Annotated in this window: 56 protein-coding genes (2 of these 56 running past the window's edge); 21 read left to right on the forward strand and 35 right to left on the reverse strand. The window is 63.0% G+C overall.

The features are described 5' to 3' along the window. The 8 genes from tssI to GTW25_RS11585 all read left to right on the forward strand — a co-directional run. On the forward strand, positions 1–623 hold the end of the coding sequence (tssI, locus tag GTW25_RS11555) for a type VI secretion system tip protein TssI/VgrG (protein WP_308206253.1). It extends 886 nt beyond the left edge of the window; the window shows 623 of its 1,509 coding nt (coding positions 887–1,509); its start codon lies beyond the left edge, outside the window; its stop codon occupies positions 621–623. After that, on the forward strand, positions 578–1,252 hold the full coding sequence (locus GTW25_RS20585; RefSeq protein WP_308206254.1) for a bacteriophage T4 gp5 trimerization domain-containing protein: 675 nt from the start codon (positions 578–580) through the stop codon (positions 1,250–1,252). Before tssI ends, GTW25_RS20585 begins: the two co-directional genes overlap by 46 nt. Positions 1,253–1,356: 104 nt before the next feature. Beyond that, positions 1,357–1,890 carry a hypothetical protein gene (locus GTW25_RS11560; protein WP_252912257.1) on the forward strand — a complete coding sequence of 178 codons (534 nt, stop codon included), beginning with the start codon at positions 1,357–1,359 and terminating at the stop codon, positions 1,888–1,890. A 1-nt stretch (position 1,891) separates the two neighbouring features. Next, positions 1,892–2,905 (forward strand): hypothetical protein, encoded by a 1,014-nt coding sequence (locus GTW25_RS11565; protein ID WP_252912258.1) that lies wholly within the window; start codon positions 1,892–1,894, stop codon positions 2,903–2,905. 100 nt (positions 2,906–3,005) lie between these two features. Then, on the forward strand, positions 3,006–3,302 hold the full coding sequence (locus GTW25_RS11570; protein WP_290128005.1) for a PAAR domain-containing protein: 297 nt from the start codon (positions 3,006–3,008) through the stop codon (positions 3,300–3,302). Positions 3,303–3,308: 6 nt separating this feature from the next. Continuing rightward, positions 3,309–4,511, forward strand: coding sequence for a hypothetical protein (locus tag GTW25_RS11575; RefSeq protein WP_252912260.1), 1,203 nt, complete (start codon positions 3,309–3,311; stop codon positions 4,509–4,511). A 150-nt stretch (positions 4,512–4,661) separates the two neighbouring features. After that, positions 4,662–5,258 (forward strand): DUF2515 family protein, encoded by a 597-nt coding sequence (locus GTW25_RS11580; protein WP_252912261.1) that lies wholly within the window; start codon positions 4,662–4,664, stop codon positions 5,256–5,258. 6 nt (positions 5,259–5,264) lie between these two features. Then, the gene (locus GTW25_RS11585; RefSeq protein ID WP_252912262.1) at positions 5,265–6,113 is read left to right on the forward strand and encodes a hypothetical protein; all 849 of its coding nucleotides are present in this window, start codon (positions 5,265–5,267) and stop codon (positions 6,111–6,113) included. A gap of 124 nt (positions 6,114–6,237) precedes the next feature. Here GTW25_RS11585 and putP read toward each other — a convergent pair whose 3' ends face one another. The 3 genes from putP to GTW25_RS20690 all read right to left on the reverse strand — a co-directional run bounded on the left by putP (position 6,238) and on the right by GTW25_RS20690 (position 8,827). Next, positions 6,238–7,731, reverse strand: coding sequence for a sodium/proline symporter PutP (putP, locus tag GTW25_RS11590; RefSeq protein ID WP_252912263.1), 1,494 nt, complete (start codon positions 7,729–7,731; stop codon positions 6,238–6,240). A gap of 237 nt (positions 7,732–7,968) precedes the next feature. Then, positions 7,969–8,313: an AtuA-related protein gene (locus tag GTW25_RS11595; RefSeq protein ID WP_252912264.1), complete on the reverse strand. Its 345-nt coding sequence runs from the start codon at positions 8,311–8,313 to the stop codon at positions 7,969–7,971. 82 nt (positions 8,314–8,395) lie between these two features. After that, positions 8,396–8,827 carry a CoA transferase gene (locus GTW25_RS20690; RefSeq protein ID WP_372493148.1) on the reverse strand — a complete coding sequence of 144 codons (432 nt, stop codon included), beginning with the start codon at positions 8,825–8,827 and terminating at the stop codon, positions 8,396–8,398. A gap of 155 nt (positions 8,828–8,982) precedes the next feature. Here GTW25_RS20690 and GTW25_RS20695 point away from each other — a divergent pair, with 155 nt between their 5' ends. Next, positions 8,983–9,180: a helix-turn-helix domain-containing protein gene (locus GTW25_RS20695; RefSeq protein ID WP_372493140.1), complete on the forward strand. Its 198-nt coding sequence runs from the start codon at positions 8,983–8,985 to the stop codon at positions 9,178–9,180. Between the two features lie 10 nt (positions 9,181–9,190). Then, positions 9,191–9,940, forward strand: coding sequence for a LysR substrate-binding domain-containing protein (locus GTW25_RS11605; RefSeq protein ID WP_252912266.1), 750 nt, complete (start codon positions 9,191–9,193; stop codon positions 9,938–9,940). 48 nt (positions 9,941–9,988) lie between these two features. Here GTW25_RS11605 and GTW25_RS11610 read toward each other — a convergent pair whose 3' ends face one another. Next, positions 9,989–11,182 carry a glycosyltransferase gene (locus GTW25_RS11610; RefSeq protein ID WP_252912267.1) on the reverse strand — a complete coding sequence of 398 codons (1,194 nt, stop codon included), beginning with the start codon at positions 11,180–11,182 and terminating at the stop codon, positions 9,989–9,991. A 214-nt stretch (positions 11,183–11,396) separates the two neighbouring features. Between GTW25_RS11610 and GTW25_RS11615 the strand changes: the two genes are divergently transcribed. Further along, positions 11,397–11,573, forward strand: a complete 177-nt coding sequence (locus GTW25_RS11615) for a hypothetical protein (RefSeq protein WP_252912268.1) — start codon at positions 11,397–11,399, stop codon at positions 11,571–11,573. Positions 11,574–11,639: 66 nt separating this feature from the next. Here GTW25_RS11615 and rpsU read toward each other — a convergent pair whose 3' ends face one another. Together rpsU and GTW25_RS11625 are read right to left on the reverse strand one after the other, a co-directional pair. Further along, positions 11,640–11,909 (reverse strand): 30S ribosomal protein S21, encoded by a 270-nt coding sequence (rpsU, locus tag GTW25_RS11620; protein WP_252912269.1) that lies wholly within the window; start codon positions 11,907–11,909, stop codon positions 11,640–11,642. Positions 11,910–12,105: 196 nt separating this feature from the next. Further along, complete coding sequence (locus tag GTW25_RS11625; protein ID WP_252912270.1) at positions 12,106–14,133, reverse strand: putative bifunctional diguanylate cyclase/phosphodiesterase; 2,028 nt, start codon at positions 14,131–14,133, stop codon at positions 12,106–12,108. A 153-nt stretch (positions 14,134–14,286) separates the two neighbouring features. On the opposite strand from GTW25_RS11625, the gene GTW25_RS11630 reads away from it, so the two are divergent. Further along, positions 14,287–15,336, forward strand: a complete 1,050-nt coding sequence (locus tag GTW25_RS11630; protein ID WP_252912271.1) for a class I SAM-dependent methyltransferase — start codon at positions 14,287–14,289, stop codon at positions 15,334–15,336. A 304-nt stretch (positions 15,337–15,640) separates the two neighbouring features. On the opposite strand, the gene GTW25_RS11635 is transcribed toward GTW25_RS11630, so the two are convergent. The 4 genes from GTW25_RS11635 to cysG are packed head-to-tail and all read right to left on the reverse strand — an operon-like array spanning position 15,641 to position 19,612. Further along, entirely contained in the window at positions 15,641–16,174 is a 534-nt protein-coding gene (locus GTW25_RS11635) for a DUF934 domain-containing protein (protein ID WP_252912272.1), read from the reverse strand. A gap of 2 nt (positions 16,175–16,176) precedes the next feature. Next, positions 16,177–17,829, reverse strand: a complete 1,653-nt coding sequence (locus GTW25_RS11640) for a nitrite/sulfite reductase (RefSeq protein ID WP_252912273.1) — start codon at positions 17,827–17,829, stop codon at positions 16,177–16,179. A gap of 17 nt (positions 17,830–17,846) precedes the next feature. After that, entirely contained in the window at positions 17,847–18,155 is a 309-nt protein-coding gene (locus GTW25_RS11645) for a DUF2849 domain-containing protein (protein ID WP_252912274.1), read from the reverse strand. After that, positions 18,152–19,612 carry a siroheme synthase CysG gene (gene cysG, locus GTW25_RS11650; RefSeq protein ID WP_252912275.1) on the reverse strand — a complete coding sequence of 487 codons (1,461 nt, stop codon included), beginning with the start codon at positions 19,610–19,612 and terminating at the stop codon, positions 18,152–18,154. Before cysG ends, GTW25_RS11645 begins: the two co-directional genes overlap by 4 nt. A 203-nt stretch (positions 19,613–19,815) precedes the next feature. On the opposite strand from cysG, the gene GTW25_RS11655 reads away from it, so the two are divergent. Continuing rightward, positions 19,816–20,268 (forward strand): baeRF12 domain-containing protein, encoded by a 453-nt coding sequence (locus GTW25_RS11655; protein WP_252912276.1) that lies wholly within the window; start codon positions 19,816–19,818, stop codon positions 20,266–20,268. Here the strand turns inward: GTW25_RS11655 and GTW25_RS11660 are convergent. From GTW25_RS11660 to GTW25_RS11675, 4 genes are all read right to left on the reverse strand, one after another. Continuing rightward, positions 20,265–21,098 (reverse strand): alpha/beta fold hydrolase, encoded by an 834-nt coding sequence (locus GTW25_RS11660; RefSeq protein ID WP_252912277.1) that lies wholly within the window; start codon positions 21,096–21,098, stop codon positions 20,265–20,267. The two genes, GTW25_RS11655 and GTW25_RS11660, sit on opposite strands and share 4 nt — an antisense overlap. Positions 21,099–21,117: 19 nt before the next feature. After that, the gene (locus GTW25_RS11665; protein ID WP_252912278.1) at positions 21,118–21,867 is read right to left on the reverse strand and encodes an SDR family NAD(P)-dependent oxidoreductase; all 750 of its coding nucleotides are present in this window, start codon (positions 21,865–21,867) and stop codon (positions 21,118–21,120) included. A 97-nt stretch (positions 21,868–21,964) separates the two neighbouring features. Beyond that, the gene (gene hutC / locus GTW25_RS11670) at positions 21,965–22,660 is read right to left on the reverse strand and encodes a histidine utilization transcriptional repressor HutC (RefSeq protein WP_252912279.1); all 696 of its coding nucleotides are present in this window, start codon (positions 22,658–22,660) and stop codon (positions 21,965–21,967) included. Further along, positions 22,657–24,024, reverse strand: a complete 1,368-nt coding sequence (locus GTW25_RS11675; protein ID WP_252912280.1) for a formimidoylglutamate deiminase — start codon at positions 24,022–24,024, stop codon at positions 22,657–22,659. Before GTW25_RS11675 ends, hutC begins: the two co-directional genes overlap by 4 nt. Positions 24,025–24,094: 70 nt before the next feature. Here GTW25_RS11675 and hutI point away from each other — a divergent pair, with 70 nt between their 5' ends. The 4 genes from hutI (at position 24,095) to hutU (ending at position 29,612) form a co-directional block, all read left to right on the forward strand. Then, positions 24,095–25,297: an imidazolonepropionase gene (hutI, locus tag GTW25_RS11680; protein WP_372493142.1), complete on the forward strand. Its 1,203-nt coding sequence runs from the start codon at positions 24,095–24,097 to the stop codon at positions 25,295–25,297. A 94-nt stretch (positions 25,298–25,391) separates the two neighbouring features. Continuing rightward, positions 25,392–26,924 (forward strand): histidine ammonia-lyase, encoded by a 1,533-nt coding sequence (gene hutH / locus GTW25_RS11685; RefSeq protein WP_252912282.1) that lies wholly within the window; start codon positions 25,392–25,394, stop codon positions 26,922–26,924. Between the two features lie 223 nt (positions 26,925–27,147). Further along, positions 27,148–27,939 (forward strand): N-formylglutamate deformylase, encoded by a 792-nt coding sequence (hutG, locus tag GTW25_RS11690; protein WP_252912283.1) that lies wholly within the window; start codon positions 27,148–27,150, stop codon positions 27,937–27,939. A gap of 2 nt (positions 27,940–27,941) precedes the next feature. Beyond that, on the forward strand, positions 27,942–29,612 hold the full coding sequence (gene hutU, locus GTW25_RS11695) for a urocanate hydratase (RefSeq protein ID WP_252912284.1): 1,671 nt from the start codon (positions 27,942–27,944) through the stop codon (positions 29,610–29,612). Between the two features lie 204 nt (positions 29,613–29,816). On the opposite strand, the gene GTW25_RS11700 is transcribed toward hutU, so the two are convergent. Beyond that, a complete protein-coding gene (locus GTW25_RS11700) occupies positions 29,817–31,316 on the reverse strand; it encodes a TadE/TadG family type IV pilus assembly protein (protein ID WP_252912285.1) in 1,500 nt (499 codons plus the stop codon). A gap of 128 nt (positions 31,317–31,444) precedes the next feature. Beyond that, on the reverse strand, positions 31,445–32,860 hold the full coding sequence (gnd, locus tag GTW25_RS11705; protein ID WP_252912286.1) for an NADP-dependent phosphogluconate dehydrogenase: 1,416 nt from the start codon (positions 32,858–32,860) through the stop codon (positions 31,445–31,447). A gap of 213 nt (positions 32,861–33,073) precedes the next feature. Between gnd and GTW25_RS11710 the strand changes: the two genes are divergently transcribed. The 3 genes from GTW25_RS11710 (at position 33,074) to GTW25_RS11720 (ending at position 36,132) form a co-directional block, all read left to right on the forward strand. Further along, the gene (locus tag GTW25_RS11710) at positions 33,074–34,048 is read left to right on the forward strand and encodes a complex I NDUFA9 subunit family protein (protein WP_252912287.1); all 975 of its coding nucleotides are present in this window, start codon (positions 33,074–33,076) and stop codon (positions 34,046–34,048) included. Between the two features lie 13 nt (positions 34,049–34,061). After that, positions 34,062–34,820 carry a sulfite exporter TauE/SafE family protein gene (locus GTW25_RS11715; RefSeq protein ID WP_372493143.1) on the forward strand — a complete coding sequence of 253 codons (759 nt, stop codon included), beginning with the start codon at positions 34,062–34,064 and terminating at the stop codon, positions 34,818–34,820. 79 nt (positions 34,821–34,899) lie between these two features. Next, positions 34,900–36,132, forward strand: a complete 1,233-nt coding sequence (locus GTW25_RS11720; protein WP_372493144.1) for an MFS transporter — start codon at positions 34,900–34,902, stop codon at positions 36,130–36,132. Positions 36,133–36,446: 314 nt separating this feature from the next. Here GTW25_RS11720 and GTW25_RS11725 read toward each other — a convergent pair whose 3' ends face one another. Genes GTW25_RS11725 through coxB form a run of 3 tightly spaced genes read right to left on the reverse strand, consistent with a single transcriptional unit; the run spans position 36,447 to position 39,999 of the window. Continuing rightward, a complete protein-coding gene (locus GTW25_RS11725; RefSeq protein ID WP_252912289.1) occupies positions 36,447–36,812 on the reverse strand; it encodes a hypothetical protein in 366 nt (121 codons plus the stop codon). After that, a complete protein-coding gene (ctaD, locus tag GTW25_RS11730; RefSeq protein WP_252912290.1) occupies positions 36,809–39,331 on the reverse strand; it encodes a cytochrome c oxidase subunit I in 2,523 nt (840 codons plus the stop codon). The genes GTW25_RS11725 and ctaD overlap by 4 nt, the downstream gene beginning before the upstream one ends. After that, entirely contained in the window at positions 39,328–39,999 is a 672-nt protein-coding gene (coxB, locus tag GTW25_RS11735; RefSeq protein WP_252912291.1) for a cytochrome c oxidase subunit II, read from the reverse strand. Before coxB ends, ctaD begins: the two co-directional genes overlap by 4 nt. Before the next feature lie 93 nt (positions 40,000–40,092). On the opposite strand from coxB, the gene GTW25_RS11740 reads away from it, so the two are divergent. Further along, positions 40,093–40,593, forward strand: coding sequence for a DUF2231 domain-containing protein (locus GTW25_RS11740; RefSeq protein WP_252912292.1), 501 nt, complete (start codon positions 40,093–40,095; stop codon positions 40,591–40,593). Here GTW25_RS11740 and GTW25_RS11745 read toward each other — a convergent pair. The 16 genes from GTW25_RS11745 to GTW25_RS11820 form a co-directional block, all read right to left on the reverse strand. Next, on the reverse strand, positions 40,571–41,071 hold the full coding sequence (locus GTW25_RS11745; protein WP_252912293.1) for a CopD family protein: 501 nt from the start codon (positions 41,069–41,071) through the stop codon (positions 40,571–40,573). The genes GTW25_RS11740 and GTW25_RS11745 overlap by 23 nt on opposite strands. Beyond that, positions 41,071–41,820: a cytochrome c oxidase assembly protein gene (locus GTW25_RS11750; protein WP_252912294.1), complete on the reverse strand. Its 750-nt coding sequence runs from the start codon at positions 41,818–41,820 to the stop codon at positions 41,071–41,073. Before GTW25_RS11750 ends, GTW25_RS11745 begins: the two co-directional genes overlap by 1 nt. A gap of 371 nt (positions 41,821–42,191) precedes the next feature. Continuing rightward, positions 42,192–42,599: a RidA family protein gene (locus GTW25_RS11755; protein ID WP_252912295.1), complete on the reverse strand. Its 408-nt coding sequence runs from the start codon at positions 42,597–42,599 to the stop codon at positions 42,192–42,194. A 36-nt stretch (positions 42,600–42,635) separates the two neighbouring features. After that, positions 42,636–43,322 carry an ABC transporter ATP-binding protein gene (locus GTW25_RS11760; protein WP_252912296.1) on the reverse strand — a complete coding sequence of 229 codons (687 nt, stop codon included), beginning with the start codon at positions 43,320–43,322 and terminating at the stop codon, positions 42,636–42,638. Next, positions 43,322–44,068 (reverse strand): ABC transporter ATP-binding protein, encoded by a 747-nt coding sequence (locus tag GTW25_RS11765; protein ID WP_252912297.1) that lies wholly within the window; start codon positions 44,066–44,068, stop codon positions 43,322–43,324. The genes GTW25_RS11760 and GTW25_RS11765 overlap by 1 nt, the downstream gene beginning before the upstream one ends. Next, positions 44,061–45,041, reverse strand: a complete 981-nt coding sequence (locus GTW25_RS11770; protein WP_252912298.1) for a branched-chain amino acid ABC transporter permease — start codon at positions 45,039–45,041, stop codon at positions 44,061–44,063. Before GTW25_RS11770 ends, GTW25_RS11765 begins: the two co-directional genes overlap by 8 nt. A gap of 5 nt (positions 45,042–45,046) precedes the next feature. After that, positions 45,047–45,967 carry a branched-chain amino acid ABC transporter permease gene (locus GTW25_RS11775; protein WP_252912299.1) on the reverse strand — a complete coding sequence of 307 codons (921 nt, stop codon included), beginning with the start codon at positions 45,965–45,967 and terminating at the stop codon, positions 45,047–45,049. 99 nt (positions 45,968–46,066) lie between these two features. Continuing rightward, entirely contained in the window at positions 46,067–47,203 is a 1,137-nt protein-coding gene (locus tag GTW25_RS11780) for an ABC transporter substrate-binding protein (protein ID WP_252912300.1), read from the reverse strand. A 72-nt stretch (positions 47,204–47,275) separates the two neighbouring features. Beyond that, positions 47,276–48,109, reverse strand: coding sequence for a tryptophan 2,3-dioxygenase (gene kynA, locus GTW25_RS11785; RefSeq protein WP_252912301.1), 834 nt, complete (start codon positions 48,107–48,109; stop codon positions 47,276–47,278). Next, positions 48,106–49,302, reverse strand: coding sequence for a kynureninase (kynU, locus tag GTW25_RS11790; RefSeq protein ID WP_252912302.1), 1,197 nt, complete (start codon positions 49,300–49,302; stop codon positions 48,106–48,108). Before kynU ends, kynA begins: the two co-directional genes overlap by 4 nt. Next, positions 49,299–50,921, reverse strand: a complete 1,623-nt coding sequence (locus GTW25_RS11795; protein ID WP_252912303.1) for an AMP-binding protein — start codon at positions 50,919–50,921, stop codon at positions 49,299–49,301. The genes kynU and GTW25_RS11795 overlap by 4 nt, the downstream gene beginning before the upstream one ends. Before the next feature lie 191 nt (positions 50,922–51,112). Further along, on the reverse strand, positions 51,113–52,258 hold the full coding sequence (locus GTW25_RS11800; protein WP_252912304.1) for an acyl-CoA dehydrogenase family protein: 1,146 nt from the start codon (positions 52,256–52,258) through the stop codon (positions 51,113–51,115). A gap of 188 nt (positions 52,259–52,446) precedes the next feature. After that, positions 52,447–53,259 (reverse strand): enoyl-CoA hydratase family protein, encoded by an 813-nt coding sequence (locus tag GTW25_RS11805; protein WP_252912305.1) that lies wholly within the window; start codon positions 53,257–53,259, stop codon positions 52,447–52,449. Then, positions 53,256–53,732 carry a MarR family winged helix-turn-helix transcriptional regulator gene (locus tag GTW25_RS11810; protein WP_252912306.1) on the reverse strand — a complete coding sequence of 159 codons (477 nt, stop codon included), beginning with the start codon at positions 53,730–53,732 and terminating at the stop codon, positions 53,256–53,258. The genes GTW25_RS11805 and GTW25_RS11810 overlap by 4 nt, the downstream gene beginning before the upstream one ends. Then, positions 53,726–54,475 carry an SDR family NAD(P)-dependent oxidoreductase gene (locus GTW25_RS11815; protein ID WP_252912307.1) on the reverse strand — a complete coding sequence of 250 codons (750 nt, stop codon included), beginning with the start codon at positions 54,473–54,475 and terminating at the stop codon, positions 53,726–53,728. Before GTW25_RS11815 ends, GTW25_RS11810 begins: the two co-directional genes overlap by 7 nt. 175 nt (positions 54,476–54,650) lie before the next feature. Next, positions 54,651–56,635 carry the 3' portion of a bifunctional salicylyl-CoA 5-hydroxylase/oxidoreductase gene (locus GTW25_RS11820; RefSeq protein ID WP_252912345.1) on the reverse strand. It continues 310 nt past the right edge of the window, so only the last 1,985 of its 2,295 coding nucleotides appear in the window; the start codon falls outside the window, past its right edge; its stop codon occupies positions 54,651–54,653.

The raw sequence follows: 56,635 nt of genomic DNA on the forward strand, positions 1-56,635 counted from the left end.
CGCAGGCGAGCGAGGCCGATTATGAGCGCGTCACCGGCTTATCGACGGTTCGCATCCTTGAGGCCGGGCGTCGCTTCACTCCGAATGATGTGGCCAATCCGGATGCGGAATACGAAGAGCATGTCGTGGTGGCGGCAGAGCATGTGGTCGTGGATCGTTCCTACGAGACCGATGCCAGTTCAGTACCGGAATACAGGAATCGCTTCGAAGCCATCCCATCGAGGGTTCCGCTCACCCCGCATCGCAGCACGCCTAAACCCAGGATCGAGGGCTTGCAGGTTGCCGTGGTCGCCGGCCCGGAAGGGGAAGAAATCCACGTCGACAAGGACGCCTGTGTCAAGCTCTGGTTTCCCTGGCAGCGCGCCCGGGCAAAGAAAGACGGATCCGATACGAAATGGATAAGGGTGGCGACCAACTGGGCCGGCCAGGGCTGGGGTGGCCAGATTCACCCCCGGATCGGAATGGAAGTGCTGGTGGCCTTCCTTGACAGTGATCCTGACCGGCCTCTCGTCGTCGGTCTCGTGCCCAATCCGACGAATAGGTGCCTTACGAGCTTCCCGCCAACAAGACCAAGAGCGTGTTTCGCACCAACACGCACAAGGGCGAAGGCTTCAACGAGCTGACTTTCGAGGATGAGAATGGCCGCGAGGAAATCTATGTCCACGCGCAGAAGGATTTTACCGTCAAGGTGATGAACCACAAGACGGAACGGGTCGACTTCAATAACGTGCAGTCTGTCGGTGGCGCGTCAGTCCGCGAGATACAGCGTTCGGACATTCAAAATATCGGCCAGAACATGAGCATCAATGTCGGCACCGGCCCAGCCGGTGACATCGTTCGTGGAGCTTTGAGTAGCCACGTTTTCGGGGCCCGGCTTTCCGGATACTTCGTTGACAATATGCTGCCTTTGATGTCCGGCGGTGGCAGCTATTCCGTCAACGCGGCGTCGACCATCAACCTGAATGCCATGGGCGCATCGTTTTTCACTACCGGCGCCGCAAGCATCAGCTCTGTCGGACTGGATCAAATCCAGAATGTCGGCGGATCGATCCGTATTGCCGCCGGCGGCGGTTTTAGCGAAGTCGTCAAGGGAAAGAAGATGATCGAGGCCCACGGCGAGATTCATTTTCGCTGCGGTCAATCCGAGCTTCGCATGCAGCCGGACGGGACCGTGCTGATCAAGGGGACCAACTTGATTATCGAAGAATCGGAAAAGGCCAAGATCACCGCTGGAAAGATTGAGTTGAACTGACCATGAATCTTGTCGCTTCCCTGACCCTTGTCGTGGGGATCACAACGGCAACTATCGCCGTACCCATGTTCGCAGGGGGCGTATCGAGCGAGGATAAGGAACCTATGAAGGCGCAACTGACCATCTATGTCGCGCCACCGCTGCTGGAGCAGGGTGGGACGGTGATTGTCGTCGCAGATGAGATACCACTCAACGATTGGGAGGCGATCGCCGACGGAACAAATCCCGCTCTGGCCGATACGCAAAACGAAAAGCGGAAGGAATTGAACCCAGGGGACCAACTGTTCGGAGTCGTTGCGTCGACAAAGGTTAGCATAATCGAGTTCGTTTATCCGGAAGGCGGCACTTACGGCTTCAATCTCGTACCTGTCCAAGACGCGGACAGAACATCGCCCCAATTAAGGACGGACCGGATCTTGCAGGGCGAAGGCGGCGGCGGTCCGGGCAGAGAATGGAACGAGGTTTCGACCGTTCACGTATTCGGATCTGTCGTGTCGGAACGCGATAGCCGTGTCGTGCGGGCATCCTCTTCGATGATAATGCGGGCGGAGCCGGAAAAGTCCGTCTACCAGGGCGCCGTTCTTTATTCGCCGACGGACGAGTTGGTCGAGAATGTCCTTATAAGGCCGAAGGAATGACATGAGCCTCCTCATCCTTCATACACGGGCATTTCATCCCGATAAGGAATTCGGTTTCACCGGGCTTTACTACAGCGGTGACAATCGTGGCTTTACGGCCGATCTCGGGGTTAAATCCAGAATGTATCATTCTTTGGAGATTGACCTTAAAACAACTGAAGTCACTCTTGGCCCGGTAGATTCAGATACGAGTTCCAACTATGCAACCGCAAAGGTTGGCATCGACATCAGCAATGATTATTCGCAAGATCGAAAGAAGCCGCGCCATAACAATACCGCATCTATCACGCCATATCGCGAGGATGGCGACCAATCCGTGATGGCAACGGTCAATCTCGCGGGAAAGAACTTTGCGTTCCCCGCGGCGGATTCCGATGTGATGCACAAGGTTTACGGCGGCGAGGTTTCGGACGGCGGGAGCGATACCGATTCAGGCTCGGTCATTCCGTTCGGCGTGCAAAACCCTGTCCGCAACGAGGAAGGGAATTGGACGCTCAGGAGCCCGATCGCGAAGACCGACAAGTTCAGCGGCTTCGTGCCGGATGTCGACCTGCGCAACGAACTGACGTTGCGGATCGACCGGGATACGATGAAAGCGTTCGTCACCTGCAATATGACCGGCGACGGCTTTCCCAATAGCGAAAGCTTCCTGATCGACGGCGCCAGCAACGTCCTTTTTCTGGCCAGCCATATACGCATTGGAACTGCGGTCGGTCAGATACCCGGCGGCCGACATCTGGCCATAGCGCAAACGGTTTTGACCGATCTGGACTGGAACGCGGATGACAGTTTCGGTGCCAAACTGGTCGTGCAGCAGGCGCTGGATTACACTGGCAGCGGTGCCCCGCACGAGATCGCCCGCGGTCCGATGTCGCGCAGTGCCTGGAATACAGCTCATACCGGCCGCGATGCCGGCGGTCCGCTCAGTCGCCAGATACGAGACAATGTCTTTCTTCCAAAATCGGAGAGAATTGACAGCGCAATCGACTGGGTGGGTGAGAAACTTGGCATGTGATCCCTGAATCGGAGAAACTTCCAGCGATGCCCACCGCCAATCTGACATAGGTTCCGGTCACGGTTGCCATTTTCCGCCGAGCAACGCTACGGGCGGCTCGCTGAACGTGGACATCAACGGTCTGCCAGCCATGCGAATAGGCGATTCCTATGCGGCTCATGCCTGCCCGAAACATGGTGGAGGGCATGGCCGAACGCTGGCGGAAGGCTCGGCATCGGTTTTCATCAACGGCAAACCCGCAGGACGCATCGGCGATGCCATCGACTGCGGTGGCACGGCGCAGACCGGCTCGTCCAATGTTTTCATCGGCGACAGGGGACCGGGAAACTCGCAATCGGGCGGAAGCGATTGTCAGGTCAGCCAGGCTGGACAGGCCTCACCGGCAACGCGCGGCTGATACGGCATGATCGAGGCGACGAAGGACGATCCCCTTGCCAAGAGCGACAGGGCGTTGCTCGTTCATCTGTCCAAACTGGCATCCGATCCCGGCAATCGCATATTCGCAGTCATGGACGGGGCCTTCTTCAACGATATCGGTTCTGAATTGCGCGATGCCGGAATCACGCGGCGCCCGCTCTATCGCTACGGCGGCAATTACAGCGTGGTCGTCGGCGGACCATGGCTGGTCAATCCTTACCGGGATAATTCAGCCGGAAATCCTGATCGGGCTGTCAACTCCCCGGCATGGATGGTCATCAACGAGGAGGAACGCGCTTCCGGCAAGAGCGATGCCGAGATCTATGCGGAGCGGATGAATGCCTCACTGGAGGTAGGCGACCCAACTGGCGGCGGCATGGTGCCGACTGATGACATGGACAACATCGATGCGGTCGTATCCCGCTTCGAAACCCTTCTTCTGCTTTCCAGTGGCAAGCCGGGACCGGTTTTTTGGGTCGGTGACGCCGCCCTGACCGAAGAAGCCATCTACGGGCACCTGCGCAGGCTCAACAAGGTAGAGGTTCCGAGAGGACAGACCGGCACTGGCGGGGAGATGATCGGCGAATTGTCGAAGGCCGCTGCAACAACGAGCGAGATCGGACCATCTGAACAAGCCGAAACCTATGAACTCGTGATCTTCCGGCATGCCGATGCAAATGTCATGGCGCAGATCTTGCCGGCGCTGAGCGAGCTCCAGCTCGCACGGTTGTTCGGCCCCTGCCATCAGATTCTGTTCGCTCCCGAGCCGGATTGGGGTGGCGGCGTGCAGCGTGCGCGCAAAGCGGATGATCTGCCTGCTGCGCCATCCGGGTCACTCAGATGGGACAGGGACACCGTGCACGCCATTCAGGACGGTCGCTTTGTCCAACTTGATCGTCGGTTCGCTGCGACACTTTCGTCCAGGTATCCAGACAGTACTTTCGAAAGCAATGTCTCTTTGACGGGTCGGGTACGGCATCATCGCCAACGGGCGCAGGCTCGCTTCAACGTTTCCGCAGATCAGCATTTGTTGGACTATCTGGAGATCGTTCTCACACATGGTGAAGCTGCGACAAACCAAGTCTATTTCCAGCAGGTGATGGGCCGGCGCGGCTGGCGGATGGAGGACAGATTTCAGCGACTTCGTCGATACTATCTGCCTTCCGTGAGCTTGGGAGTGCAGCAGTGACGGAGTTTTCCACGACACGTTCGTCAGGTTCCGCAGTTCAGGCCTGTCCGGAAGATTGTGTCGAAGCGATGAACATCGTCCAGGACGACGTCGACAGGATCGCCCGCCTGGACGGCCCCATCGAGCGTAACCTTGCAATCACGAATGCCTATGAGCAAGTTGGCGCAGGACATGCCCGAAAACGACTGGGTGCGGCTTGCTTCCTATGTATCCGTACAAGGCGGTTGCGCCATGCAACAAACGCAGAGGTGGCCAGCAAAGGCCGCCGACTATGTGCCATTTTTGGGGTTTGACTCGCAAGATTCGCTCGAAGCGCTTGGGGATGCCAATCTGACGATCTTTTCCAGCATTTACCCACCGAATCGCATGGTAGCCAATTGCGGCTATGAGAAGTTCAGGCAATGCGTGGAAAGCGGTGAAATCGTGGTTGATCAGAATATCGTCAACGCGATGGAGAAGATGGAAAATGGCGATCGGAGAGGAGCGGCCAACGATATCGCGTTGCATGAGCAGCGCAATGTGGTTCAGCCCGTCTACGACCGCTGGCCCGATACTTTCGCAGGCATGAGCCGGGCTGATGCCTTGGATCGTTTGCATGACCGCACCAGTATCCCGGTTGCCAAGACCTGCACCCGCGACAATCTCGTTCCCTTCGAAGGCGATATCAGCCGCTGGCCGGATCGCGTGGAATATTACCATGACCTGCTCGACAGAATGTACGAGATCGAAGGGATTGGAGGGAGATGACACCTGATGCTGCGCAAGATTTTGATCGGCATCGGGGCAGTGGCGGCGGCCGGAATTGCGTTCGCAATCTGGCGCGTCCCCGGACAGGATTCAGCCATGGCTAGACCGATTATCACGATTACAACTCACATCGCGCAGCATACGAGCACGTTCTTTGCGGAGAACCCGCAGATCGATCCGCAGCCGCATATTCGCAGTGAAGCGTCGGGAGCCTATTATAGTGACGTGAACCTCATTTCCTTCGTCGCGCATGCCGGCCGCCAGAACGAACCGGAGGGCTATGCTCTCCGGTACAGGAAAGGGGATTGCGACGTCTCCCTACCGACCGGTCGCGCCATTGCCCTCGACTATACGGCAGGCTTCTTCAAATACCTGACCTCCACCTTGCCTCTCGACCCTTTGTCCTTCGACAACGTGATGGAACTGGCCCAGGAAATCGCCGACAGCTTTGACGCGGCCGGCTGGAAACGGAGCAGGTACAATCCGGAGATCAGCCAGGAGACCTTTGGAGAGCGCAGCGTGGGCGGCAGGTTCGAGATTCTCGGCCAATGGGTTCTGTGCAATGAGGACCCATTCTATGCTGCCATCAAAGTGCAGGACTTCAATAGCCTGCCGACCGCGCCGATGGTGCCGCTGGTCCCTGGCCGCAGTCCTTCTGACGATCAACCGGATCGCTATCTGATCGAAGTGCAGTTCGGCGTTAAGGGTTTAAGTCTGGACAACGAACTCACCGAGCTTCGCGATGCCCGCCGCCTTGCGGTCAATGGCGACAAGACCACTGCGTTGACGCTGAACGACTGGATGGACGATCCTTCCTGGCGGCCTGACGGATGGCAGGGCAAGTTCGTCAAATAGACCTCTTCGACCGCTGGGTTGGCTTCGCGATGCTGCCAAGGAACGTGAGCGATTTCGGTGCGTGGCTGCACTTTTTCGCAGGCGATCGAAATCCCGGCGGATCGCTCCGCCAGGCATCTTCGTCTCAGGCGCGGGCCAGTTCGCGGAATTCGCCCGCATCCTTCGTCGCCAGGCTGACCGCGAAGATCGCAGCCGTCGCGGCGAGGAAGCCGGGGATGATCTCGTAGACGCCGTCGCCGCCGAGGAACGAGGCGTTCCAGCCGAGCGCGATCCAGCCGATGACCACGACCGAGCCCGTGACGAGACCGGCGATTGCGCCCGCCCCGGTCATGCGCGGCCAGGTGAGCGCAAGGAGGATCAGCGGCCCGAAGGCCGCACCGAAACCGGCCCACGCGTTGGCGACGAGACCCAGCACCTGCGATTCCGGATCTCGCGCGATGATCGCCGCCGTAACCGCCACGAGGACGACAGCGATGCGCCCGACCAGCACGAGCTCGGCATCGCCTGCCTCACGCCGCAGGAAGAGGTGATAGAAATCTTCCGTGAGCGAGGAGGAGGCGACTATGAGTTGCGAGGAGATCGTCGACATGATCGCCGCAAGAAGCGCGGCGAGCAGGAAACCGGTGATCAGCGGATGGAAAAGGACGTTGGAAAGGACGATGAAGATCGTCTCCGGGTCCGAAACCGATAGCCCCGCCCGCTCGGCGTAAATGCGGCCCAGGATACCGAGGCCGATCGCGCCGATGAGGGACACCGCCATCCACGACAGGCCGATCGCCGCCGCTTTGGGCGCGTCGGCTGCCGAACGCATCGCCATGAAGCGCACGATGATGTGCGGCTGGCCGAAATACCCAAGGCCCCACGCGATGGCCGACAGAAAGCCGATGAAGGTGATGCCGCTCGTCAGCGACAGGAAGCTCGGATCGATCGCGCCGATCGTCTCGGAGATACCGGACGCGCCGCCTACCGCCGGATCGAAGAACACGACGATAGGAATGAGGATTAGGGCAAGCATCATGATGCTGCCCTGAAGGACATCGGTGAGGCTGACGGCCATGAAGCCGCCGACGACCGAATAGAGAAGCACGACGCCGAGCGTCAACCAGATGCCGATCGCGTAATCGCTGACGCCCGGAACGTCGATGAGATCGGCAAAGGCCGTTTCGAACAGGAGCCCGCCCGCGACGAGCCCGGAAGCCGTGTAGACCGCGAAGAAGACCACGATGATCGCAGCCGAAACCACGCGCAGCGCCCGCGCCCGGCTCGGGAAACGATTGGCGAGGAAGGCCGGAACGGTGAGTGCGTCGTCGTAGCGCTCGGTCTGCTCGCGCAGGCGCGGAGCGACGATGATCCAGTTGGCGAGCGCGCCGAGGAAGAGGCCGATGCCGATCCATGCCTCCACCAGGCCGGACACGTAAAGCGCGCCCGGAAGGCCGAGAAGCAGCCAACCGCTCATGTCGGAGGCGCCGGCCGACAATGCGGCGACACCGGGGCTCAGACCTCGCCCGCCCAGAACATAGTGCTCCGAGGTCGCGGCGGCGTTGCGCCACGCATAATAGCCGATAGCGAGAGTCAGTCCGAAGTACAGCGCGAGGCTGATCCAGATACCGATATCCATGACGCCCTTCGAATTGGTTGCCGCCCCTCCGGAAGAATATCCCGGATCGCCTTTAAACGATCAGCACTACACGGGAATATTCCCGGAGCCAACCATCGACGTGCCCGACCTGACCTGTCGCCCAGGCAATGAAGTTGCCGGAGTTCGACGGGTAGCCAGACGGCCACTCTTGACACCCGTTCGAGTACCGTCCGCTTTCTGGAAAAGGGCTGACGCTCATCGACATTTCAACTCGTATCATTTGCCGACTAACTCGCGGAGATGAACCGGTATGCGTACCGTGAGTGAAAGTGCAATCTGTGCCATCGACTTTCCCAGCGGATAGCTTCGCAAACTGGCAATGCCGCCACCATCGAGCGCCCGCTCCATTACGAAATTGAACGCATTCACACCGGCAACATCAAATCGAGTGACCTTTCCCTGGACCAGATGCGACATATGGTTCGTCATTCGCTCCTCCGTGACCTCGCGTGCGATGTAGGGCAACAGGTCCGGATGGCGTGCGAAAGCTTCATAAGGAACCATGCCTTGGGTGCCCGGACGCATGGCGGGCAGGCAGGTTGCCCTCGTTGATGAAGGCATCGGACTTCTGCGCCGCCCAGCTCAGTGCAGTCTCGAGAAGCGAAGTCTGAACGATTCCGCCCGATCGCTTGCCGCCGTTGCATCAGCGAAAGCGCTCCCAGGACGACCCACATTCCTGACCCTGATCGCACAGGGAGGCCGGACCCAGATGCCCGAAGGCGGATATTTCGCAATAGATCAACCTTGGATGTCGTTCGCAAAGAGACGGACCGGCGATTCCCAGTTTCTCGACCACACCGGGCCGGAGATTGTGCACGAGAATGTCTGCCCCCTCGACGAGCCTATCGAACGCATCGAGGCCCCTTGCCGAAGTCAAATCGAGCGTGAGCGATTTCTTTCCGCGGTTGAAGATGTGGAATGTGAGCGCATCGCCATGGCGGAAATCCGCGCCCATTCGACGTGCATCATCGCCACCTTCCAAACGCTCGATCTTGATGACGTCCGCCCCTAGGTCGGCAAGAATGCTTCCGGCGAACGGACCGGCGAGAACCTGGCCCAGTTCAAGAACCTTGATACCGGCAAGCGGTTTTCATGATGTGTCGGGCAAACTCTCCTTCAAGCCAACATCGCCCATGTGGTATCGGGATCAAATGATGCAGAGAAGTGATTTATCCTGATATCAGTGATAGTCTAAACGCATCGTCAGGTTTGAATTCGAGGCAATTGATCATGCGCATCGCTATCAATCCGGCACACCTAAAGGCCTTCCTCAATGTCGCCGACACGGGCAGTTTCCGCAGAGCATATGCGCTTTCGTTTGTTTCCCAGCCAGCGCTCAGCAGAACGATCGTGAACATGGAAGCTGTGATCGGCGCGCCTCTTCGATCGGGACACATGCAGCGTCGCACTCACTGCCGCCGGCGTTGAATTGTTGCCGATGGAGCGGCGCATCGTTGCCGAATTCGACGACAGCTTTTCCGACCTCGTCCAATTCGTCGAGGGACGACGGGGGCGTATCATCGTCGGCACGCTGCAATCGCTAGGCGTACATATCCTGCCTGCGCCCATGGCTCGGTTCAGGCGGACATATCCCGACGTGCAGTTCCGGGTGCTTGGACGCACCGCCTCCGTGCTGGCCGACGCGATCGAAGCCGGAGACGTCGATTTCGCGCTCAGCACGCGACCGACGGTGACCGGGCAGTTGAACTACACCGAACTCGCCAAGGACGATTTCGTCCTTGTCTGCAGGGAAGACGATCCGTTGGCGCGGGAGACGGCGCTGCCCTGGGAGATTTTCGCACGCTATCCCTTGGTGGCAACGCCGCCGTCGAGCAGCATTCGACCGTTGACCGACGCTACTTTTCGGGAGGCGGGCCTGTCGATAACCCCTGCCTACGAATGCGATGGCGAGTTGTCGATCTGCGCCGCGATGATCCGAGAGGGGCTTGGAATCACAGCAGTTCCCCGCTTAGCGATGAGTCTATTGGGCACTGACGCCCTCGCTGCCATCCCCTTGTGCAAACCGTCTACGGGAAGAAGCATCGGGCTCATTCAACATATGGGGTGCAGCCTTTCGACCGCTGCGACGCGATTTCGTGATCAATTGGAGAATACCATTGGACGCTGCGCTAAAGCGCATTCATGCCCCCCCAATCCAACAATGCGATCGAAATCCTTCTCAATATAGAAAATCTAATATACTTCTAGCAGCTATCGAACGGCAACGCGACTCCGGCTAACGCTTATGCCCAACGATTGCATTCATGCCATCAATGAATCGCTCGTTCGAAAACAAGCTGGCGCGCTGCTCGCACTTTTGGCGCATGTCGCGCGCCTTGGCAGAAGTCAGTTTCGTGACGGCGGCCGCGATATCGTCCGCCGTGAAATCTGGGGCCAGAAGGGTCCCAGTCGTTCCGTGCAGGATGGTTTCGCGCAAGCCCCCCTCCCGAACTCCGATCACCGGCTTGCCAGCGGACATGGATTCTACGGGTGACATCCCAAAATCCTCCTCCACGGGGACATAGATGCTGGCGATGGAGCGGCCCACGAGTTCGCGTAGCTGTTCTTCGCCGACCCAGCCCGTAAAGTGGATGTTGGACGCGCCTGCCGCGCGCGCCCTCAAAGCTTCGAGTTCGTCTCCGCCCGACGCCACGACAAGCTTTTTCTCAGGCATTTTGAGAAAGGCATCCACGATCTTATCGACACGTTTCAGCCTGGAGAGCCGCGCGGTAGATAGATAATAATCGTCCTGCCCGAGCCATCTGAAGCGGTTCGTGTCGCATGGCGGGTAGACGACGATACTGTCGCGACCAAGGTAGTGGGCCACCCGATCGCGAACCGTATTCGAATTCGCAATGATGACATCCATGCGTTCGACGGCGCGTAGATACTCCCGCTGGTAGAACGTCAAAGCGGCGCCTCGGACGATGCTGCCCGCCGTTACGGCTTTAGGTTGGAAATCGCTCCGCTGATCGTACAGAAACCGCGGCGGTGTATGGCAATAGTAAATGTTCGTGCCTTCGAGGCGCTTGGAAGGCGCGGCAAAGGGGGCGGTCACACCCGCAAAAATGCGCGTATCGAAACGGGCCGCCTGCCTGCGGGCCAAGGAAAAACGCAAGGCGAGAGCGCCGACCCGAACAACCGGGCGGCGTAGAACGCGCGGCAAGTCGAGATTGATTTGCCCTGCCGGGTACATGCCTTCGTCGTATGATGTCTCATCGCGGTACCCGAACATCATCGTTGCGTTCAGAGATTCGGCGAGAACGAGCGCAAGCCGCTCCCCGCCACCGCGTATGGCGAAATAATCGTGCACCAGAAGCGGATGAGCATTTGCCATTAGCGTGCCGTAGCCATCAAGGGTATTGAATCCGCAACAGGTTTCGGGTCGAGACAGACAGAACGACTGCATCTGTTTGTCGCTGTGTTGCATCGAACTCCGTTAGCCGCAACCCGTCACGCCGGGTTATGACCTGATTGCACCGGCAAGCGAGAGCACGTCACATCCGAAGAATTTAAGTAAAATTTTACTACAATCCATGCTTTCGATGGCGCGTTCGGCGCATTTGAGGAACCATCACCGCTACGTCCCGGTTGTTCGTGTGCAAATGAAGGTTCATGTCATGTGTACAAGGAAGCGAGTTGAGATGAGAGAGCCACAGCTTTCGACCCTGATCGCCAAGGAGTTGCGTTCGGAAACGAACCGACGATTCCTCGCACACATGCCCGCCTTCAAGGCGGAGCAGACTATTCCCGACAATCTGCGTGCGCTTTTGGAGCGGCTGGAAAACGCGGAACGGGGACCCCGCGCCGTTCGTCATTGATCGGGCCTGACGACATCCCATAAAAAAGGCGGCCTATCGGCCGCCTTTTCGATTCGCAATAGCATTTTACGCAGCGGACGTCTCGGGACGCGCCGGTCGACCCGTCGGACGGGCCGGCTTCTTCTTCATCGGCAGCAGACCTTCGCGCTGCGCCTGCTTGCGGGCGAGCTTGCGCGACCGGCGCACGGCTTCCGCCTTCTGGCGGGCGCGCTTTTCCGACGGCTTCTCATAGGCGCGGCGCGCCTTCATCTCACGGAAGATGCCTTCGCGCTGCATCTTCTTTTTCAGCGCGCGGAGCGCTTGCTCGACATTGTTTTCACGTACGACGACCTGCAATGTGATCCTGTCCTTTCTCGAATTGAAATGGCATCGGCGACCGCGAGACGCGGACCGATGCAGCGTATTGTGCCGGAAGGAACCGACCGAACACCTCAAAGCCACGGCGGGCCTGCCATGAATCTGTGTCCATGGCGGAGGGTGGATGCCCTCTATATAGGCGCTTTCGCGCAAAAGGCAAAGTCAGGGCTTCAGGTCAAAGAGGCAAGCCGCGGCGACGGGAATGCGGATCGCCGATCAGGGACGTGGCGCTGGTCGGACGGCCGAGCAGATAGCCCTGCACGGTATCGATGCCGAATTCGCGGACGAGTTCGAGTTGCGCCCGGCTTTCCACGCCTTCGACGAGAATCTTGGGGCCACGGTTGCGCAGGAGGCGGATGATGTCGTCGAGCATCGCGCGGCCGCGCGCGGTGCCGGCATCGTGCAGGAAGGATCGGTCGATCTTCACCGTGTCGAACTCGATAAGCCGCAGCCAGGACAGGCCGGCGAAGCCGGTGCCGAAATCGTCCAGCCAGATCTCGACGCCGAGAAGCCGCAGATCGTGGATGCAGTGGATGATGTCGGAATGGATTTCCATCTCCATGCCTTCGGTGATCTCGAAGGCGAGACGGTTGCCGGCGACGCCGGTCTTGACCAGGATCGAGGCGACGGATGCCGCGAAGCCGGGCATTTTGAGCTGCAACGGCGACACGTTGACCGTCGCGATGGGGATGTCGGACCGCAGGAGCAAATCGCGGCATACGGTTTCGATAGACCAGCGCCCCAGATCGATGATTGCGCCGGTCCGCTCGGCGACCGGAATGAATTGCGCTGGCGAGATCGCGAGGCCGTCGAGGCTGCGCAAGCGCATCAGGGCCTCGGCCGCGACAACGTCGCCGCTCTGGACGTCCTCGATCGGTTGATAGACCAGCGAAACCAGATCCTTTTGAAGGGCGATCCGCAAAAGGGCGGCGATGTTCTCGCTGTCGTCGATGCCTTCGAAATCCGCCGGATCGAAAATCCGGATGCAGTTGCGACCGCTCGCCTTGGCCAGATAAAGAGCGCGGTCGGCCTCGTAGATCGTGTGTTCGAGCTTCGAACCTTCGTAGCAACGGACGATCGACGCGCCGACGCTGACCGTCACGACCGAGGTGCCGTCGCGGCGCTGTTCGTGCGGCAAGGCAAGCGTCTCGACGGTGCGACGAATGTCCTCGGCGAGTGCTTCCAGTTCGTCCGCTCTGGAAATAGCGGCGAGAACAATGAATTCCTCACCACCATAGCGGCCGATCATGGCATCGCGTCTTGCGGTCGGGGCACGCAATGCGTCGGCCACTTCCGTCAGACACCGGTCGCCTTCCTGATGGCCGTAGAAATCGTTGAACCGCTTGAAGAAATCGACATCGACCAGAAGCACCGCGAAATATGTGCGGTTTTTCTCGAAATCGTTCCAGAGGATGTGCATGCGCTCGTCGATCGCGCGCCGGTTGTGCAAGCCGGTCAGCGGATCGGCCCGCGACAATCGATAAAGGGCCTCGCCGCGCTCATCGGCGGCCTGCTGCTGCAACCGTGCCTCGAGCGCGTTCAGGAAGACGTTGAACCGCTCGATATTCAGCTTGAGGTTCACATAGCAGGTGAAGACGAAGCACGACAGATAGAACGATGAGAGTGCAAAGCGGTACGCAAAGGACCCTGGAATAAGGGCCAGAGCGATGAAGAACGCGACGAGGATCACCGCCGAGGCGATCAACGAGATGGAGAATCGCAGACTGAAGAAGAGGTTCGCACCCATCATGAAGATCGAGCCGAAGATCATGAAATAGGAGAAGTTCTGGATTTCCTCGGTGCGCAGCGCGGGGATCAGCCACAGCGAATAGCCTGCCGCAAGCGCTGTCGCGCAAACGATTTCGAGCCAGACGATGCGGGCGCCCTGCTTGTAGAGCAGTTCGAAGACGAGGATCGACAGGATGCCGACGCTAAAACGCATCGCAATCACGTCGCGCGCCACGTCCGGAATGAGGACCAGATCCGCAACGCTGAACGAAATATACGCGAGTACGGCGATCCACAGCCCCTGCCGCGCGGCCTGCGCCTGGGCCACCGCGCGATCCTCGGCATAAAGCGCGCGCAGTTTCTTCCTGGGAAAATCGCGCGCATGCGAGGTTCGGGACAGTTGGCCGGCGGCGCCGTCGTCAGCGTCAGTCCGCGCGACATTATCCGCGAATGTCTGTGAGGCCGTTTTGATCATTTGACTTCAGCGTCCCGACGGGTCGATCGCCCCACTTCAGCAGCCGGATATCCGGTATTCCCTGTCTAAATTTGACCTCAATGAGCAAAAAGCCGGTTAAGCGCGCTAGCCGTTACTCAATCTTTACAATTATAGTTGATGTTTGCCTAATTTATGGGGGTCAATTTGAAACATGTTGCATTAGACGGCGAAAGCCTGGTCACGCCGGAATCGATGGCTGCCGAGCTGCGGCAGTTGAGATCCGAACGAGGTCAGGAGGGATTTGAACAGGCCCGGGACAGGCTGGCGCTCGTATTGGCGATCGCCGATCAACAGTTCAAATCCGAAGGCGATCCGGCTGCGATCATCCACCGGACGGCCGGCGAACTGCATCTTATCCGTCGGTCCTGTTCGACCGAGGTGTGGCAAAAACTCATCCCTATCGCACAGGAACATCCGGTTTCCGACTATTTCCTCGAAGACCCGTTCACCCGTTGGTGCTTCGAGATGCCGCGCGGCTATTCGGGAGACGCCATCACTCAAGACTTCATCTATGGTCATGAAAGCCTCGCTGCGGAGATCGAGAACGCATCCGAACTTGGTCGGAAGCTCTATCAATATACCAGCATGGCACCGTCGTCCGTCGCCGGTCGCGAACGGCGGGATATCCTGGCGCGCGAGGTCGATGCGGCAGCCGCGGCACGCGCCGAACCCATCGAGGTTCTGACCATCGCGTCCGGCCATCTTCGCGAGGCGGCCAAATCGCAGGCGCTGAAGGACGGAACCATCAAACGCTGGATCGCGCTCGATCAAGACCCGCTCAGCGTCGGTTCGGTCGTACGCGATTATCAGGGCACGGTCATCGAGGGCATCGACGGATCGGTCAAGGGGCTGCTTGGCAACTCCTACGATCTCGGCCAGTTCGACCTCGTCTATGCGTCCGGCCTCTACGACTACCTTTCACGCGGCGTCGCGGCGCGGCTGACACGCAAATGCATGTCGCTTCTCAAGCCCGGCGGCTCGTTCCTGTTCGCCAATTTCTCCGACGAGATCCTCGTCGACGGGTTCATGGAGACTTTCATGAACTGGGCACTTTTGCTGCGCTCGGACGAGGACATGTGGGACATCGTCAACCGCTCGGTCGACCGCAACTCGATCGATGCGCGCGTATTCTACGGCGAGAACCGCAACATCGTCTATGCGATGATCACGAAGAAGGACTGAGAGCGCACATCATTCCATTCCGCGCGGGCGCACGCAAAGGCTGCGAGCGCTTGTCCGGATGTGGTGAAAGTCGGTGCCGGCGTATAGCCGGCATGAACGGCGAGACATGGATTCCTGTGACGAGCACAGGAATGACGGTGGAAAAGTTGGCGCTTTTCTGATCGACGCTGGCGACTGACATTCACCTTCGATGCCGTCATTCCTGTGCTCGTCACAGGAATCCATGCCTCGATCTGACCGCTTCACCGACGGCGCCAACCATCCCGCCGTCTGAACTGCACTCGGCCGCCTGAGTGGAAGCCGGTCAGGACGCCGGCACGCGCCGCCACGCATAGGCGGGCGCGGCGGCGGGCCTTGCGGCAGCCTTCGCCGCCGGCTGGTAGTGCACCGCCAGACCTCCGGGCAAGCCCGCCTCCAGCCGCGCAAGCGTCGGACCGTTCCTGACTTCCAGTTCGTCGAATCCGGTGCGCAGCATGTGCGCGACCAGATCGATCAGCACGTCGCCCTGGGCGCGCACGATGCCCTTGAAGCCGTGACGGCTGCGCAGGAGTTCGGCCTTGGAGAACGAGCGCCCGTCGCTATAGGCGGGAAAGCCGAGCGAGACGAGCGACAGCCGGTCGAGATGGGGAACGATCACGTCCAGGCTTTCGCCGGGTTCCAGATGAACCCCCAGACGCCCCGGCTCGTTGCGCCGCGCCTCGGCATGATCGAGGAATGCGGCCAGCGGCAGGATCACATTGTCGAAGGCGTCGACTTCCGGTTCGCCGTCGATCCGCGTCCACACATCGTCGATAAAGCCCGCCTGCGTCCACAGGCGGGTTGCGGTCTCTTCGCTCATCGTCAGGCCGCCTTGGCTTCGGCGCCGTAGAGCGCGTGCTTGAAGGGTGCGGCACCCAGCCGGCGATAGGCGGCGAGAAAGGTTTCCTGCCGGTCCGTGCGATGCGCCAGATAGGTGTCCACCACCGTCTCGATCGCATCCGTGATCTCGCCGGCGGTGAATCCGCGCCCGACAATCTCGCCGATGGACGTGTTCTCGTCGCCGGATCCGCCAAGCGTGATCTGGTAGAGCTCGGTGCCCTTCTTCTCGACGCCCAGAATGCCGATATGGCCGACGTGATGGTGGCCGCAGGCGTTGATGCAGCCGGAAATCTTGAGCTTCAGCTCGCCGATCTCCTCCTGCCGCGACTGGCTGCCGAAGCGCGTCGAAATCTCCTGCGCAACAGAGATGGAGCGCGCATTGGCGAGCGCGCAATAGTCGAGGCCGGGGCAGGCGATGATGTCGGTGACGAGACCGGCATTGGCCGTCGCAAGCCCGATCCCGGCGAGCCGGTCGTAAACCGTCTTCAGGTCGGCTCGCGCGACATGCGGCAGGATCAGGTTCTGCTCGTGGCTGACGCGGATTTCGTCAAAGGCCAGTTCTTCCGCCAGATCCGCGATCGCGTCCATCTGTGCATCCGACGCGTCGCCGGGCACCTCGCCGATGCCCTTGAGCGAGATCGTCACCGAGGCATAGTCGGGGCTGCGGTGCGGATTGACGTTATGGGCGAGCCAGCTTACGAAAGCGGGATCACGCACATCGTCCGAATGCGGCCGCGCGGGGAGTTCCGGCGGCGCGAAATAACGCTCGATGGCGTCGATGTCGGCCTGCGGCAGCTTCAGTTCGCCATTGCGGATCTCGGCGAATTCCGCCTCGATCTGGCGCGTCAGTTCTTCCGTGCCGGTCTCGTGGACGAGGATCTTGATCCGCGCCTTGTACTTGTTGTCCCGGCGACCGTTGAGATTGTAAACGCGCAGGATCGCGGTCGAATAGGTCAGAAGATCAGCTTCGGGCAGGAAGTCGCGCACCTTCTTGGCCACCATGGGCGTGCGCCCCTGCCCGCCGCCGACATAGACCGCGAAGCCGAGTTCGCCCGCCTCATTGCGCTTCAGATGCAGGCCGATGTCGTGGACCTGAATCGCCGCGCGGTCGCGTTCGGCGCCCGTCACAGCGATCTTGAACTTGCGCGGCAGGAACGAAAATTCGGGATGGACCGACGACCATTGCCGCAGGATTTCCGCATAGGGACGCGGGTCGGCGACTTCGTCGGCCGCCGCGCCGGCGAAATGGTCGGCGGTCACGTTGCGGATGCAGTTGCCCGACGTTTGCAGCGCGTGCATCTCGACCGAGGCGAGATCTTCCAGAATTTGCGGAATGTCGCCCAGCGCCGGCCAGTTGAACTGGAGATTCTGGCGCGTGGTGAAGTGGCCATAGCCCTTGTCGTAGGTGCGAGCGATATGCGCCAGCATCCGCAACTGCTTCGACGACAGCGTGCCGTACGGGATCGCGATCCGCAGCATATAGGCGTGAAGCTGGAGATAGACGCCGTTCATCAGCCGAAGCGGCTTGAACTGGTCCTCGGTCAGGTCGCCAGCCAGCCGCCGGTCCACCTGATCGGCGAACTCGGCGGTGCGTGCTTTCACGAATGCGTGGTCGAACTCGTCATAACGGTACATGGAACTCTCTTCGAGGGTCAGGCGGCGATCCGCACGCCCTTTCGGGCCTGCTTGCCGAGGTCGAGACGGTTGGTGGGGCCGGCGGCGCGGATGCGCTCGCGCAGGCGTTTGGGCACGATGCGACCTTCGACCAGGTCGATGTCGACCAGCGCCAGATCGACCACCTCGTTCTTGCAGATGGCAGCCTTGCCGGCGCGTTCCAGCTTTTCCTCGGTCGCGACGTCGCGGGCGATTTCCGCGCCGTCGATCGTCTCGACCCAGCCATGGTCGGCGGCAAGCCACACCGCTTCGCCGTCGATCAGGCGGTTCGCAGTCACGATCTTCATGTCGCATTCTCCTTCAGGTCCAGCCGCGCGCCGGCGTGAGCGGCGAGCGCTTGCGAACGCTCGAAATTGGCTCCGGCGACGGCGTCGCCGATGATCGTCATGACGGGGCCGGTCAAATCCTCACGGGCCTGTAATCTTGGCAGGTCGGCGAGCGTGCCGTGGAACAGGCGCTTGGCCGAAAGGCTTGCATTCTCGACCACGGCAACAGCCGTATCGGGCGCAAGGCCGGCATCGATCAGGCGCTGCGCCACGTCGGCGGCGACCGAGCGGCCCATATAGATCGCGACCGTCGCCCCACCGATCGCCAGACGCGCCCAGTCGGGAAGCGGCCCGCCCTTCAAATCGTGGCCGGTGGTGAACACCATGGAGGACGAGACGCCGCGAAGCGTAAGCGGCAATTCGAAATCGGCCGCAGCCGCGAATGCGGCCGTCACACCCGGCACAAACTCATAGGAGATGCCGGCATCGCGCAGCGCAGCCATTTCCTCGCCGGCGCGGCCGAAGACGAGCGGGTCGCCCGATTTCAACCGCACGACGCGCTTGCCCTGACGGCCAAGTTCGACCAGCAGTGCGTTGATCTGACTTTGAGTCTTCGAATGGCAGCCCTTGCGCTTGCCGGCCGCGATCCGCTCCGCATCGCGGCGACCCATGGCGATCACGGCCTCGGGAACAAGCGCATCGTGGACGATCACGTCGGCTTCCATCAAAAGGCGATGCGCGCGCAGCGTCAAAAGGTCTTCCGCGCCCGGTCCCGCACCGACCAGCGCCACATGACCTTGCGTTGCGCCGCCGCGTTCCAGCAGCGCGGTGGCCGTGCCGCGCGCGGCATCGACCTGTCCGACATCGATCTGGCGCGCCGTTTCGCCGGTGAAGAATTCCTTCCAGAAGCGCCGGCGCGCGACACCGCGCGGCACGCGCTTTTCGACCGCGTCGCGAAAACCGGCGGCAAGACGTGCCAGAGCGCCGAGCTGCGGGCTCAGCATGAGGTCGATGCGCGCCCGGATCATCTGCGCGAGGACCGGCCCCGCGCCTTCCGTTCCGATCGCGACCGCGACCGGTGCGCGGTTGACCAGCGCGGGCGTGAAGAAGTCGCACAATTCCGGCCGGTCGACCGCGTTGACCGGAATGCGCAGGGCGCGCGCGTCCGCGACGATGCGCCGGTCGGCATCCAGATCGTCGGTCGCGGCGAAAACGAGCGCGGCATCCGCGATCAATTCGGCACGATAGGTCGCGCTCAGGATCTCGACGCCGTTCACTGCTGCCCAATCGGCAAGCTGCGCCGTCGGTTCGACGGCAATGATGCGCAGATGAGCGCTGGACTGCACCATCAGCCGCGCCTTGGCGAACGCCTCGTCGCCCGCGCCGACGATGGCGACGACACGCCCTTCGACCTTGGCGAAGATCGGAAAGGCGTTGAGGCGCGCAACAGGCGTATCGATGATGGTGGAACGGGACATGACGCCATTCTCGCGGATCGACGGCGTCCGGTTAAGGAACGGCGTCGTTCGCGCATGCGGCGGGCGCAATCATTTTTCGCTCGATTGATGAATACGGGGAAAATTATTCCAGCACAGTCGCGGATCGGCCTGGAAACGCTACGGAACACCTCTCCGCCGCGCCGCGTTGGTTCCAGCGTAAACAACACAACGAGGAGTCTGCGATGAACGCGATCAAGATCGATCATGACGCATGGGTCGTCGTCGCCGATGGCGAAAAGGCGCTGTTCCTGCGCAATGAGGGCGACGCCGAATATCCCCATCTGGAAGTCTTCCGCGAGATGCAGGACGACAATCCGCCGACCCGCGATCAAGGCACGGACCGGCCTGGCCGCATGCAGGATGCCGGACGTACCGCCCATCGCAGCGCTGTCGAGGAGACGGACTGGCATCGCATCGAAAAGGAGCGGTTCGCCAAGGAGATCGCGGAACGGCTCTACAAGCTCGCCCATCGCGGCAATTTCAGGAAACTGGTGGTCGTCGCGCCGCCGCTCGTGCTCGGCGAATTGCGCAAGGAGTTCCACAAGGAAGTCACCGACCGAATCACGGCGGAAGTCGCCAAAACGCTGACCAACCACCCGATCGACGAGATCGAGAAGAACCTGATGGCCGCCTAGCCTTTCAGGAACGCGCGCAAAAGGTCGATTTCGCGCGCGCTCGTCAGCGTCGGGGCATGGCCGTAATCGTCCAGCGTCACGAGGCGCGGCTTCGGTCCGCGCTTTGTCATCGCGTCGGCCGTCTCGGCGGACAGAACGTCGGACGTCGCGCCGCGGATCAACAAGGCGGGAATGTCGATCGCATCGTAGACCGGCCAGATGTCGAAATCGCCGGTCTGTCCCTTCAACGGCACGACGATCCCCGGATCGTAGTGAACCGTCACGCGCCCGTCGTCGGTGCGGCGCATCGACGTATCGGCCATGCGCCGCCAGAAGGCCTCGTCATTTTCGCCGAACGGCGCATAGACCGTTCGCAGCCAGGCCTCGAATTCGCCGAGCGTGTCGAATACGGGTGGATTGCCGACATAGTCGACGATCCTTTCAAGCCCTTCGCCGGAGATTTCTGGTCCGACGTCGTTGATTACCAGATGGGAGATGCGATCCTTGAGGGAACCGGCGGCAAGAACCATACCGAGCAGGCCGCCCATCGACGTGCCAATCCAGCGGACGCGTTCGATGCCGTAATGGTCAAGCATCGCCACCGCCGTCGCGCCATAGGTCGCATAGGAATAATCGCCCGGATCGGCCGCCCAGCCCGACAGGCCGCGCCCGATCGTATCGGGGCACAGGACGAAATATATGTCGGACAGCGCGCTTGCCGCCTCGTCGAAATCGCGCCCCGTGCGCGCCAGCCCGTGCCACATGACGAGCGGCGGGCTCGCCGGGTCGCCCCATTCGGTGACGTGCAGCTCGAAGCCGGCGGCGCGAATGCAGGTCGAGCGAGAAGTCATGACCGGTGCTTTTCAGTCATCAGACGTGCTGGCCGCCATTGATGTGGATTTCGGCGCCGGTCACATAGGACGCCTGTTCCGAGCACAGGAAATAGATCGTCTCGGCAACTTCGGACGTCGAACCGAGCCGGCGCAGCGGAATCGTCTCGACGATCTTCTCCGTGCCCGGCGACAGGATCGATGTTTCGATCTCGCCCGGCGCGATCGAATTGACGCGGATGCCGTGCGGGCCGAAATCGGCGGCCATCTCGCGCGACAGCGAGGAGAGTGCGGCCTTCGACGTCGCATAGGCCGTGCCGGCGAAGGGATGGACACGGCTGCCGACGATCGACGTGACGTTGACGATCGACCCCTTTGCCGCGGCAAGCTCCTTGAAGAGGCCGCGCGCGAGCATGATCGGCGCGAAGAAATTGACCTGAAACACGTCGCGCCAGACATGCATGGGCGTTTCGAACGAATTCATGCGTTTGCCGCCGTCGAGCTTTGGCGAGATCGCGGCATTGTTGACGAGCGCGTGAAGCTCGCCTCCCTGCTCTTCGAGCCGGTGGCGGATTTCCGATACCGCCGAGCCGACATCCTCGGGGTCCGACAAATCGATCTTGATGTGGTCTTCCGGCCCCGCCGGCCATGGGCAATCCTCGGCGAATGCCTGCCGCGAACAGGTGATGACGCGCCAGCCCTCGCGCGAGAAGCGCTTGACGGTGGCATGGCCGATACCGCGGCTCGCGCCGGTCAGCACCAGGGTCTTTCGGGCGGTCGTTTCAGCCATCGGGTCATCCTTGCGTGATGCCCGTATCTAGACGAGCGCGCCCGACTTTACGAGAGGCGATATAAGCCGGTCGGCATCGGCCCCGTTTCGCGGCGGCCTAAAGCCGTGTCACCATGCGGTATCTTGAAGGATGCACCATGCGCACGAGCGTGATCGGTCGCTCCGCCAGCCAGGTGATGCGCTCACCGACGAAGACCGGTGCACCGGGTGCGATTCCAAGATGCTGCGCTTCCTTGCCCGCCGCGTCGGCGAAGAAGGAGAACTCGGCATGGGTGAAGGGCGCGGTTTCGACCAGCCATTCGTTCGGCCCGATTGCCGAAAAGTCGGCGTCTTGCGCGGCCGGAACGGTATCCAAGATGATGTACCGGTCCTCGAACTGGAACGGCGCGCTGCCCGCAAGATGCAGCGCCTGCACATGGCGAAGACGCGCTCCGTCGGCAAGTCCCAGCCGTTCGGCGACCTGCCCCTTAGCGCCGACGACCACGCTCGACAAAAACCGGTAACCATAGACCTGCCCCGCCGCCTCCACTTCGTGCCGCACGAGCGGAATGGCGAAACGCGCCTCGCGCACGGGGTGGAGCGCGACGCGCGTTCCCGCCTTGCGGCGACGCTCGACCAGACCCTGCTCGGCGAGTTCCCGCAGGGCGCGGTTGACCGTGGCTCTCGCTGCGCCGAACTCGCCCGCCAGCGCCTCCTCGCCGGGGATCAGCGCGCCGGGCAGCCAGACGCGGCTGGCGATACGGCGCGAAATCTCGTCGCGGATGGTGCGGTAAGAAGCGCGGGATCGGGTCACAGACGGTCCATGATCGAGGAAAGGCAGACACCGTACCGCGCGGATATCGCCTCGCGCGCGATGTGGCGTCCTCCCCTTACCATATGGCGGCCCGCCGACCAGACATCCGTGACCGCTTCGCGGCTGCCGGCGAAGATCCAGCCGTCGAGGACGAAATCCTCCTTCAAACCATGAAGACCATCGCGCGTCGGATCGATGGCGACCATGTCGGCGAACCTGCCCACTTCGATCGCGCCAGACGAGCGGCCGAGCGCCTGCGCGCCGCCGCCAAGTGCGGCATCGTAAAGGCGTCGCCCCACCGAGCCACCGGGTTGCGCCAGCACAACGCGGGCGCGGTCGCGAAGGCGCTGCGAATAATCGAGCTGGCGCAATTCGCCGATGGTCGAGATCGAAATGTTGGAATCCGATCCGATGCCGAGCCGTCCGCCATGGTCCAGAAAGCGGTCGCCGTCGAAAATGCCGTCGCCGAGATTGGCTTCGGTGACGGAGCAAAGCCCGGCGACCGCGCCTGTCGCGGCGAGCGCGACGGTTTCGCCGGGCGTCATATGCGTGCAGTGGATCAGGCACCAGCGCGCGCCGACCTCGTGGTTGGCGAGAAGCCATTCCATCGGCCGCGCGCCAAGGACGGCGAGCGTTTCGTCGATCTCGGCTTCCTGCTCGGCGATGTGCATGTGGATCGGGCGGTCGGGCCTGAACCGTGCAAGTTCGGCAAGGTCTTCTACCGGAACCGCGCGCAGCGAATGCGGCGCAATGCCGACGGTCACGTCGTCGCGCCCTGCCGAGAGCGTCTCGGAGCGTTCAACCAGCCGCATGAAACCGTCGAGCGAATTGGCGAAGCGAAGCTGCCCGCCCTTGAGCAGTCGCCCGTCGACACCGCCCTGCGCGTAGTGGACGGGCAACAGCGTCAGCCCGATGCCGGTCATCTCGCTGGCCGCACAAATGCGCGCGGCAAGCTCGCCCGGATCGTCATAGGCGCCGCCGCCCTGCCGGTTGTGGAGATAGTGGAACTCGGCCACGGACGAAAAGCCGGCTTCCTGCATCTCCATGAAGGCGAAGGCGGCGATGGCCTCGATCTCGTCCGGCGAGAGAATGTCGAGGAAGCGGTACATAACCTCGCGCCACGTCCAGAAGGAATCGCGCCCGCTCGGGCCGCGCCGCTCCGTCAGGCCGGCCATGGCGCGCTGGAAGGTATGGCTGTGGAGATTGGAGAGCGCGGGGAGAAGCACCTCCACGCGCTCGCTTTCGACGGACGGCGCGGCGTCCGCCTCGACCTTGCCGATCCGCCCGTCATCACCGATTTCGACGCGGACGTGTTTGCGCCAGCCATCGGCAAGAAGTGCTGTCTGGGCGAAGATGGCAGTCATGGCGAATCCCGATTGACACAATATGTCTATACATAATAGCGTAATCGCAGATCGGATTTTCTGCAAGCGGATGCCAATGAAAACGCTTCTGACGAACCTCACCCTCGCGACCATGACGGAAGGCGGTGCGGCCTATGGCCTCGTCGACGATGGCGCGGTGGCGATTGCCGATGGTCGCGTCGTCTTTGCCGGACCGGTTCAGGATTTCGCCGAAGAGTTCGACGAGTACGACACGCGCGACATGAAAGGCCGGCTCGTCACGCCGGCCTTGATCGATTGTCACACCCATCTGGTCTTCGGCGGCAACCGTGCGCGCGAATTCGAGATGCGTCTGGAAGGCGCGACCTATGAAGAGATCGCACGCGCCGGTGGCGGCATCGTCTCGACGGTTTCGGCAACACGCGGCCTCTCACAGGAAGAACTGGCGCGCCAGACGCTGCCCCGCCTCGACGCGATGATCGCCGAGGGCGTCGGCACGGTCGAAATCAAGTCCGGCTACGGCTTGAGCGTCGAGGACGAGTTGAAGATGCTGCGCGCCGCGCGCGAGCTTGGTCGCCTGCGCAAGGTCCGGGTAAAGACGAGCTATCTCGCCGCCCACGCCGTGCCGGTCGAATACAAGGGCCGCGCCGATTCCTATATCGATGAGATCGTTCTGCCCGGCATGGAAGCGGGCGCGGATGAAGGGCTGATCGACGCGGTCGACGGGTTTTGCGAAGGCATCGCCTTTTCGCCCGACCAGATCGCGCTTGTGTTCGACAAGGCGAAGGCGCTGGGCTTGCCGGTAAAGCTCCATGCCGAGCAATTGTCAGACCTGGGCGGTGCGAAGCTCGCGGCGGAATATGGTGCGCTCTCGGCGGATCATCTGGAATATCTGGGGGCGGACGGCGTCGCCGCGATGGCGGCATCCGGAACGGTGGCGGTGCTGCTGCCCGGCGCGTTCTACACGCTGCGGGAAAAGCAGTCGCCGCCGGTCCAGGCGCTGCGCGATGCCGGCGTTCCGATCGCCATCGCGACGGATTGCAACCCCGGCTCCTCTCCGCTCGCCTCGCCGCTTTTGACCATGAACATGGCCTCGACGCTGTTTCGACTGACGCCGGAGGAAGCGCTGGCGGGCCTGACGCGCAATGCCGCAAAGGCGCTGGGGTTAGGTGACGAGATCGGCACGATCGAACCCGGCAAGCGCGCAGAGCTTGCGGTTTGGAATGTCGAGCATCCGGCGGAGTTGTCCTACCGCATCGGCTTCAACGCACTCCATGAAAGGATCGTCGGATGACAATAATGATGCGCCGGCTCTCGACGTTGCCCCCCTCTGGCCGGCAGGCCAGAGGGGGGCGTGACAAGGCGTATACCCTCGATGGTGCGCGCCCATGACCCTCACCCTCACCCCCGGCGCGGTCACGCTCGACCAGCTTCACGACATCTACTGGAACGGTGTACCTGCGCGGCTCGACGATGCCTGCCGCCCCGGCATCGCGCGCGCGGCGACAATCATCGCCGACATCGCGCAAGGCGAAACGCCCGTCTATGGCATTAATACGGGCTTTGGAAAGCTCGCCTCGGTGAAGATCGCGGCGAGCGACGTCGCCACGCTCCAGCGCAACCTGATCCTGTCGCATTGCTGCGGCGTCGGCGTGTCGCTGCCTCAAGAAATCGTGCGGCTGATCATGGCGCTGAAGCTCGCCTCGCTCGGACGCGGCGCTTCCGGCGTGAAGCCGCAAACCGTCGAACTCATCGAGGCGATGCTCGACAAGGGCGTCAGTCCGGTGATCCCGGAAAAAGGGTCGGTCGGCGCTTCGGGCGACCTTGCGCCACTGGCGCACATGGCCGCCGCGATGATCGGCGAGGGCGAAGCGGATTTCGCCGGCGAACGACTGCCCGCCACCGACGCGCTCCGGCGCGCGGGCCTCGCGCCGATCACGCTCGCCGCCAAGGAAGGGCTGGCGCTGATCAACGGCACGCAGGTCTCGACCGCGCTGGCGCTCGCGGGACTGTTCAAAGCGCATCGGGCGGGAAATGCGGCGCTGGTCACCGGCGCGCTATCGACCGACGCCGCGATGGGCTCGTCCGCGCCGTTCCATCCGGAAATCCACGCCTTGCGCGGCCATCAGGGCCAGATCGACACCGCCGCTGCCCTGTGGGCGCTGCTCGACGGCTCACAGATTCGCGAAAGCCACCGCGAGGGCGACGAGCGCGTTCAGGACCCCTATTGCATCCGCTGCCAGCCGCAGGTCGACGGTGCCTGCCTCGACGTGCTTCGGCAGGCGGCGAAAACGCTGGTGATCGAGGCGAATGCCGTGACCGACAATCCGCTGGTCCTGTCGGACGGTTCTGTCGTCTCTGGCGGCAATTTCCACGCCGAACCTGTGGCCTTCGCCGCCGACCAGATCGCGCTCGCGATCTGCGAGATCGGCGCGATTGCGCAACGCCGCATCGCGCTTCTGGTCGATCCGGCGCTGTCCTTCGGGCTGCCGGCGTTTCTGGCGAAAAAGCCGGGGCTGAATTCGGGCCTGATGATCGCCGAAGTCACCTCCGCCGCGCTGATGAGCGAAAACAAGCAGATGGCGCATCCGGCTTCGGTCGATTCGACGCCGACCTCGGCCAATCAGGAAGACCACGTCTCCATGGCCTGTCACGGCGCGCGCCGGCTTCTGGCCATGACCGACAACCTCACGCATATCGTCGGCATCGAGGCGGTGACGGCGGCGCAAGGGGTGGAGTTGCGCGCGCCGCTGAAGACCTCGGCGGAATTGCAGGGTGCAATGAAGGCGATCCGCGACGTCGTGCCGTCGCTGGAGGTGGACCGGTACATGGCCGGCGACCTCGAGGCGGCTGGCGAATTGGTGCGCTCAGGCACGCTCAACGAGAGCGTCGGCGACATTCTACCAAGGTTGGAACTGTGATGCGCGACGGCCGAGTGATTGATCTCCCCCCTCGCGGGGGAGATGGCGGCAGCCAGAGGGGGGCGACGTGGAGCGCTATCCTGCTTGATCAGCTTGCGACGTTCGTGCTCGATGACCTGCTGGGAGGTCGGTGGGACAGCGCCCCCCTCTGCCCTGCCGGGCGTCTCCCCCGCGAGGGGGGAGATCATGCGCTTCGCCGTCTATCTTCCACCGGAAAACGCGCATGAAACCCGTATCCGTCGAACGGGGCTCGTCGTCCGTCATTCTCGGCATGCCACATACCGGCACGTTTGTGCCTGACGATGTAACCGCGAAGCTCAATGACGAGGGCCTGCGCCTTCGCGACACGGACTGGCACATCAACCGGCTCTATGCCGGGCTTTTGCCGGGCGCGACGGTGGTGCGGGCGAATTTTCATCGTTACGTGATCGACGCGAACCGCGATCCGTCGGGCCAAAGCCTTTATCCCGGCCAGAACACGACGACCCTGATCCCGACGACCGATTTCGACAACCAGTCGATCTGGCGCGAGGAGCCGGATGCGACTGAGTTGTCGCGCCGCCTTGCCGACTGGCACACGCCGTATCACGCGGCACTCGAAGCCGAAATCGCGCGGGTCAAGGCGCTGCACGGCATCGCGATCCTTTACGATTGCCACTCGATCCGATCGCATTGCCCGTTCCTGTTCGACGGCGAACTGCCGGTCCTGAACATCGGCACCAATGACGACGCGACCTGCGCGCGCGAAATCACCGCAGATGTCGAGGCGATCGCGGCCGGTTCCGGGCTGACATGGGTCGCGAACGGCCGCTTCAAGGGCGGCTGGACGACGCGCCATTACGGACAGCCCGAACGCGGCGTGCATGCGATCCAGATGGAGATCGCGCAATCGGCCTATCTCGCATCCGAAACCGAACCCTTCGCCTATGAAGAGACGCGCGCCGAAAGGCTGCGCGCCGTCCTGAAACCCATTCTCGCCGGGCTCGAAGCCCGCGCCCTTACGCTCGGAGCCTGATCATGAACGATCCGCGTCACAATATCCGTGAAATCCGCAGCCCGCGCGGCACGGATCTCAACGCGAAATACTGGACGACCGAAGCCCCGCTCAGGATGCTGATGAACAATCTCGACCCGGACGTGGCGGAAAACCCGAACGAACTGGTCGTCTATGGCGGAATCGGCCGTGCAGCGCGGACCTGGGCGGATTTCGACCGGATCGTCGCGAGCCTGAAAACGCTTGAGGAAGACCAGACGCTGCTCGTCCAGTCCGGCAAGCCGGTCGGCGTTTTCCGCACGCACACGGATGCGCCGCGCGTCCTGATCGCCAATTCGAACCTCGTGCCGCATTGGGCCGACTGGGATCACTTCAACAAGCTCGATAGGCTCGGCCTCATGATGTACGGCCAGATGACCGCCGGCTCGTGGATCTATATCGGCACGCAGGGCATCGTGCAGGGCACCTACGAGACCTTCGTGGAGGCCGGCCGCCAGCACTATGGCGGCGACCTCAAAGGCAAGTGGATATTGACGGGCGGCCTCGGCGGGATGGGCGGCGCGCAGCCGCTTGCGGCGGTGATGGCGGGGGCTTCATGCCTTGCTATCGAGTGCGACGAGACGCGGATCGATTTTCGTCTGCGCACGCGTTACGTCGACGAAAAGGCGACGAGCCTCGACGAAGCGCTGGAGATGATCGACCGCTGGACCAAAGCGGGCGAGGCGAAGTCCGTCGGGCTTCTGGGCAACGCGGCCGACATCGTGCCCGAAATGGTCCGTCGCGGCATCCGCCCCGACATCGTGACCGATCAGACCTCGGCGCATGATCCCCTCAACGGCTATCTGCCGAAAGGCTGGACGATCGCCGAGTGGAAGCAGAAGCGCGAGAGCGACCCGAAAGCCGTCGAAAAGGCCGCACGCCAGTCGATGCGCGAGCATGTCGAGGCGATGGTCGCCTTTCACGAACAGGGCGTGCCTACGCTCGACTATGGCAACAATATCCGGCAGGTCGCCAAGGACGAGGGCCTCGAAAACGCCTTCGCGTTCCCGGGCTTCGTGCCGGCCTATATCCGCCCGCTGTTCTGCCGTGGCATCGGTCCGTTCCGCTGGGCGGCGCTCTCGGGCGACCCGGAGGACATCTACAAGACCGACGCCAAGGTGAAGGAAATCCTGCCGGACAACGCGCATCTGCATCGCTGGCTCGACATGGCGAAGGAACGCATCGCGTTTCAGGGCCTGCCGGCGCGCATCTGCTGGGTCGGGCTCGGCGACCGCCACCGGCTTGGCCTCGCTTTCAACGAGATGGTGAAGAACGGCGAGCTGAAAGCGCCGGTCGTCATCGGCCGCGATCACCTCGATTCCGGCTCCGTCGCCTCGCCGAACCGCGAGACGGAGGCGATGAAGGACGGCTCGGACGCCGTTTCCGACTGGCCGTTGCTCAATGCTCTCTTGAACACCGCGTCGGGCGCGACATGGGTGTCGCTGCATCATGGCGGCGGTGTCGGCATGGGCTTTTCGCAGCACGCCGGCATGGTCATCGTCGCCGACGGCACGGACGATGCGGCGCGGCGGCTGGAGCGGGTGCTGTGGAACGACCCGGCCACCGGCGTCATGCGCCACGCGGATGCCGGCTATGACGAGGCACTCGACTGCGCGCGGGAAAAGGGGCTGGACCTGCCGGGCATTCTCGGATGATAGGCTGAAAGGGAGATGGCGGCCGAGGCCTTCACCCCTTTCGCGTCATGACCGGCCTTGTGCCGGGCATCCACGAAAGCTCGCGAAACAAGACTTTGGTGGATCCTCGGGACAAGCCCGAGGATGACGGCGAGCAAGGCACGTTGGCCAGCCTTTGAAACAACAGCCGCGGGTTATCGCTCGTATTTATAATAGTCTACAGGACTACCGCGCCAGACGCACCACACGCAGCGAGTTGCCGATACCTTCGAAGGCGGCGAGCAGATCTTCGCTGCTCGAGGCGTCGAAATAGTGCGTGGACGGATCGCTTGCGCAGGCTTCCATGAGCGCCTTGCCTTTGGCACTCGTGACCATGAACGCGACCGTAAATATCTCAATGCCCTGACGCTTCATGTTGGTGCAGATCGATCTCGTATCCGCATTTGTCTTATCGATGTTGGTGTCGGTCTCGTAGGCGGGCTCGTTGTTGTGCTCGATACGCTGATGCATGCCGTTGTTCCTGCGCAACATCGTATTTGCGCCGTCCGTCATCAACACGGCAACCTTGCGCGGGCGGGCATTCGCCGGATCGTAGGGCGCGCCCTGCGAGAAAGGGGCCTCGGGCGAAAGAATGTTCAGCCCCCAGACCATGCCGGCTGGGATGTAGGTCTGCGACTTGTATCCGTCGATGTCGGTCGTCATAGACTGAATGGCTGATTTCAGGCGCGCCTTGTCGCTGGTGAGTTCCACGATCGGCGTTGGGCAAATTTGTGTGCGCTGGACGAAACCCTTGTAGCGTTCGCTGTTGCGGTCGTGCAGCCAGTTGTCGCTCTGCGTGCGCGAGGCAACGCAGCCCCACCATTTGAAATGGCGCAGTTCACGCTTTTCCTCTTTCGCCGGAACGATCTCTTCATAGGGCGGCGCACCGGTCGGAACATGCCTGCCCTCCCAATAGCCTGGGCAGGTATAGTCCTCCCGCACGCCGTCGTTCATGCGCGAGCAGGCCCTTTCGGGCACCCAGACCGTCCGTTCCCAGCGCGTCGGCGTGACGGTTCTGGTGTAGGCGGGCTCGGCCTTCTGGGTGACGACCCATTCCGACCGGTCGGCCGGAACGTCGATCCACGGAGCGGAGCGGTTCGCCATGCCGACATTGACATACTCGGCATAGGGAACGATGCCGATCTGCGCCGCGCCGTCGTTTTCGCGAAGCAGTTCATCGACAAGCTTGTTGGCCGCAGTCTTCAGTGCGGCGATTCGCGTTGTGCCACCGCCTGCCTCGCGCGACATCGAATACGTGTTGTCGAGAATAAGCGCCACCTCGACCTGCCCATTCACAGCCCGCTCCGCCAGCGCCGATGCGCGCACGTCGAGGCGGTCGTAACCCGCAAGCGCCATGAACGTCGTCGGGATCGAGCCGGAGGCTTCGATGTCCACGTCGTCATCGGTCGTCTTCAACTGGCTGATCCGCACGTTCTGGACACGGTTCGTGTTCTGGTTTCCGGCCAGGAAGTCGGTCGCGAGGTTCTCCAGCTTCGACTGATCCCGCTCGCGGCTGGAGGCCAGCGACAGCGACGTCGCGTCGACCATTTCCTGCAGGTGACGCTGGGCGGACAAATGGCGCGAATAATCGATCGCCAGCCCCGCCGCCAGGCACAGCGGCACGATTGCCAGCCCCGACAGGATGGCGAAATTGCCGGAGCGCGACCGGGCGAACTTTTGGAACATGACAGGCCCCCGCCTTGGACATGGGTTCTTCGATGGAGCCGAATGTCCGCCTGCCGCGGTAAAGGAGTGCTTACGACGCGGGCCGATCTCGTCTGGCGGTTAAGGTTTGGTTTAAGGGCCGGTGGAAATCATGTCCTCAGCCAGTGGCCGTGATGCTCGCCCGAGCCGTCGATGCGGTCAAAACCGTGCGCACCGAAGAAGTCGCGCTGGCCCTGAATGAGATTGGCCGTGCCGCGCCCCTGCCGGAACGCGTCGAAATAGGTGACGGCCGCGCCAAGCGCGGGAACCGGCAGCCCGGCCTCAACCGCTCGCGCGACGACCCGGCGCAGCGAAGGGCTCGCGCCCGACATGGTCTTCATGAAGGCCGGCAGAAGAAGAAGATGTGCCGGCTCGGCGCTCGCCTCGTAAGCCGTCGCGATCTCGCTCAGGAATTGCGAGCGGATGATGCAGCCGGCGCGCCAGATGCGCGCGACCATGCCGAGCGGCAGGTTCCAGCGAAACTCGGACGACGCCTCTTCCATCACCGCGAAGCCTTGCGCGTATGCCGCCACCTTGGCGGCGAGCAGGGCATTTTCGAGATCGTCGATGAAGGCGGCGTCGGCCGTGATCGACGGGGCGGCGGGCGCGCCATAGGCTTTCTCGGCGGCGAGCCGCAGGTCTTTTTCCGCCGACAGGCTGCGCGCGGCGACGGCGGTCTCGATTGTGGTGGCGGGCACGCCCATCAATTGCGCCTCGACGGCCGCCCAGCGACCGGTTCCCTTCTGCCCCGCCTGGTCGGCGATGACGTCGACCAGCGCCTTGCCGCTCGCCGCATCGCGGGTGCGCAGGACGGTTGCGGTGATTTCGACGAGGTAGGAATCGAGCGGACCGGCGTTCCAGCGCTCGAAGATGTCGGCGATCTCGCCGGGCGCCATGCCGGCGCCGTCGCGCAGGATTCCGTAGATCTCGGCGATCATCTGCATGTCGGCATATTCGATGCCGTTATGGATCGTCTTGACAAAATGGCCGGCCCCGCCGGGCCCGAGCCAGGCCGCGCACGGCTCGCCGTGAAAGCGGGCCGCGATGTCCTCGAGGATCGGCTGGATCCGGATCCACGCTTCCTCCGGGCCGCCGACCATGATCGACGGCCCGTGGCGTGCGCCGTCCTCGCCGCCCGACACGCCCATGCCGACGAAGGTGAGGCCGGAGCCTTCGAGTTCGGTGTAACGGCGGATCGTGTCGCGGAAATTGGCGTTGCCGGCGTCGATGATCATGTCGCCGGCATCGAGATGCTCGCGCAGCGCCGCGATCTGCTCGTCCACCGCTTTGCCGGCCTGCACCATCAGGATGATCGGGCGCGGCGGCTTGATCTGCTTGACGAATTCGGCAAGCGTCGCGCAGGGCACGATGCGCTCGCGCAGATCGCCCGCGTTTTCGAAGAACGTGCCGGTCTTTTCCGCCGTGCGGTTGTAGACAGCGACGGCGTGCCCTTTCTCGGCGATGTTGAGAGCGAGATTCGAGCCCATCGTGCCGAGGCCGAAAAGGCCGATTTGCGCTTTGGTCATTGTCCGTCCCTGATCGTTATCTTCTTATTGCCGCCATGGCGCGGAAGCGTCATGTGTCGCGCCGACCGGCCCCAACGTCAACACTGGCTGCGGCATGCCAGCCATGCACAGCGAACATTGTTTACGCGATAGCGCCCCCAAAGCCTCTTGACCCTTTGCCTTTCACGACAAACTGATTAAGACAGCCGCGAAGATTTCAAAGAGCAGGACGCGATGACCCCCGTCACCCAGATGCCTCCCCTCATCACGATCATCGGCGGATCGGGCTTCGTCGGCCGCCATGTGGTGCGCGCCCTTGCCAAGCGCGGCTACCGCATCCGCGTCGTCGCCCGCAACCCGAACACGGCGCACCACCTCCAGCCGCTCGGCAATGTCGGCCAGATCGTTTCTGTCCGGGGCAATCTGCGTGACCGCGCCTCGATCGACAGAGCCGTTCAGGGCGCCGATTGCGTGGTCAACCTCGTCGGCATCCTGCACGAGGGCGGCCGCCAGACGTTCCACGCGGTGCAGGCATTCGGCGCGCGGGTGGCGGCGGAAGCCGCACAGGCCGTCGGTGCGCGCTTCATCCAGATCTCGGCGATCGGCGCCGATCCGGACTCATCGTCGTCCTATGGGCGCACGAAGGCAGAAGGCGAAGCGGCGGTTTTCGAGACGCTGCCCGACGCGACCGTGTTCCGTCCCTCCATCGTGTTCGGGCCGGAGGACGGTTTTTTCAACCGTTTCGCCGCGATGGCCCGGCTGTCGCCGGCACTGCCGATGATCGGCGGCGGGCACACCATGTTCCAGCCGGTCTATGTCGCCGACGTCGCCGAGGCGATCGCGCGCGCGGTCGACGGCAAGGTCGAGGGCGGTAAGATCTACGAACTCGGTGGGCCCTCGAAACGCTCGTTCCGCGACTGCATGGACTACATGCTCGAAGTGATCGGCCGCAAACGGCTGTTCGTGCCGATCCCGTGGAGCGTCGCCGAGATTCAGGGCTCGATCCTCGGCAGCCTGCCCAAGCCGCTTCTGACACGCGACCAGGTCGAAATGCTGAAGACCGACAACGTCGTCTCAAGCGAGGCCGAGAACGAGGGCCGCACGATCCAGAGCCTCGGCATCGAGCCGCAGGCGATGGAAGCGATCCTGCCGACCTATCTGTGGACCTATCGCGCTGCCGGCCAGTTCACGCGCCCGCAGGGCATGTAACCGGTTGGAGGCGGTGGGCGCGTTTTTGCCGGACGGTCTGCCGGTCTGGGCCGCTGCGCTTCTCGTCGTCGCGAGCTTCTTCACATCCGCGCTGACGGCATCCTTCGGCGTCGGCGGCGGGATCGCCATGCTGGCGATGCTGGGGCTGTTCCTGCCGGTCGCGGCGCTGATCCCGGTCCATGGCGCGGTGCAGCTCGGCTCCAACACCGGCCGTGCCTGGCATCAGCGCGCCGCGATCCGGTACGGCATCTTCGTGCCGTTCCTTGCCGGCTCGCTCATCGGCGCCGTTGCCGGGGCCGCTATCGTGGTTCAATTGCCGGATGCTGTTTTGAAACTGGTGCTCGGCGCGTTCATCATCGCACTCACCTGGGCGAATATTCCCGGTTTCCAGAGGATCGGGCGCACAGGACTGGCCGTGGGCAGCGCCGTGACCGCACTCCTGACGATGATGGTCGGTGCCACCGGGCCGCTCGTTTCGAGCCTCTTCGCGCAGGTCATTCCCGACGACCGCAAAGCGCTGGTCGCGACCCATGCCGCCGGCATGACGGTCCAGCATTTCCTCAAGATCATCGTCTTCGGCCTTGCCGGTTTCGCCTTCGCCGCGTGGCTGCCGCTGATCGCGGTGATGATCGTCTCGGGCTATCTCGGCACGGTCTATGGCAGCCGCTGGCTGGACCGCCTGCCCGAAGAGGCGTTTCGCAAATGGTTCAGGATCGGTCTGACGCTGCTGGCGCTCGATCTGGTGCGGCAGGGGCTTTTCGCGCTCGCCTGATCTGGCTCGGTGCTTGTGCGGTCGTGGCGCTGCCGCCAACATGGCGGACCCTCTATCGAGGGTGAGGAGGAGATGTTCGTTGGAGCCTATTCCCGATCCTGATCGCGTGAGCCAGATCGACGGGCGCTATGCCTGGACGCGGCTCGTCATGTCCGTTTTGATCGCCACGATCGGCTCGGTCGGCATGTGGTCGGTCGTCGTCGTCATGCCGGCGATCGAGGCCGAATTCGGCACGCTGCGGGCGCAGGCCTCGCTCCCCTATACGATGACGATGGTCGGCTTCGCGCTCGGCAATGTCTATATGGGCCGGTTCGTCGACCGCGCCGGAATCCTGCTGCCGGTCGTAGCCTCGGCGCTGGCGCTCGCCGTGGGATATGCGGCAGCGGCCGCCGCGCCGTCGATCTGGGTTTTCGCCATCGTGCAGGCGATCATCGGTTTCGGCGCGTCGGCGACTTTCGGCCCGCTGATCGCCGACATTTCGCACTGGTTCGTCAAAAGGCGCGGCGTCGCGGTCGCAGCGGCGGCGAGCGGCAATTATTTCGCCGGGGCAATCTGGCCGCTGGTCATGCAGGCGGTGCTGCCCGATCTCGGCTGGCGGATGACCTATCTTTTCATCGGGCTGTTCTGCATCGTCACCATGCTGCCGCTCGCTTGGGCCTTTTTGAGGACACGCGCGCCCGATCTGGGCTCCGGCGCCCATGTCAGCGTCCCGAAGCCGATGCGCGCGATCGACCTTTCGCCCCGCCAGCTCCAGATATTGCTGTCCATCGCGGGGCTCGGCTGCTGCGTCGCCATGGCGATGCCGCAGGTTCACATCGTCGCCTATTGCGTCGATCTCGGCTTCGGCGTCGGAACCGGCGCGGAAATGCTGTCGCTGATGCTGATCGGCGGCGTCGTCAGCCGCCTCGCGTCTGGTTTCCTCGCCGACTATATCGGCGGCGTGAAGACGCTGCTTCTCGGCTCCTTTTTCCAGATGTTGGCGCTCGCCGCCTATATCCCGTTCGACGGCCTCGCCTCGCTCTACCTCGTCTCGCTGGTCTTCGGCCTGTCGCAGGGCGGCATCGTGCCGAGCTACGCGCTCATCGTGCGCGAATACCTGCCCGCTCACGAGGCGGGGCGGCGCGTCGGCCTCGTCATCATGGCGACCATCGTCGGCATGGCGCTCGGCGGCTGGCTGTCGGGCTACATCTACGACCTGACGGGGTCCTATCAGGCCGCCTTCGTCAACGGCATCGCGTGGAACTTCATGAACGTGCTGATCATGGCCGCAATCCTGTGGCGAACGACGCGGTTGCGGCCGGGGGTTGCCTAGATTCTCAGGCTCCGAGAGGTCGCGAATTCGAGCCATGGATTCCTGTGACGAGCACAGGAATGTCTTTTACTTATGGGTGAGGCTGGGGTGGCCTCGCGTTTGCGGGTTGTCGTCCGTAGAGGAATCGGTTCGACGACCGTCGTCATCGAGGACCCATACCGCATCCAGCCTTGCATCGCTTGTTGACTTGAAGGGTGTGCCGGAAAAGACGCGCCCTCAACCGGCGCCAGGCCGCATACGCGCCGCACTCAATTACCAGACACTCATCGCCGCCGGAAAAAGCGAAACGAACCGGTCTCGTGGCAACCAGCAGTTCAATAACAGGACGTCAAAAACAGCACCGGCCCGAGCGAGAACAGCGTCGAGCCGAGCGCCGCCCAAGCCGCCAGCCACGCGACGCTTTCGACGAAAGGTTTGAGCGTCAGCCCAGCGCCGCCCGCCGCCTCGCGATGTATTGCGGACACACGGACAACGACCCAGCCCGTGCCGAGCGAGACCAGAAGCAGTGCGACGAGCACGACGCGTTGCAGCGAGAGCGATCCCATGACCAGGATTTCGTCCCAGCCAAAAGCGCAGCCGACCGACAGCACCGAATAAAGCGCGACGAACGCGGCCGACCAGACGACGAAGCCTGCCATCATCCATGCAATCCGCCATGCAGAGACGCGCTCGGCAATCATTGCCCGCCTCCCGATGCCGAGACGATCAGCGGCATGATCAGCACCAGCGCGATGCCGAAGATGCCGGTCAGTGCCGTATAATCGTGCCAAAGCTTGCCGATCCTCAAATCCAGGCTGCGCCGTGCCGAGACACGGCCCTGCGCGATGCGCCAGACGCCGAACAGGGCGAAGACCAGGCCGAGCGCCGAATGGACCGCGACATAGGCGAGCGTGAAGAACGCGGTCGCTGCATAGGCATGGCTGGTCGGATCGGGAAGCGCCGTCGCGATCAGATAAGCGATCAGGCCCGTTGCGAGGACATGCGCGCCGGCGCTCGCCAGAAGCAGCATCGACGCGCCGCCGCCCTGGGCATTGGCCGTCACGGCCATCCGTGCCGTCAGCGCCGCCCCGAGAAGTGTGATTGCCGCGAGCGCGGGCGGCAAAAGCCCCGTCTCGACCAGTTCGGTCGGCGGCCAGCCCGGAGCGACGAGCCACAGGAAGAAGACCGCGAAGATCAGCGAGGCGAAGAGCGTGCCGTTGCAGACCAGCGTGAACACCATCGCCCACCAGGACGGCGCACCCTCCGCCTCGTAATGCGTCGGCACGGCAATCCCGTGCCCGATCTCGAGGTCGCCATGGTCGTGGTCGAGACCGGTCGCATGCGTCCAGCACAGACACAGCACCAGCGTTACGCCAAGCGGGACAAGCGACCACCAGTAGATCTTGAACAGCAGGCACAGCACGAACGCGCCGATGGCGAGCGCGGTCCAGAGCGGCAGGTAGGTCGTCTGCGGCAGGATGATCGTCTGGTCGGGCCGCCCCGATGTCATGTCGACGCCGAGGGTCTCCATCCAGCCATGGCGCGTGAAGCCGAGATAGCCTTTTCCGGCGGCCAGCTCGTTGCCGATTTCGTGCGGCTCCAGCATGTCGGCACGCCGGTCGACCAGCGGCAGCGAGGCGAAATTATAGGCAGGCGGCGGCGTCGTCTGCGCCCATTCCAGCGTTCGCGCGCCCCACGGATTGCGCCGGTACGGCTTGCCGAAGCGAAATTGCAAAACGATGTCGATGACGATCAGCGCGAAGCCCATCGTCAGGATGAACCCGCCGATCGAGGACAGCAAATTGAGCCAGTCCCAGCCGACGCCCGCCGGATAGGTATGCACGCGGCGCGGCATGCCGCGCAGGCCCGTCATGTGCATCATGAAGAAGGTCATGTTGAAACCGACGAAGATGAGCCAAAAGGCCGGCACCGAAATGCGGTGCATCGTCAGGCGCCCGGTGACATGGGGCAGCCAGTAATAGGCGGCGGCGAGCATCGGAAAGATGAAGCCGCCGACGAGCACGTAGTGCAGGTGAGCGACGACGAAATAGCTGTCGTGGACCTGCCAGTTGAACGGCACCATGGCGAGCATCACGCCCGTCAGACCGCCGAGGACGAAGACGAACAGGAAGCCGAACACGTAGAGCATCGGCACGTCCATGCGCGGTCGTCCGTGGGCGAGTGTCGCCAGCCAGGCGAAGATCTGCACCGCTGTCGGGATCGCGACGAGCGCGCTTGCCGCCGAAAAGAAAGCGAGCGCCAGATGCGGAATGCCGACCGTGAACATGTGGTGGACCCACAGGCCGAACGAGAGGAACGCCACCGCGATGATGGCGACGACGATGGCGCGATAGCCCATCAGTTCCTTGCGCGCGAAGACCGGAATGATGGTCGAGATGGCACCTGCCGCCGGCAGGAAGATGATGTAGACCTCCGGGTGCCCGAACAGCCAGAACAGATGCTGCCACAACAGCGAATCCCCGCCGCGTGTCGGGTCGAAGAAGGGCAGGTCAAAGGCGCGTTCGAGTTCGAGCAGGATCGAGCCGAGGATCAGCGGCGGGAAGCCGACCAGCATCATTCCGGCGGTGATCAGCAGATACCAGCCCATGATCGGCATGCGGTTGAGCGACATGCCCGGCGCGCGCATCTTCAGGATCGTCACGGTGATCTCGACGGCGGCCGCGATCGCCGAAATCTCGACGAAGGTGATGCCCAGCAGCCAGACATCGGCATTGATGCCGGGCGCGTAGGTCGAGGACGACAGCGGCGTGTACATGAACCAGCCGCTGTCGGGCGCGACGCCCATCAGCATCGCCACGATCAGGATGGAGCCGCCGAAGATGTAGCAGTAGAAACCCAGCGCAGTGAGCCGGGGAAAAGCGAGATCGCGCGCACCCAGAAGCTTTGGCAGGAAATAGATCGCCATACCTTCGAACATCGGGATGGCGAAGAGGAACATCATCACCGTGCCGTGCATGGTGAAAATCTGGTTGTAGATTTCCGGCCCGACGAACGCGGTGTTCGGCGTAGCCAACTGTGCGCGGATCAGCATCGACAGGATGCCGCCTATGGCGAAGAACACAAAGGCGGCGACCATGAATCGCTTGCCGATGATATTGTGGTTGACGGCGGCGAGGCGCTGTAGCCCCGGTCCGGTCTTCCAGATGTCATGCAATTCGCGGTGAAGCCGAATGGCGTTGGACCTGCGCTGCTCGCTCATCGGCCGCTCCTTGCAATTGCGGCAGCGCGTGCGGCCTCGTAATCTTCGGGCGCGTGGGCGATGACTGCAAAGCGCATGCGCGTGTGGCCGTCGCCGCAAAACTCGGCGCACACGCCGCGATAGGTGCCGGGCCGGTCTGCCTCGATGCGCAGCACGTTTTCGTGGCCGGGGATCGCGTCCACCTTGCCGGCAAGACGCGGCACCCAGAAGGAGTGGATGACGTCCGAGGTCGTCACGACGACATCGACCGGCGCTCCGGCCGGGATGTGCAGTTGCAGCGTTTGCCCCTCGGCATCGTCATAGCCGAACTGCCAGTTCCATTGATGCGCCATGGCATAAACGCGCGGCGGCTGGTCCTCCATCGGTTTCGGGATCAGCCGCTCGCCAAGCACGAAGGCGGCGGTGACGAGCGCGGTCAGGACGATGGTCGGCATGATCAGCCCGCCGCCGACGATCCACTGGCCGACGCTGAACCGCGACAGCATCTGCGGTCGATAAAAGGCGAGTGCATAGAGCACCCCGACCAGCAGGAAGAGCGCGGCCGCGCCCCAGAACATGATCCACCATAAAATCGCGATGTTCGACGCCGCCGGACCGGCGGGATCGAGCGTGGAGAGCGGGCCGGAACATGCGGCGAGCGGCAAGGCCAGAACGGCGGTCGCCGCCAAGCGCCACTCGACACGGCAAACGCGCGCGCTAGAATCTTGATCTGCGGAACGGGGCAGGGTCGTCTCCGTTGAGATTGAAACCGAGGGCAGGGCATGAGCGAGACGCGCGACCGGGGCAATCCCGTTATTGAGGAAGTGATCGAGGAGGATATCGCCTCCACGGTGGCCGTCGCCGGCCATCCCATCCATGCCATGAGCGTTCATTTTCCGATCGCGCTCGTCTTTGCGGTGCTCGGCTGCGACATCTTCTACTGGTGGTCGGGCGATCCGTTCTGGGTGCGCGTCAGCATCTGGGCGGCCGGCTTCGCCTTTGCGACCGGCGTCGCCGCCGGCATCGTCGGTACGCTGGAACTGCTGCTTGTGCCGGGCATCCGCATGCGCGTAGCAAGCTGGACACATGCGGTCGCGGCCATGACGCTCATCGCCATCGCCGGCACGAATTGGGGCCTGCGCCTCATCGAGCCGGGCGCGATCCTGCCGCACGGATTGCTCCTGTCCGTTCTCGCCTCGATCTTCACGGGGCTGGCCGGCTGGCATGGCGGAAAGCTGGTCTTCGATCACGGTGTCGGCCTCATCGTGACAGCCAAGGAATGAATTCGCCGATGATATCACGCAGCGCGCCCGGCCGCGTCAGGTCCATCGGCAGCCAGTCCCAATGCAAGGGCGGCTTGGCTAGCACGACGATCAGGATCGCCAGCGTCACCAGCGTGGTGACGATCGTCACGGCGACGAAACGCCACGCCGGATAACGTTCTCCATCCTCGAACAGGCGGATGATCACCAGCCCCGTCAAAATGTGGATGACGACCAGCACGCCGACAAACGCCATCTTCACCGAAAACCATTCGACGAAGGTCGCCTGCAGGAAGATCAGGCCGATGCCCGAGCCGATCGCGACGAAAGCGGCCGGCGAGATCAGCGAGACGTAAGCGAAGCGCACCAGTCCCTGAAGGCGATAGAGCGCCTCGTCGTTCTCGACGCGGTGACGCTGCGCGTAAAGACCGGGCAGGCATATCAGCCCGGCGCACCAGATGGAGATCGCCGCCATATGGATGAATTTCAGCCAGACCATCAGCGCGGCCGGTCCGCCGAGAAGGCTTCGGACTGGCCGAACTGACGCCACGCGATGATCAGTGCCACCGCCAGATAGGGCAGCGCCGCCGGCACCCACATCAAGAGGCCGGCGAGTTGCTGATCAGCGAGCGGCGTCAGGCCATAGGGCAGCGTCGTCGTCATATGCGGCTCATAAAGCGGGCGGCCGGCGAAGGTCAAAAGCGCGCCGAGCATGCCCATCTGCACGATCGAGCCGAGCAGCGCAAAGAGCGCCGAGCCGGGACGCGCGGCGAAGATCGCCTGCCACAGGAAGAAGGCCGAGAAAAACAAGGTCAGTTCCATCAGCCAATAGACCGGAACGGAGGCGAGCGCCCATTCATACGGCACCGGCGCATGCCAGATCCACATCAGGACGGTGTGGGCGAGAAAGAACGGCGAGACGGGCAGTCGCAAGAACCGCGTCGGCATCGCCAGTGCCAGAAGCGGCGCGGCGAAGGCGACAAGCAGGAGGTGATGGGCGATGCGGGCGGAAAAAAGCGCGGCGGACAGCGCGCAGATGGGGGAGACAAAAGCGACAACCAGAACGGCGAGCGCGCCCGCGCCATAGGGCGACCGGGCCGCCTCGCGCAGGCCGGAGCGCGAGGTAAAGAGGGCGCAACCGCCGATCAGCGCGAAGATCGCGATCAGCAACGGATCGAAATTCCATGTCGACCACAGATCGGCGGGCAGGGGCGCGGGGCCGCAATAGGGGATCAAAGTGGCGCTCATGGGCGAACTCGCTTCGCGGCCGGCTGTTCTGACAGGGAGAGACTTGCTCCAACGGCGAGGCATGGATTCCTGTGACGAGCACAGGAATGACGGTTGTGGGAAGTCAATCCCAGCTTTGACGCGTGACGACTGACACTAACGTTGCCGCCGTCATTCCTGTGCTCGTCACAGGAATCCATGCCTCGATGGTTTCTCTGGGCGATTGGCTTCGTGGCGTGGCGCGGCAACCTCACCTGTGCGCCCGCATTGGCTTGGTCTGCGACCGCAGCCGAATTATGAATTGTCCAATCGAACACGCGCTTCCCCTCAAGCGTTCACATGGTGTGAACGTCAGCGACGGTTTGCAGGTTCCATCGAATCTGCACGAAGTATCAATCCGGCAGGACGGCGGTCGCCTCGATCTCGACCTTGGCATCGTCCTCAATCAGCGCGACGACCTGCACCATCGCCATTGCGGGGAAGTTGCGGCCGATAACCTCGCGATAGGCTGCGCCGATGCCTTTCAGATTGTCGAGATAGGCGCGCTTGTCGGTGACGTACCACGTCATGCGCGTCAGGTGCTGCGGCCCTGCGCCCGCCTCGGCGAGGATGTCGACGATATTCTGCAATGTCTGGCGGGTCTGGCCGACGAGGTCCTGCACCTCGAACACCTGATCGCCGTTCCAGCCGATCTGGCCGCCGACATAGATGGTGCGGCCTTTCGCGGCCACGCCGTTTGCGTAGCCGGACGCTTTCTTCCAGTTGGCCGGATGCAGGATTTCGTGAACGGGAGCGGTCATGGTCGTTTCCTTCGATGCCGGTTCTTTGCCGGCTTTTCAGACGCCGAGATAGCGGTCCTGAATGTCGGCGGTAAGTTCGGACGGCGTGCCGCGCCAGACGGTCGCGCCCTTTTCGAGAACGATGCAGCGGTCGGCGGACGGCAGGAGTTCGGCCAGCGTCTTGTCGACGACGAGGATCGACTGGCCTTCGCCCTTGAGTTTGCGGATGACCGCCCAGATGTCGTGCCTGATGACCGGTGCAAGCCCTTCCGTCGCCTCATCGAGGATCAGAAGGTCGGGATCCGTCATCAGCGCGCGGCCGATTGCCAGCATCTGCTGTTCGCCGCCCGAAAGCGTGCGCGCCATCTGGTCGCGGCGCTCGGCAAGGCGCGGGAAAAGATCGTGAATCGCCTTCAGGCTCCAGCGACCCTTGCGCGCAGCGGCGAGAAGATTTTCCTCGACCGTCAGATTCGGGAAGCAGCGGCGGCCTTCCGGCACGAGGCCGAGCCCGAGACGGGCGATGCGGTGTGGCGAACGGCGCTCGATGGCATTGCCCTTGAAGCGAACCGACCCCGCCCGCGCGGGCGTCATGCCCATGACCGAGCGGATCGTGGTCGTCTTGCCCATGCCGTTGCGGCCCATCAGCGCCACGACCTCGCCTTCGGCGACGTCCAGTTCGACCCCGAACAGCGCCTGGCTCGCGCCATAGAAGGTTTCAAGGCCGGAGACTTCGAGCAGGCTCATCATTCGTCTCCCAGATAGGCGCGGCGCACTTCCGGATCGGCGCGGACTTCGTCCACTGAACCGGAGGCGATGACGCGGCCGTAGACAAGCACGGAGATGCGGTCGGCGAGCGCGAAGACCGCATCCATGTCGTGTTCGACAAGTAGGATCGGCGCTTCTTCGCGCAGTTCCGATAGGAACCCGGTCAGCGCCTTGGAGCCTTCCGGCCCCATCCCCGCCATCGGCTCGTCGAGCAGGAACGCCTTGGAGCCGAGCGCGAGCGCGATGGCGATTTCGAGCTGACGACGCTCGCCATGCGACAGTTCCGCCGCGGGCACGCGCGCGCGATCCTGCAAGCCGACACGGGCAAGCGCCTCCATCGCCGGATCGACCAGCGATCTGTCGCTCAGGACCGGCTTGAAGAAGCGGAAGCTCGATCCCTGCACCGACTGCACCGCCAGCATGACATTGCGCAGCGCGGAGAATTCCGGCGCCAGCGAGGACACCTGAAACGAGCGGCCGAGGCCGCGCCGCGCACGCTCGGCGACCTTGAGCCCGTCGATGCGCTCGCCCAGAAAGCTGATCTCGCCTGTATCGGGCCGCAGCGTCCCGGCGATCTGGTGAATCAGCGTCGACTTGCCCGCTCCGTTCGGACCGATCAGCGCGTGGATCTCGCCCGGATAAAGATCGAGCGAGACGTTCTCGGTCGCCTTCAGAGCACCGAAGCTCTTGGAGACGCCTTTCAGCGACAGGACCGGCTCAGCCATGACGCACCTTTCCGGCCAGCGCGCCGACGATGCCGCCGCGCGCGAAGAGAACGACGGCGAGAAGGCCGAGCCCGAGGAAGAACTGCCAGCGATCCGTCATGCCGCCGAGCAGGAACTCGACCATGACGAAGAGCATCGCGCCCGCCACCGGCCCATAAAGCCGCCCGACGCCGCCGAGCACGATCAGGACGATGAACTCGCCCGACATGTGCCACGACATCATCGACGGGCTGACGAAGCGGTTGAGATCCGCATAGAGCGCACCGGCGAGCGCCGTGATCATGCCTGACAGTACGAAGGCCGCGAGCCGGATACGGAACGGTGCGATCCCGACCGAGGCGACGCGGACCTCATTCTGCCGCGATGCCTGCAATGCCGCGCCGAAGCGCGAATCGCGCAGGAACGCGAACAGGATCAGGACCGCGATCAACACGCCGTAGCACAGCAGGAAGAAGGACAGCGGCACCATCGTGTTGATGCCGGGAAACTGGTTGCGCACCAGGATCGACAGCCCGTCCTCGCCGCCATAGGCGGGCCAGGAGATCGCGAAATAGTAGGTCATCTGCGCGAAGGCGAGCGTGATCATGATGAAATAGACGCCGGACGTGCGCAGCGATATCAGGCCGATGAGCAGCGCCAGCAACCCCGCGACGAGGATCGCGACCAGCCAGATGACCAGCATCGAATTGGTGCCGGCAAAGCTCACGATACCGAGATTGAGCGGTTGCATGTTGAAGGCGTGGCTGGCGAGGATGCCGGCCGCGTAGCCGCCGACACCGAAGAAGGCCGCATGGCCGAACGAGACGAGCCCGCCGAGGCCGAGAGCGAGGTTCAGCCCGACCGCGGCCAGCGCGAGGATCGCCATGCGCGTCGCCAGCGTGACGTAGAACGGCGAGCCCCATTGCAGCGCGGCGAACGGGATTGCCAGTAGCAGAAGCGCGAGCGCGATGTTGACATATGTTTCGCGTGACATGCGCATCATCTCGCCCCCGCGAAGAGGCCCTGCGGGCGCACCGCCAGAATAATGGCCATGACGATATAGATCAGCATCGACGCGACAGCCGCGCCGGCGGTCGCGGCCTGCGAGGTGCCCATGAACAGTGCGAATATCTGCGGCACGAGGAAACGGCCCATCGTGTCGATCAGCCCGACGAGGATCGCGCCGACGAGCGCGCCCTTGATCGAGCCGATGCCGCCGATGACGATGACGACGAAGGCGAGGATCAGCACCGGTTCGCCCATGCCGACCTGCACCGATTGCAGCGCGCCGACCATGGCACCGGCAAAGCCCGCCAGGGCCGCGCCGAGCGCAAAGACGATGGTGTAGAGCGTGCGGATATCGACGCCGAGCGCGCCGATCATTTCGCGGTCGGACTCGCCTGCGCGGATCCGCATGCCGAGCCGCGTCTTGGAGATCAGGAGCCACAGGCCGATTGCAACCGCAATACCGACGCCGATGATGGCGAGCCGGTAGAGCTGATAGCGCGAACCGCCCGACAGAACGACGAAGCCGGCAAGTTCGGGCGGCACGTTCAGATAAAGCGGCACCGAGCCGAACAGATAGCGCGTGCCTTCCGAAAAGATGAGGATCAGCGCGAAGGTCGCGAGCACCTGGTCGAGGTGGTCGCGTTTATAGAGCCGCCTTATGACGAGGATCTCGACCAGCGCGCCCATGGCGGCGGCCGCTGCAAGGCTCGCGGCCAGCCCGATCCAGAAAGACCCGGTCTGCGCCGAAACCCATGCGCAGGCGAACGCGCCGACCATGTAGAGCGAGCCGTGGGCGAGGTTGATCAACCCCATGACGCCGAAGATCAGCGTCAGCCCGGCCGCCATGAGAAACAGCATGACGCCGAGTTGCAGCCCGTTCAAAAGCTGTTCGATTAAAAGTGCGCTGGACACAAGCCGATCTCGTTTGGCTGGAAATTCTGCGAGGGCGTGCCGCCACGCCCCCCTCTGGCCGGCAGACCAGAAGGGGGCGCAGCGGCACGACTTTCGTCATTACTGCGTGCACTGCTCCGCATAGGCGTCGCCGTGGTCGTCGAACACCTTTTCCAGCGTGGCGTTCGTCAGGACGCCGTCCTTGTCGACCACTTCCATCATGTAGATGTCCTGGATCGGGTGGCGGTTGGTGTTGAAGGAAAAGTCGCCGCGCGGGGATTCGATGTCGGCTTCCATCAGCGCGGCGGCGAACGCTTCCTGATCCTTCACGTCGGCCTTGGCGGCTGCCGAAAGAATAAGTTGTGCCGCATCATAAGCCTGAACGGCATAGATCGACGGCAGGCGGCCGTATTCTTCCTCGAACGCGGCCGTGAACGCCTTCGACGCCTCATTGTCGAAGTCGGGCGCCCACTGGCCCGAATTCTTGACGCCGAGCGCGGCTTCACCGATGGCCGGCAGCACGTCCTGAGAGAAGGAGAAGCCGGGGCCGGTGACCGGAATGTCGACGCCCGACTGCGCATATTGCTTCATGAAGGCGATGCCCATGCCGCCGGGCAGGAACATGAAGACGGCGTCCGCGCCCGAGTCGCGGATTTGCGCGATCTCGGCCGCATAGTCGGTCTGGCCGACCTGCGTATAGACCTCGTTGGTGACCTCGCCCTCGAAATAGCGTTTGAAGCCGGTGAGCGAATCCTGGCCGGCCGGATAGTTGGGCGCCATGATGAACATCTTCTCATAGGTGCCGTTGGCGTATTCGCCGGCCGCCTCGTGGAGATTGTCGTTCTGGTAGGCGGCGTTGAAATAGAGCGGGTGGCAGTTCGCACCCGCGAGCGCTGCCGGAGCCGCATTGGTCGACACGTAGAACTTGCCCTGCGCAGTCGCGGACGGCACGACGGCCATGGCAAGGTTCGACCACACAATGCCGGTCAGGATGTCGACCTGATCCGACTGGATCATCTTGTCGGCGATCTGCACGGCAAGTTCCGGCCGCTGGCCGTCGTCTTCCGTGACGACCTCGATCTCATCGTTCCCGGCCTGCTTGATCGCCAGCATGAAGCCGTCGCGCGTGTCGATGCCGAGACCGGCGCCACCGCCCGACAGGGTGGTGATCATGCCGATCTTGATCGGCTCTGCCATGGCCAGATCGGAGACCGACAGCGCAAGTCCGATAACGCCCATTTTCACTATGCTTTTCATTTCCAGCACTCCCATTGTTGTTCAATCAGTTCCCACTTGTCAGCGGGTTTTCCATCCCGTCCGACAGTATTTCTAAAGCTCGGTCCTAACCTTCCACAGTTCCGGGAAAAGTTCGACCTCCAGCATGCGCCGCAGATAGGAAACGCCTGCCGTTCCGCCGGTGCCGCGCTTCAGCCCGATAATACGCTCGACCGTCGTGACATGGTTGAAGCGCCAGCGGCGGAAGTAATCCTCGAAATCGACCAGCTTTTCGGCAAGCTCGTAGAGCATCCACCAGCGTTCCGGGTCGCGATAGACGATTTTCCATGCTTCCATGACGGCATCGCTCGTCACGCGCTGGTTCCGCCAGTCCGTCCGCGAATCCTCGCCGCCGACATCGAAGCCGTTGCGCGCGAGCAGCCGGATCGCCTCGTCGTAAAGGCTCGGTCTGTCGAGAATGTCTTCAAGCGGCCCGCTGCGCACGCCCGCATGTTCGTGCGGCTTCAGCATCGCCAGATTGCGGTTGCCCGCCAGATATTCGATCGCACGATACTGCCAGGACTGAAAGCCCGACGACTGGCCGAGATCGTCGCGAAAGCGCGTATATTCCGAGGGCGTCATGGTGCGCAGCACGTCCCAAGCGCTGTTCAACTGTTCGAAGATGCGCGCGACGCGCGTCAGCATCTTGAAAGCCGGCTGAAGATCGTCGCGCGAAATGGCATCCATCGCCGAGCGTATCTCGTGCACGGCAAGCTTCATCCAAAGCTCCGACGTCTGGTGCTGGATGATGAACAGCAACTCATCCGGGGATTTCGACAGAGGCGTCTGCGCATCGAGGATCGTATCAAGTCGCAGATAGTCCGAATAGGACATGCGCTTGGAAAAATCCATTTCCGCGCCCTCGGGAATGTCGTGCGACGCGCTCATGTGACCTTGCTCCGCGCCTTGAACTCAGGCGCATCCCAGAGCCGGTTTGCCATGATGTCCTCGAGGATTTCGGCGGCCTTCGTCACGTCGTCCAGCGACAAATAGAGCGGCGTGAAGCCGAAGCGCATGATGTCGGGCGCGCGGAAATCGCCGATCACGCCCTTGGCGATCAGCGCCTGGATGGCGGCATAACCCTCGGCAAAGCGGAACGAGACCTGACTGCCGCGCATCATCGGATCGCCCGGGCTGGCCAGTTCGAGGTCCGGGCAGCGCCGCTCCACCTCGGCGATGAAATGTTCCGACAACTCGATCGAGCGCGCCCGCACCTGGTCCATCGTCACGTCGTCCCACGCGTCGAGCGCGGCGTCGAGCGCCGTCAGCGCGAGGATCGGCGGCGTGCCGACACGCATGCGTTCCACACCCTTGCCCGGACGATAGTCGAGATCGAAGGCGAACGGCGCTTCGTGGCCGATCCAGCCGGACAGGGCTGGCCGGACCTTTTCCGCCAGACGCGGCGCGACATAGATGAAAGCCGGCGCGCCGGGGCCGCCGTTCAGGTACTTGTAGGTGCAGCCGACGGCGAAATCGGCGTCCGCGCCAGTGAGGTCGACGGGGATCGCGCCCGCCGAATGCGCCAGATCCCAGATCGCGAGCGCGCCGGCAGCATGCGCCTTTTGCGTCAGGCGCTTCATATCGTGCAGGCGTCCGGTGCGATAATCGACCTCGGTGATCATCAGCGTGGCGACGCTCTCGTCGATATTCGCTTCGACCTCTTCGGGCGCGACGATCTTCAATTCGTGGCCTTTGCCGAGCGAAGCGAGCAGCCCTTGCGCCATGTAGAGGTCGGTCGGGAAATTGCCGTTGTCGGACAGGACCACCTTGCGGGTCGGATTGAGGTCGAGCGCAGACGCCAGCGCCTGATAGACCTTGATCGACAGCGTGTCGCCCATGGTGACGGACCCCGCCGGCGCACCGATCAGCCGGCCGATCCGGTCGCCGACGTGAGCCGGCATGTCCATCCATCCGGCCTTGTTCCAGGCGGTGATCAGCATCTCGCCCCATTCGGCGTCGATGGTCTTTTGCACCCGCGCGCCAACCGCCTTCGGCATCACGCCGAGCGAATTGCCGTCGAGATAGACCACACCGTCGGGAATGCGGAACAGATCGCGCGTGCGGGCGAAGAGATCGGTCATCTTTGTTCCTTGAGCCGGAAGCGCTGGATCTTGCCGCTTTCCGTCTTCGGCAGCGCCTTGGTGAACTTCACCGAGCGCGGATATTTATACGGCGCGATCGCCGCCTTCACATGGTCCTGCAATCGCTTGATCATCAGCTCGTCGCCATCCTTGCCCTCGACCAGCACGACATGCGCCTCGACGATCTCGCCGCGCCCGTCATCCGACATGCCGATCACCGCGCATTCGAGCACGTCGTCATGCGACAGCAGTGCCGCCTCGACCTCCGGTCCCGCGATGTTGTAGCCGGCCGAGACGATCATGTCGTCGGAGCGAGCGGCAAAGTGAAAGCGGCCGTCCTCGTCCTGCCAGAAGGAATCGCCGGTCAGATTCCAGCCGTCCCTGACATATTCCTTCTGTCGTTCGTCGGCCATGTAACGGCAGCCGACCGGGCCGCGAACGGCCAACCGCCCGATTTCGCCGCGCGGCACCTCGTTCATGTCCTCGTCGACAATCTTCGCCTCGTAGCCGGCAAGCGGCCGGCCGGTCGTGGCGGGATGCGTGTCGCCGAAATGGTTGGAAATGAAGATATGCAGCATCTCGGTTGCGCCGATGCCGTCGAGGATCGGCTTGCGGGTCTTCTTCACCCACTCGTCGAACACGGGACCGGGGAGGGTTTCGCCGGCCGAAACGGCGACCCGCAGCGACGACAAATCGGCACCCTCGTCCATCGCTTTCATCATCGCGCGGTAAGCGGTCGGCGCGGTGAAGGTGATCGTGCCTTTATATTTCTGGATAATCTCGACCATGTTGGGCGGCGTCGCGCTTTCCAGAAGCGCGGCCGACGCGCCGAAACGCAGCGGAAAGACCGCCAGCCCACCGAGCCCGAAGGTGAAGGCGAGCGGCGGCGAGCCGACGAACACGTCGTCCGGCTGCACGTCCAGAACTTCCTTCGCATAAGCGTCCGCGATGATGAGAATGTCGCGGTGGAAATGCATCGTCGCCTTGGGAACCCCTGTCGTGCCCGAGGTAAAGCCGAGCAGCGCCACGTCGTCGCGTCCCGTCTTCACCGCGTCGAAGGTCACGGATTTGTCGAGCGCGATCCGGTCGAGCTCGGCGTCGTGATTGGCCGTGCCGTCGAAGCCGACGACTTGGCTGAGGAAGTCGCTCGTCTTCGCGCAGGCGACCATTTCGTCCATCAGCCGCGTGTCGCACAGCGCCAGCGTTACCTCCGCCTTGTCGACGATCTTCGTCAACTCGCCCGCGCGCAGCATCGGCATGGTGTTGACGACCACTGCGCCCGCTTTCGTCGCCGCCAGCCAGCAGGCGACCATGGCCGGGTTGTTCGCCGAACGGATCAGCACGCGGTTGCCCGGCTTGACGCCATAATCCTCGACCAGCGCGTGGGCGAGCCGGTTGGTCCAGTCGGACAGTTCCTTGTAGGTGCGCCGGCGTCCGTTGCCGATCAATGCGGTGCGGTCGCCAAAGCCTTTATCGACCATGCGGTCTGTGAGTTCGACGGCGGCGTTGAGGTAATCGGGATACTGGAACGCCCCGAGATCGATCTGCGGCCACTGGTCGAACGGCGGAAGATTGTCGCGCGTGAAACTGTCGGTGTGGGCGGAAGGGCCGAGCGTCATGATGCACGCCCTCTTTTCGATGACGGCGCTCCGTCGCGCCCCCCTCTGGCCTGCCGGCCATCTCCCCCGCATGGGGGGAGATCACGCGGTGTCGGCGACGAGACTAATCTCCCCACTCGCGGGGGAGATGGCCGGCAGGCCAGAGGGGGGCAACGTAGAGCACCAAACCTTCCAGCAGACATATCCATCATTCATGCTCCCATTGTCTGCCGCGCGATCACGATCTTCTGGACGTCTGACGCGCCCTCATAGATGCGCAATGCACGGATTTCCCTGTAAAGGCTTTCGACGATGTGTCCCTTTTTCACACCGTCGCCGCCATGAATCTGTACAGCCTGGTCGACGATCTCCTGCGCCGTGTCGGTCGCATGAAGCTTCGCCATCGCGGCCTCGCGCGTCACGCGCGGCGCGCCTGAATCCTTGGTCCACGCCGCGCGGTAGACGAGCAGTGACGACGCATCGACGCCGAGCGCCATATCGGCGATGTGCCCTTGAACCATCTGAAGATCGAAGAGCGGCGCGCCGAACAATTGGCGCGAACCGGCGCGCGCGGTCGTCTCATCGAGCGCGCGGCGTGCAAAGCCGAGCGCGGCCGCGCCGACCGTCGATCGGAACACGTCCAGCACCGACATGGCGATCTTGAAGCCGTCGCCGGCCTTGCCGATCAGCGCCGAAGCAGGGATGCGCACGCCATCGAAGAACAGCCGCGCCAGCGGATGCGGCGCGATCACCTCCAGCCGCTCGGCAACGCTCAGTCCGGGCGCATCTGCCGGCACGAGGAAGGCCGAGATGCCCTTCGCGCCAGGCGCTTCGCCGGTTCGCGCGAAGACGCAGTAAAGGTCTGCGATGCCGCCGTTGGAAATCCAGGTCTTCTCACCATTGAGAACGAAGTGGTCGCCATCTCTCGCGGCCGTCATTTCCATGTTTGCGACGTCGGACCCAGAACGTGGCTCAGAGAGCGCAAACGCCGACAGCGCCTTGCCTGCGCGCGTCTTTTTCAGCCATTCCTTCTGCTCGTCGGAGCCGAACAGGCTGATCGCACCGGTGCCAAGACCCTGCATGGCGAAAGCGAAATCGGCGAGCCCGTCATGGCGCGCGAGCGTTTCGCGCGTGATGCAAAGCGTGCGCACGTCGAGCGGTTGCGGATCGTCGGGATCGATCGCGGTGGCTTTGAGGAAGCCCGCATCGCCGAGCCTGGCGACCAGCGATTTGCACGCCGCGTCGACATCCGAATGGTCGACCGGCAGGTTGGCAGCGCACCACTCGTCCAGCCGCGCCGCATGTTCGCGGTGACGGTCCTCGAAGAACGGCCAGTTAAGGAAGGAGCGGTCAGGCATGGGCGCCCACCTTTACGGTCCAAACCACCCCCACTCCGGCCCGTTGGGCCACCTCTCCCCCTGCCCGGGGGAGAAGAACCGCTGCCGCGATAGCATCGCTTCTCCAGCCTGGGTTCCTCTCCCCCGGACAGGGGGAGAGGTGGCGCGCGCAGCGCGACGGAGTGGGGGTGCTTCGTGCGCTGCTCACGTCAATCCCCCTCGAAAACCGGGCGCTGCTTCGCCACGAACGCATGATAAGCCCGTGCGAAATCCTGCGTCTGCATGCAGATCGCCTGCGCCTGAGCTTCCGACTCGATCGCCTGTTCCAGCCCCATCGACCATTCCTGGTTGAGCTGTGTCTTGGTGATGCCATGCGCGAAGGTCGGGCCGGATGCGATCTGTTGCGCGATCTTCATCGCCTCGACCTCCAACGCGTTGGCAGCGACCAGCCGGTTGTAATAGCCCCAGCGTTCGCCCTCCTCGGCGCTCATCGAGCGGCCGGTGTAGAGAAGTTCGGCGGCGCGGCCCTGCCCGATCAGGCGCGGCAGCATTGCGCATGCGCCCATGTCGCAGCCGGCAAGCCCGACGCGGGTGAACAGGAACGCCGTCTTCGCCTCAGGGGTCGCAAGACGGATGTCCGAAGCCATTGTGATGATCGCGCCCGCACCGACCGCAACGCCATCGACTGCCGAGATGATCGGCTTGCCGCAATTCAGCATCGCCTTGACGAAATCGCCCGTCATGCGCGTGAAGGCGAGCAAGCCCTTCATGTCCATGTCGACCAGCGGGCCGATGATGTCGTGCACGTCCCCGCCGGAGCAGAAATTTCCGCCATTGGGCAGGAACACGACCACGTCGACATCGTCGGCATAGACGAGATCGCGGAACGTATCGCGCAGCTCGGCATAGGAGTCGAACGTAAGCGGATTCTTACGTTCAGGGCGGTCGAGCTGGATGGTCGCGACATTGCTTTCCATGCGCCACAGGAAATGTTTCGGCTTGAGCCCGGCCATCTTGGTCAATGCGCTTCCTCCCAATTGCTGCGGAACGCCTTGAGCGTCGCCGACAGGCGCACGGCGTCACCATCGGCCACGTCGCCCAGAAATTCCTCGATCCAGTTTTCGTGCGCCGCCGCCATCTCGGTGAAGCGCGTTTCGCCGATCGGCGTCAGCTTCACGATGAAGGCGCGCCGGTCCCCCTCCCGCGCAGCGCGCGAAACGAACCCGTCCTTGACGAGCCGCTCCACGATGCCCGTCACGTTCCCGTTCGAGACGAGCAGGAACCGCGACAGGTCGCTCATCGCCATACCGTCCGGCTGGCGATAGAGCGCCGCCATCACGTCGAAACGCGGCAGGGTCGTCTCGTAGTCGCGCTTCAGCCGCTCGCGCAGTTCATTCTCGATGAGACGCGAGGCGCGCAGAAGCCTGATCCAAAGCCGCAACCGCTCTTTGGCCACAGCTGAGCGCTCCACTGTGTCGAGCGGCGCGCTCACCATGTCTCGCCTCCCGAGACAGAAAGCGCCTGGCCCGTGATCGACCGCGCGCCGTCACCGACGAGATAGAGCACGGCGGCAGCGACCTCGTCCGGCTGGATGAAGCGGCCCTGCGGGTTGACGGCGGACAGGTCAGCGCGCGCTTCCGCCTCGCTGCGGCCCGTCTTTTCGACAATGTTGGCGACCGACCCTGCGAGCATGTCGGTCTCGACGAAGCCGGGGCAGACGGCGTTGACGGTCACGCCCTTCGTTGCCAGTTCGGCCGCCAGCGCCCGCATCAAGCCGACGACGCCATGCTTGGCCGCCACATAGGGCGCGACATAGGCGTAGCCCTTGAGGCCGGCCGTCGAGGCGATGAAGACGATGCGGCCCGCGCCGCGCTTTGCCATCGGAGAGAGCGCCGGCTGTACGGTCAGGAATGCACCGGTGAGGTTGGTTTCGAGGGTCTGATGCCATTGCGCGACGCTGACGCGATGCGCCGGCGCGCTTTCCGTGCCGCCCGCATTGGCGATGACGATGTCGAACGGTCCGCGCGCCGCTTCCGCCTTTTCGTAAAGCGCCGAGATCGCCGCGTGATCGGTCACGTCGGCGGCGATGGCGTGAAGGTTCTTGTGCGCCTTCGCTGCCGTATCGAGAACATCCTGCCGGCGTCCGCAGATCGTGACTTCGTGACCCGCATCGGCGAGCGCCAGCGCAATCGCCCTGCCGACGCCCGTTCCACCGCCTGTGACAAGCGCGTGGGTCATGAGCGCTCCGCGAGAGGTGTAACGGCGAGCACCCCCACTCCGACCCTTCGGGCCACCTCTCCCCCTGACAGGGGGAGAGGAAAACGTCGCCGTTTAGCGCTCTTCCTCTCCCCTTTTGAGGGGGAGAGGTAGTTCGCGCAGCGAACCGGAGTGGGGGTTGAGCGGTACGTCATCCTCACACCTTCCCCGTCATCTGTTCCTGGGCGCGTTCGGCGAGGCGATAGAGCTGGTCGCGACCGGGGATATACGGATCGGGCCATTTCTCCTGCCGGTCGCCGAGGCTCGCAGCGGCATGCAGTGTCCAATAAGGGTCCGCCAGATGCGGGCGCGCGAGGCATACGAGGTCGGCACGTCCGGCCATCAGGATCGAATTGACGTGATCCGGCTCGAAGATGTTGCCGACCGCCATCGTTGCCATGCCCGTCTCGTTGCGGATGCGATCCGAAAACGGTGTCTGGAACATGCGGCCATAGACCGGACGCGCGCGCTTCGACGTCTGGCCCGCCGACACGTCGCAAATGTCAACGCCCGCCTCCTGCAGAATTTTTGCGATTTTCACCGCTTCTTCGGGCGTCACGCCCTCGTCGCCGACCCAGTCATTGGCCGAGATACGCACCGAGATTGGTTTGTCGTCGGGCCAGACGGCACGCACTGCGGCGAAGATTTCGAGCGGGTAGCGCATCCGGTTTTCAAGGCTGCCGCCATAATCGTCCGTGCGCTTGTTGGTCAGCGGCGAGATGAAGGACGACAGAAGATAGCCATGCGCGAAATGCAGTTCGATCATGTCGAAGCCGCAGCGCGCGGCCATTTCGGTTGAGGCGACGAACTGGTCGCGCACCGTGTCCATATCGGCACGGTCCATCGCCTTCGGCGTCTGGTTCTGCGGCGACCATGCCACTTCGGAGGCGGCGAGCAGCGGCCAGTTGCCCTCCTTCAAGGGCGCGTCCATTTCTTCCCAGCCAAGCTGCGTCGAACCCTTCGGTCCCGCATGCCCGATCTGCGCGCAGATTTTAGCTTCGGTCTCGGAATGAACGAAATCAACGAGGCGCTTCCAGGCCGTCTCATGTTCCGGTTTGTAGAAGCCGGGGCAGCCCGGCGTAATGCGCGCTTCGGCGGACACGCAGGTCATCTCGATATAGACTAGCCCCGCGCCGCCCTTGGCGCGCTCGGCATAATGGACGAAATGCCAGTCGGTCGGCGCACCGTCCACGGCCTTGTACTGCGCCATCGGCGAGACGACGACGCGGTTCTTCAGTTCCATGCCGCGCAACTTGAACGGCGCCAGCATCGGCGGGCGATTGGTGTTCACCGCCGCACCCGCCTGGCTTTGGAACCAGCCTTCTGCGCTGCCGAGCCATTCGGCGTCGCGCAGCCGCAGATTTTCGTGGCTGATGCGCTGCGAGCGGGTCAGGAGCGAATAGTTGAACTGCACCGGGTCGAGACCGAGATAGCGTTCCACATCCTCAAACCATTCGAGCGAATTGCGCGCCGCCGATTGAAGCTTGAGCACTTCCGTACGACGGGCATCTTCGTACTTCTCGAACGCGCGTTCGAGTGTCGGCTCCGAATGGAGATAGTCGGCCATGGCGATGGCGCTTTCGAGCGCCAGCTTGGTGCCCGATCCGATCGAGAAATGCGCGCTTGCCGCCGCGTCGCCCATCAAAGCGAGGTTCTGGTAGGACCAGCGCTCGCACAACACACGGGGAAAGTTGATCCAGGCCGAGCCGCGAATATGGTTCGCATTGGTCATCAGCGAATGGCCGCCGAGATGCTTTTCGAAGATCTTCTCGCAGACCGCGATGGACTCCTGTTGGCTCATCGCGCCGAAGCCGAACCGGTCCCATGTGTCCTGCGAACATTCCACGATGAAGGTCGCGGTGTCGGGATCGAACTGGTAGGCGTGCGCCCACACCCAGCCATGCTCGGTGTTCTCGAAGATGAAGGTGAAGGCGTCGTCGAATTTCTGGTGCGTACCGAGCCAGACGAACTTGCATTTGCGCGTGTCGATATCGGGCTGGAAATGATCGGCAAAGGCCGCGCGCGAACGCGAATTCAGTCCGTCCGCCGCCAGCACCATGTCATGGCTTTCCATGAACGGGCGCGGATCGTCGATGTCGGTCTGGAACCGAAGATCGACGCCGAGTTCGCGCGCGCGCTCCT

The sequence above is a fragment of the Aliihoeflea aestuarii genome, assembly GCF_024105665.1.
GTDB classification, from domain to species: domain Bacteria; phylum Pseudomonadota; class Alphaproteobacteria; order Rhizobiales; family Rhizobiaceae; genus Aliihoeflea; species Aliihoeflea aestuarii.

Excerpts from the sequence above, each read along its gene's own strand:
- GTW25_RS11560 (WP_252912257.1), top strand. The coding sequence starts at position 1,357 with ATGAAGGCGCAACTGACCATCTATGTCGCGCCACCGCTGCTGGAGCAG.
- GTW25_RS11565 (WP_252912258.1), top strand. The coding sequence starts at position 1,892 with ATGAGCCTCCTCATCCTTCATACACGGGCATTTCATCCCGATAAGGAA.
- GTW25_RS11575 (WP_252912260.1), top strand. The coding sequence starts at position 3,309 with ATGATCGAGGCGACGAAGGACGATCCCCTTGCCAAGAGCGACAGGGCG.
- GTW25_RS11580 (WP_252912261.1), top strand. The coding sequence starts at position 4,662 with ATGAGCAAGTTGGCGCAGGACATGCCCGAAAACGACTGGGTGCGGCTT.
- GTW25_RS11585 (WP_252912262.1), top strand. The coding sequence starts at position 5,265 with ATGCTGCGCAAGATTTTGATCGGCATCGGGGCAGTGGCGGCGGCCGGA.
- putP (WP_252912263.1), bottom strand. The coding sequence starts at position 7,731 with ATGGATATCGGTATCTGGATCAGCCTCGCGCTGTACTTCGGACTGACT.
- GTW25_RS11595 (WP_252912264.1), bottom strand. The coding sequence starts at position 8,313 with ATGCCTTCATCAACGAGGGCAACCTGCCTGCCCGCCATGCGTCCGGGC.
- GTW25_RS20695 (WP_372493140.1), top strand. The coding sequence starts at position 8,983 with ATGCGCATCGCTATCAATCCGGCACACCTAAAGGCCTTCCTCAATGTC.
- GTW25_RS11605 (WP_252912266.1), top strand. The coding sequence starts at position 9,191 with ATGGAGCGGCGCATCGTTGCCGAATTCGACGACAGCTTTTCCGACCTC.
- GTW25_RS11610 (WP_252912267.1), bottom strand. The coding sequence starts at position 11,182 with ATGCAACACAGCGACAAACAGATGCAGTCGTTCTGTCTGTCTCGACCC.
- GTW25_RS11615 (WP_252912268.1), top strand. The coding sequence starts at position 11,397 with ATGAGAGAGCCACAGCTTTCGACCCTGATCGCCAAGGAGTTGCGTTCG.
- GTW25_RS11625 (WP_252912270.1), bottom strand. The coding sequence starts at position 14,133 with ATGATCAAAACGGCCTCACAGACATTCGCGGATAATGTCGCGCGGACT.
- GTW25_RS11630 (WP_252912271.1), top strand. The coding sequence starts at position 14,287 with ATGGGGGTCAATTTGAAACATGTTGCATTAGACGGCGAAAGCCTGGTC.
- GTW25_RS11635 (WP_252912272.1), bottom strand. The coding sequence starts at position 16,174 with ATGAGCGAAGAGACCGCAACCCGCCTGTGGACGCAGGCGGGCTTTATC.
- GTW25_RS11640 (WP_252912273.1), bottom strand. The coding sequence starts at position 17,829 with ATGTACCGTTATGACGAGTTCGACCACGCATTCGTGAAAGCACGCACC.
- GTW25_RS11645 (WP_252912274.1), bottom strand. The coding sequence starts at position 18,155 with ATGAAGATCGTGACTGCGAACCGCCTGATCGACGGCGAAGCGGTGTGG.
- cysG (WP_252912275.1), bottom strand. The coding sequence starts at position 19,612 with ATGTCCCGTTCCACCATCATCGATACGCCTGTTGCGCGCCTCAACGCC.
- GTW25_RS11655 (WP_252912276.1), top strand. The coding sequence starts at position 19,816 with ATGAACGCGATCAAGATCGATCATGACGCATGGGTCGTCGTCGCCGAT.
- GTW25_RS11660 (WP_252912277.1), bottom strand. The coding sequence starts at position 21,098 with ATGACTTCTCGCTCGACCTGCATTCGCGCCGCCGGCTTCGAGCTGCAC.
- GTW25_RS11665 (WP_252912278.1), bottom strand. The coding sequence starts at position 21,867 with ATGGCTGAAACGACCGCCCGAAAGACCCTGGTGCTGACCGGCGCGAGC.
- GTW25_RS11675 (WP_252912280.1), bottom strand. The coding sequence starts at position 24,024 with ATGACTGCCATCTTCGCCCAGACAGCACTTCTTGCCGATGGCTGGCGC.
- hutI (WP_372493142.1), top strand. The coding sequence starts at position 24,095 with ATGCCAATGAAAACGCTTCTGACGAACCTCACCCTCGCGACCATGACG.
- hutH (WP_252912282.1), top strand. The coding sequence starts at position 25,392 with ATGACCCTCACCCTCACCCCCGGCGCGGTCACGCTCGACCAGCTTCAC.
- hutG (WP_252912283.1), top strand. The coding sequence starts at position 27,148 with ATGAAACCCGTATCCGTCGAACGGGGCTCGTCGTCCGTCATTCTCGGC.
- hutU (WP_252912284.1), top strand. The coding sequence starts at position 27,942 with ATGAACGATCCGCGTCACAATATCCGTGAAATCCGCAGCCCGCGCGGC.
- GTW25_RS11700 (WP_252912285.1), bottom strand. The coding sequence starts at position 31,316 with ATGTTCCAAAAGTTCGCCCGGTCGCGCTCCGGCAATTTCGCCATCCTG.
- gnd (WP_252912286.1), bottom strand. The coding sequence starts at position 32,860 with ATGACCAAAGCGCAAATCGGCCTTTTCGGCCTCGGCACGATGGGCTCG.
- GTW25_RS11710 (WP_252912287.1), top strand. The coding sequence starts at position 33,074 with ATGACCCCCGTCACCCAGATGCCTCCCCTCATCACGATCATCGGCGGA.
- GTW25_RS11725 (WP_252912289.1), bottom strand. The coding sequence starts at position 36,812 with ATGATTGCCGAGCGCGTCTCTGCATGGCGGATTGCATGGATGATGGCA.
- ctaD (WP_252912290.1), bottom strand. The coding sequence starts at position 39,331 with ATGAGCGAGCAGCGCAGGTCCAACGCCATTCGGCTTCACCGCGAATTG.
- GTW25_RS11740 (WP_252912292.1), top strand. The coding sequence starts at position 40,093 with ATGAGCGAGACGCGCGACCGGGGCAATCCCGTTATTGAGGAAGTGATC.
- GTW25_RS11745 (WP_252912293.1), bottom strand. The coding sequence starts at position 41,071 with ATGGTCTGGCTGAAATTCATCCATATGGCGGCGATCTCCATCTGGTGC.
- GTW25_RS11750 (WP_252912294.1), bottom strand. The coding sequence starts at position 41,820 with ATGAGCGCCACTTTGATCCCCTATTGCGGCCCCGCGCCCCTGCCCGCC.
- GTW25_RS11755 (WP_252912295.1), bottom strand. The coding sequence starts at position 42,599 with ATGACCGCTCCCGTTCACGAAATCCTGCATCCGGCCAACTGGAAGAAA.
- GTW25_RS11760 (WP_252912296.1), bottom strand. The coding sequence starts at position 43,322 with ATGAGCCTGCTCGAAGTCTCCGGCCTTGAAACCTTCTATGGCGCGAGC.
- GTW25_RS11765 (WP_252912297.1), bottom strand. The coding sequence starts at position 44,068 with ATGGCTGAGCCGGTCCTGTCGCTGAAAGGCGTCTCCAAGAGCTTCGGT.
- GTW25_RS11770 (WP_252912298.1), bottom strand. The coding sequence starts at position 45,041 with ATGTCACGCGAAACATATGTCAACATCGCGCTCGCGCTTCTGCTACTG.
- GTW25_RS11780 (WP_252912300.1), bottom strand. The coding sequence starts at position 47,203 with ATGAAAAGCATAGTGAAAATGGGCGTTATCGGACTTGCGCTGTCGGTC.
- kynA (WP_252912301.1), bottom strand. The coding sequence starts at position 48,109 with ATGAGCGCGTCGCACGACATTCCCGAGGGCGCGGAAATGGATTTTTCC.
- kynU (WP_252912302.1), bottom strand. The coding sequence starts at position 49,302 with ATGACCGATCTCTTCGCCCGCACGCGCGATCTGTTCCGCATTCCCGAC.
- GTW25_RS11795 (WP_252912303.1), bottom strand. The coding sequence starts at position 50,921 with ATGACGCTCGGCCCTTCCGCCCACACCGACAGTTTCACGCGCGACAAT.
- GTW25_RS11800 (WP_252912304.1), bottom strand. The coding sequence starts at position 52,258 with ATGCCTGACCGCTCCTTCCTTAACTGGCCGTTCTTCGAGGACCGTCAC.
- GTW25_RS11810 (WP_252912306.1), bottom strand. The coding sequence starts at position 53,732 with ATGGTGAGCGCGCCGCTCGACACAGTGGAGCGCTCAGCTGTGGCCAAA.
- GTW25_RS11815 (WP_252912307.1), bottom strand. The coding sequence starts at position 54,475 with ATGACCCACGCGCTTGTCACAGGCGGTGGAACGGGCGTCGGCAGGGCG.